The sequence below is a fragment of the Lewinella cohaerens DSM 23179 genome (genome assembly GCF_000379805.1).
GTDB lineage: Bacteria > Bacteroidota > Bacteroidia > Chitinophagales > Saprospiraceae > Lewinella > Lewinella cohaerens.
Genome location: NZ_KB903587.1, coordinates 173015 through 230685 on the forward strand (window position 1 = coordinate 173015; position 57671 = coordinate 230685).

General features: G+C 45.6%; 26 protein-coding genes (1 of these 26 cut by a window edge). 3 read left to right on the forward strand and 23 right to left on the reverse strand.

What is annotated here, in order from left to right:
* On the reverse strand, positions 1-1066 hold the 5' portion of the coding sequence (locus tag A3EU_RS0125225) for a hypothetical protein (protein WP_020538976.1). Its footprint begins 137 nt before the window's first position; the window shows 1066 of its 1203 coding nt (coding positions 1-1066); the start codon lies at positions 1064-1066; its stop codon lies beyond the left edge, outside the window.
* Positions 1067-1109: 43 nt separating this feature from the next.
* Positions 1110-5399: a T9SS C-terminal target domain-containing protein gene (locus tag A3EU_RS0125230; protein ID WP_020538977.1), complete on the reverse strand. Its 4290-nt coding sequence runs from the start codon at positions 5397-5399 to the stop codon at positions 1110-1112.
* Between the two features lie 330 nt (positions 5400-5729).
* On the opposite strand from A3EU_RS0125230, the gene A3EU_RS0125235 reads away from it, so the two are divergent.
* Positions 5730-6566 (forward strand): zinc metalloprotease, encoded by an 837-nt coding sequence (locus A3EU_RS0125235; RefSeq protein ID WP_020538978.1) that lies wholly within the window; start codon positions 5730-5732, stop codon positions 6564-6566.
* Positions 6567-7408: 842 nt separating this feature from the next.
* Here the strand turns inward: A3EU_RS0125235 and A3EU_RS31835 are convergent.
* The 5 genes from A3EU_RS31835 to A3EU_RS0125265 all read right to left on the reverse strand — a co-directional run bounded on the left by A3EU_RS31835 (position 7409) and on the right by A3EU_RS0125265 (position 17231).
* Complete coding sequence (locus A3EU_RS31835) at positions 7409-9097, reverse strand: glycoside hydrolase family 36 protein (RefSeq protein ID WP_052331338.1); 1689 nt, start codon at positions 9095-9097, stop codon at positions 7409-7411.
* Positions 9098-9206: 109 nt separating this feature from the next.
* Complete coding sequence (locus tag A3EU_RS0125250) at positions 9207-9968, reverse strand: acyl-[acyl-carrier-protein] thioesterase (RefSeq protein WP_020538981.1); 762 nt, start codon at positions 9966-9968, stop codon at positions 9207-9209.
* On the reverse strand, positions 9962-10675 hold the full coding sequence (locus A3EU_RS0125255) for a hypothetical protein (protein ID WP_020538982.1): 714 nt from the start codon (positions 10673-10675) through the stop codon (positions 9962-9964). The genes A3EU_RS0125250 and A3EU_RS0125255 overlap by 7 nt, the downstream gene beginning before the upstream one ends.
* A gap of 213 nt (positions 10676-10888) precedes the next feature.
* On the reverse strand, positions 10889-16303 hold the full coding sequence (locus tag A3EU_RS0125260) for a choice-of-anchor L domain-containing protein (RefSeq protein ID WP_020538983.1): 5415 nt from the start codon (positions 16301-16303) through the stop codon (positions 10889-10891).
* A gap of 151 nt (positions 16304-16454) precedes the next feature.
* Positions 16455-17231, reverse strand: a complete 777-nt coding sequence (locus A3EU_RS0125265) for an ADP-ribosylglycohydrolase family protein (protein WP_020538984.1) — start codon at positions 17229-17231, stop codon at positions 16455-16457.
* Between the two features lie 92 nt (positions 17232-17323).
* Here A3EU_RS0125265 and A3EU_RS0125270 point away from each other — a divergent pair, with 92 nt between their 5' ends.
* Positions 17324-17530, forward strand: a complete 207-nt coding sequence (locus tag A3EU_RS0125270) for a hypothetical protein (protein WP_020538985.1) — start codon at positions 17324-17326, stop codon at positions 17528-17530.
* Between the two features lie 96 nt (positions 17531-17626).
* On the opposite strand, the gene A3EU_RS0125275 is transcribed toward A3EU_RS0125270, so the two are convergent.
* The 15 genes from A3EU_RS0125275 to A3EU_RS0125350 all read right to left on the reverse strand — a co-directional run bounded on the left by A3EU_RS0125275 (position 17627) and on the right by A3EU_RS0125350 (position 48449).
* The gene (locus A3EU_RS0125275; RefSeq protein WP_020538986.1) at positions 17627-24784 is read right to left on the reverse strand and encodes a T9SS type B sorting domain-containing protein; all 7158 of its coding nucleotides are present in this window, start codon (positions 24782-24784) and stop codon (positions 17627-17629) included.
* A 392-nt stretch (positions 24785-25176) separates the two neighbouring features.
* Positions 25177-31314, reverse strand: coding sequence for a T9SS type B sorting domain-containing protein (locus A3EU_RS0125280; protein WP_020538987.1), 6138 nt, complete (start codon positions 31312-31314; stop codon positions 25177-25179).
* A 646-nt stretch (positions 31315-31960) separates the two neighbouring features.
* Positions 31961-33214, reverse strand: a complete 1254-nt coding sequence (locus A3EU_RS0125285; RefSeq protein ID WP_020538988.1) for a proline dehydrogenase family protein — start codon at positions 33212-33214, stop codon at positions 31961-31963.
* On the reverse strand, positions 33198-33980 hold the full coding sequence (locus A3EU_RS0125290) for a shikimate dehydrogenase family protein (RefSeq protein ID WP_245569403.1): 783 nt from the start codon (positions 33978-33980) through the stop codon (positions 33198-33200). The genes A3EU_RS0125285 and A3EU_RS0125290 overlap by 17 nt, the downstream gene beginning before the upstream one ends.
* Positions 33977-34954: a DUF368 domain-containing protein gene (locus A3EU_RS0125295; RefSeq protein WP_020538990.1), complete on the reverse strand. Its 978-nt coding sequence runs from the start codon at positions 34952-34954 to the stop codon at positions 33977-33979. Before A3EU_RS0125295 ends, A3EU_RS0125290 begins: the two co-directional genes overlap by 4 nt.
* A gap of 114 nt (positions 34955-35068) precedes the next feature.
* Complete coding sequence (locus A3EU_RS0125300) at positions 35069-36214, reverse strand: hypothetical protein (RefSeq protein WP_020538991.1); 1146 nt, start codon at positions 36212-36214, stop codon at positions 35069-35071.
* Positions 36215-36403: 189 nt separating this feature from the next.
* Complete coding sequence (locus A3EU_RS0125305) at positions 36404-39295, reverse strand: TonB-dependent receptor (RefSeq protein WP_020538992.1); 2892 nt, start codon at positions 39293-39295, stop codon at positions 36404-36406.
* Between the two features lie 349 nt (positions 39296-39644).
* Entirely contained in the window at positions 39645-42689 is a 3045-nt protein-coding gene (locus tag A3EU_RS33290) for a T9SS type A sorting domain-containing protein (RefSeq protein ID WP_020538993.1), read from the reverse strand.
* Positions 42690-42859: 170 nt separating this feature from the next.
* A complete protein-coding gene (locus A3EU_RS0125315) occupies positions 42860-43465 on the reverse strand; it encodes a cation diffusion facilitator family transporter (RefSeq protein WP_020538994.1) in 606 nt (201 codons plus the stop codon).
* Between the two features lie 99 nt (positions 43466-43564).
* Positions 43565-44503 (reverse strand): sterol desaturase family protein, encoded by a 939-nt coding sequence (locus tag A3EU_RS0125320; protein WP_044086796.1) that lies wholly within the window; start codon positions 44501-44503, stop codon positions 43565-43567.
* Between the two features lie 218 nt (positions 44504-44721).
* On the reverse strand, positions 44722-45606 hold the full coding sequence (locus A3EU_RS0125325) for a carbon-nitrogen hydrolase (protein ID WP_020538996.1): 885 nt from the start codon (positions 45604-45606) through the stop codon (positions 44722-44724).
* Between the two features lie 343 nt (positions 45607-45949).
* Positions 45950-46951: a tryptophan--tRNA ligase gene (gene trpS, locus A3EU_RS0125335; protein WP_026211584.1), complete on the reverse strand. Its 1002-nt coding sequence runs from the start codon at positions 46949-46951 to the stop codon at positions 45950-45952.
* A 156-nt stretch (positions 46952-47107) separates the two neighbouring features.
* Entirely contained in the window at positions 47108-47491 is a 384-nt protein-coding gene (locus tag A3EU_RS0125340) for a Rid family detoxifying hydrolase (protein ID WP_020538998.1), read from the reverse strand.
* Positions 47492-47640: 149 nt separating this feature from the next.
* Positions 47641-47835, reverse strand: a complete 195-nt coding sequence (gene rpmF, locus A3EU_RS0125345) for a 50S ribosomal protein L32 (protein WP_020538999.1) — start codon at positions 47833-47835, stop codon at positions 47641-47643.
* Between the two features lie 80 nt (positions 47836-47915).
* Complete coding sequence (locus tag A3EU_RS0125350) at positions 47916-48449, reverse strand: YceD family protein (RefSeq protein ID WP_020539000.1); 534 nt, start codon at positions 48447-48449, stop codon at positions 47916-47918.
* Between the two features lie 365 nt (positions 48450-48814).
* Here A3EU_RS0125350 and A3EU_RS0125355 point away from each other — a divergent pair, with 365 nt between their 5' ends.
* Entirely contained in the window at positions 48815-56944 is an 8130-nt protein-coding gene (locus A3EU_RS0125355) for a T9SS type B sorting domain-containing protein (RefSeq protein WP_020539001.1), read from the forward strand.
* Positions 56945-57041: 97 nt separating this feature from the next.
* Here A3EU_RS0125355 and A3EU_RS0125360 read toward each other — a convergent pair whose 3' ends face one another.
* Complete coding sequence (locus A3EU_RS0125360) at positions 57042-57431, reverse strand: hypothetical protein (RefSeq protein ID WP_020539002.1); 390 nt, start codon at positions 57429-57431, stop codon at positions 57042-57044.
* Positions 57432-57671 lie beyond the last annotated feature (240 nt).

Genomic DNA, 57671 nt, shown 5'->3' on the forward strand with positions numbered 1-57671 from the left:
GAGACTTCCATATTTCATTCATCTCTGCTGAGCCCGTGATCTCTTCTGGTATCTCTGGCATAACAAATTGGATACCACTTGGAGTTTTAGCAATAATTACCCAAGCACAAGTAGCTCCATCTGGTTTATCATAACCATACATGAGTTGAAATAATGCAATATCATTAGCAGGAATATTACAAGCAGTAGGTTGAACTTTGTGATCAATATTTGGGTTTTCAACATTATTATCCTGAATCAAATGCGATTCCAAATCATCAAATTCCGTATAAATTTTCACATTTCTGGCTTCCGTGATTAAACCAATTTTATAGATATCTAACGCCTCAGGTACGGGTACCGACATGGTCAATATTCCTTTCAAGGTTTCTCCGTACAGCAAATAAGGTTGATCATAGGTTTTGGAAAAAAGAAGAATATCAGATTTCCAATAAATACTATCTGATAATTCTATATCCAAGAAATTACTTGAACTCGCAATTTCATCATTTTGTGCTACCAACCTAAAATCAATACGATCCCGTGCTAATGAAGGATGGGTATAATATTGATATCCATTATCACTATCAAAATTATAAGGTATAAATAACGGATGCAAAAAATTATAACTTAGGGAAATTGTCTTCGTAACGTGGCTAGTTGTTGACCGACTCGGCTGCCAATCTCCGAGTTCGACATTAGTGGATACTACTGAAGAAAAATCTACAGTATAACCCGCAGAAGCAAGATTAAGGGAATTGGACGTCTTTATCTGTTGTCGATCAAAGATCAAATTTTCGCTAAGTGGAAAATAAGAATAATTACTTTTCTCAAAAACAATCGTAATCGCCAAACTATCGGTGGAAGTACTATTCAAAAGTACCTTCACTCCTTTCTTAAGTGACTGCCTGTCGAATTTTGCATATTGAATTACGGTTCCATCTAGCGCATGAATCACATAACCGATGGGCTGCTGAATGTTCATGTATCCTTCAGAAAACTCAATTTCCATTTGCTCTTGTGAAAACAGCAGCAGTGGAAAGAGTAATAGTAAGTATCCCACAGTGAGCGCTTTATTCTTTCGCATAGCCATTTTTACTACAAAATAAGTTCATAACCTTTATCCCTTATTACCGCACCAAAGTCACCTGCCCCTTCAGCTCCTCTTGTCTCCCAGCTTTGAGGACATCCACTACGATGTGGTAGATATACACCTCCGACGGAGCGGGCTTGCCATTGTTGGTGCCGTCCCAGCGGGCGAGCGGGCCATTGCCACGGTACACTTCCTGCCCCCATCGGTTGTAAACCCGGAAGGATTTGATGTTAATCATATCCGTCTGTTCGAGGTCTATTTCTGTGAAGATGCGGAACTCATCATTGATGCCGTCACCATTGGGCGAGAAGATATTAGGCACCACCAAGCTGTCTGAGACCGATTGTACAAAGAAGCGATAAGTATCCTCATAGCATCCATTGACGTCTTGGATAATCAATTCCAGGTCCACGTCATCATTACCAATAACGGTGGGTGGTGGCGAGGGCAGCCAAGTGACGATAAAAAAGGAGTCAGGTGCTGGAAGTTCTATCTGCAAAGAATCGCCCGGACAAGCGGTCTCGTCGATGTCTTGCCAGAGGTAAGGCTCAACAATATTAATCGTCGCCATGCTGTTACTTACGCAACCAACACTGTCGGTTACCGTCACGCCATAAGTTGCACTTTGAGTGGGGAGAACTAGAGGATTAGCTGAAGTAGCTGGCGAGAGAAATCCAGTCACTGGTGCCCACAACACCTCGGCATTGAACGGCAGATCCATTAAAGTCAAACGAGCCGTATCTCCCGGACAAATGGTATCTCCTATCGCTTGCGCAAAACTTGGTTGGGTAAACGTAAAGGTCTGGCTCAATTCATTGACACAGCCTAAACCAGTATCTTCTACGGTCAGGCTAATGGTGTAGGTGCCTGGTTCTACCGTAAATTCAGGTTCAAAATTATTCACCGTGCTACCATCTGGCAACACCCAACTGTAACTGTCGGCTCCCACCGACTCATTGCTCAGCATATAAGTACCCGCGCAGAAAAGACTATCTCCAGCATCACCCAGCGAAAAGCCCGCTTGCACATTGCGAATCAGCAGCGTTTCAGTCACCGATAACTCACAGGCATCACTAGCGCCTAGCAGCGTAAGCGTCACTGGCCGGTTGCCCAATACGGGTACATTCTCGTAAGTATAAACCAACGGATTGACATCGCTGATCACTGTACCATCACCTAGGTCCCAGCTAAAGGAAGTCACATCCATGATGTCCACCAACTCGAAGGTGACGGCTTCGCCTTCGCAGATGGCTTGTGGGCCAAACATAAAGGTGCCCAATGGGCCAACAATCTCGTAGTTCTGCTGCAAAGTATCGGCACAACCATAAGTGGTCGTCGACACCAGCGTCACCGTAAAATCTCCTCTATCAAAAGTCGTTACCGGATTGGGGGCAGCAGAGAAGGAGCCGTTGCCAAAATTCCATTGATAACTCATCCCCCCCGCAGCAGTAGAGGTATTAGTGAATGCAATCTGGGCCGGTGCACAAACCACTTCTTCGTCATCCACTGAGCTATTAAACCCTGCCTGCGGATAGGCTTGTACATTCACGGTAGCTTGCTGTTGTCCGCTACAGCCTGTAGCTATTTCTTCATAACTCAAAGTCAAAGGATAGCTCCCTGCGGAGAGGTAGGTATTGCTCGTATTCATTCCCGCCACCGGAGGGTCGCCTACGCCTAAATCCCATTCGTAAGTAAGCGAAGAACCGCCACCCGTAAACTGGGTAGCACTGAAATTGATCGTTTCGCCTTCGCAAATATTCAAAGGATTGACATCGGTTAGAATTTGCGAAATCGGCGTGTAAGTACTGATCGCCAACGTATCTGTAGCCATACAACCTTGGGCATCTTCGAGCGTAAGCACCACCATGATCGAATCAGTAAGCACATTTATATACGTATGGGTAGCAGACAGTGGCGTATTGCTATTACTGTTGTCTCCAAAATCCCATGTCCATCCCACCAGTGTCGTGTCCGCTACGGAGAGGTCGGTGAAATTAACCGTCCCTGGCGAACAAATGAACGTATCATCCGCCGCAAAACCTGGATCAATACTATACACATTGATCAACCTGGAGATGGTATCCTTGCAACCATTAACATCTTTAGCAATAAGCGTTACCCGTTCTTGCCCCGGCACCGTGAACGTAAAAGGCAGAATCGTGTCATTGCCCATGATCGGGCGGCTGTTTTGTTCAAACATCCAGGTAAAGCCATAGGCACAAAACTCACCATTGACATCCACCGTTCCTGATGCATCAAGGTCTATCATTTCACCAAGACAGGCCCCAAAAGGAATATCAAGGTCGGCCTGAAGATCACGGATACAAATCAGCGTGCTGTCAGTACGAGACGGGCAATTTGTTGCTGGATTAAAGGCCGTAACCCGCACCCAGAAATCGCCCGTGACACTGTATTCATGTACCGGGTTTAAGGTATTAGAAGTCGCTCCATCGCCAAACTCCCATAGCACACTGGTCGCATCGTAAGTTGTACTGGTAAATTTCACTTCGTAGGGAGACTCACAATCTATTTCATAAGACAATTCAACATCTGGTCCTTCGATGATGATGTCTGGATTAACTGTTTGACTCAAACAGCCATTATAGTAATAGTACAGCGTATCGGGTTCTACAAATTCGTACCAATCTACCTCCGGAGGTGGATTGACAACCGTAAACTGTATCGTATCGTCTACGCAAACTACGGCATCGTCATAAGTAAAATCAATGTCCAGCGGTGCCCCTACTTCAATGAGTCGGACATAAGAAGTATCGAGGCAACCAGCCTCATTTTCGATATTCAAAACCACCTCATAAACGCCTGGATCAGTATAGGTATGGGTGTTCGGATCATCATCCGTAAACGTAGCACCGGTTCCATCTCCATAATCATACACATAGCTGATCACCGGTTCAAAACTCTGGGTAGAGTCCGCAAAGGTCACCGTCAAGGGAGCACACCCACTGCTTACGTCAGGCATAAAGAGCGCATTGGGCGTAAAGATCGTATCCGCCCGAATCAAGGTATCCCGACAACCGCTGGGATTAGTGGCGTAGAGGGTTGTATAGTATTGTACCAAGCCGTTGATCGCGTATTCCAGTGTGTCTACATAAGTATAGGTATGGGTCACTTGCGGGCCAGCATCGATAACCATATCGTAATACTTCCAGGTAAAGAAAGCCCCCGTTGTAGAGCTGGCCGTAAAGTCAATGGTCAGCTCGTTCTCACAAGTATAGGTCGGTGAAGCAATCAAGGATTCGTCCACATCATCGACATAGATTTGGAAAGTAGAATCTCGCACACAAAAAATGGGCGTATTGGTCTCTGTTTGTACGGTCACCGTCTGCCAGCCGGGTTCAGTAAAGACAATAACAGGGACCATTAAATCATCAATGGTTTCGATAACATTATCAGGGAAAGTCCAGCTTATCCCGTCTGCAACGACAAAATTTTGGTAGTAAACATATTCATTTAGGCATACCGTATCTGGTGCATTCAGAGGCACCTCCCCGTCATAGATCGTTACAAAGCGACTACGGCTGGCCGTACAACCGAGGCTATCGGTACCTGTCAGAACGACTTCAAAATTACCGCTATTTATGTATGTTTCTGCTGGAGGGACGGCACCGTTAAACGTGTTGCCATTCGCAAAGTCCCAGGAGAAATTCAGACCCGGCACCTGTGGGGTAATGTTGGCGAAAGCTACCGTCAGCGGAGGCTCGCATGCCAAGGCGGGGTTGGGGTTGGTAAAAAAGTTGAGGTTCTGCACCCCGCCGACAGTGATCGCTCCGGGGAAGACGACGGTCTGGTCACAACCTTCCTGATCAGTCACCAGGTTCAGCGACACATCGTAAAGCCCGGGGCTTCCATAGGCATAAGTTGGATTCACCCCTTGCGTGGCGCCACCATCACCAAAAACCCAATTGTAACTCGTGACCCCAATCCCGGGCTCAATCGTTGAGTTATCAGCAAAATTGAGAACCAATGGGGCACAGCCCCGATTGGTATCTACCGTAAAGCCCAGCTCTGGTGGCGAAAATACGGTAATCGTCACCGTCCCTACCAGGGCTCCGCCCTGCCCTTCCCGCAGGCTGACCTCATACATCCCCGGCGTCGTAAAAATAGCCGAAGGGTTCAAAGTTGTAGAATTCGCACCATTTTGGAATTCCCAAAAGGGATTACTTGCGCCAGCCGGAGCAGTAAAAGCGACACTCAACGGAGCACAGCCTGAATTAATATCAGCAGTTTGGGCCTGTAGCCCGAACCAAGAAGAGAAACAGAGCAAAAAGAGGCCGAACAGTCGGCTTGGGGTGTAGAAAGTGCGCATTGGGGATTATTTAACGTGAGACTTGAGTTTAAGTATCTCTTTTCTAGCAACTTGAACACTTCAAGCCTCACTGTACTAAGTAAAAGGTAAACGGTACTTGGTAAAGTTTCAATTTCAAATTGATCAAAAATCCCTATACCCTCTACTAAGTACCTGGTAATTTAAGATTTGCCTGTGGAAGACCTGCTTTTAAAGGACCACTAAAAGGTAAAGCTTACATTTGCGTTTAAATTTACACTATTTCTCCGAAATCCATTTGTCAATACCCACTTTTGACGTTAACTTGTCGGAGATTCATGATGCGCTGACAAGTGCTAAACTCGCTCTCCAATGCAAAATCTTATCCCTTCTACTAAGTTACCTTTTCTTGTTGCCCTTCTTTTGGGCTGCTTCTTTTTCGCCGAATCGCCGACCTTACAGGCGCAACGTGCTTTGCTCGACAAGCGGCAATCTACCACCTGCCTTGATCGCGAATTCGTCGTCATGGCACATTTGGTAAGAGATACCTTTCAGACCATTAATTCCACTCCCGAAGAAATCGAAGCGGCTTTAGAATTGGCTAATCTTTGGTTTGAACCCATCTGCACCAAATTTGTCCTGCGGCAGGTAGATACGATAGACAACTTCCAGTACTCGATCCCTGAGAATTCCAATGTACTGGACCAACTATGGGCCAATCACCATGAGAATAATCGCATCAATCTGTACATCGTGAGCGATGTGAGTTTCGTTAGCCCCGAGCCCACATTTGCCACCTTTGAAGGTATCTTACAAAACGACCGCGGCGGTATATTAATCAACTCCTTGCAATTGAATGATGCCCCCGTATGGCTGGTACATGGACTAGGCCATTATTGTGGCTTACTCGACACCAACGAAGATTTTACCAGCCAGCTTGTCAACGGCGACAACTGCGAAACTACCGGTGACGAGATTTGTGATACACCAGCGGACCCTTACAATCCCAATGATCCGGAAATCGGTTTAAGCAGCTACGTCAACATGGAGTGCCGCTTCATCTTCTCAGGCCTTGATGCCAACAGTGAATTCTACCTTACGCAAACGGGCAATGCCATGTCGCTTTACCCGGCCCAATGCTGGTGTGGCCTCACCTACGGACAATTTGAACGAATGGCAGAGGTGATTGGGCGGTCAGGTTTGTGGTAAAAAGGGAATGTTCATTACAGGATAGAACGCCGATGGAACGGATAGCACAAGATTTTCACGGATTTTGGGAATTATAGTCCTCCAAGGCAGGATTTGTGAATTCTGACTTGGAGGACTATAGATAAATTCCGCTCACCCGCTCATATTAGTTTTCCAAACTATCCCCGCTGGCTTAATACCTATGTGTCTCTGTGGTCAACCGCTCATTTCTATCCCTCCTCCTCTGGCATATTCAAATTAAGATAAAACCTTTGTTTTCTGGCGCTAGATGAAATCGCTTGGGGTTGAATGCTTAAGACGTGGCTTGGACTTCAGTCCGAGCGGAAAGATATTGCGATTGTGGCCGGACTGAAGTCCAGCCTACGCTTTTCCAACCAAACGATTTCATCTAGCTCCTATTTTCTTTATTGTGAAATAATATGCTGATAAATTTATTAAGGAAGCAATTATTAAGATCAACCAGTAATATTTATGTGCTCCTATATCTAACCCACTCATCAACTTCATCAAGTATTTGTGAGAGATTACCCCTATAATTATTGGAAAAACAAAGGGTCCTATTGTAAAGTTAAAAGGTCTGAAAATTAGAAAACCAAGCAAAGTCAATAAAGAGTTGTAGAGATAAATAAGGGTTGACAAGAATATTGACAAACCAAACATCAACCCGATGGTACGTTGATCTTCACCACTTAACATTCCGCCAAATGTATAGATTATCGCGTAAATGTAGTGAAGCAGATAATATTTCAAGAAGTCCATATTTTTTATTTTTTGGCTAATACCTATGTGTCTCTGTGGTCAATTTTTCCCGTTGGTCTCCCGACCAACAACACTATATACCATCACACATCCGAACTTGCCAACATCCACCCCGTCTCTTTTTCCAGGTATATCCTGAAATCCCCCTGCGCTGTTTGAACCAAAAATTCCGTTGCGGAAACCGGCTCTACGCCTATGACCATCGTCTCCCACCATTCCGCTTGCCAAGCTTCTTCCTGGTGCTGAAAATCGCCATACGAAGCAGCATTATCCGACGTAAAGAGCAATTCTCCCAGCAACGTATTCAAGCGATGCACTAGTGATTTTTCCTCAGATTTGAGTTGTAAATTCTCCTCCCGCAAGAGATAAACATCCGGGTCATTGCGCCACATTCGGCCCGCAAGTGGCCAGCGGCCCAACACCGAACGCATAGCCGCCAAGGTAGAAACCCGTTCGCGGTGCCGAAACCAACGCAGCATGCGATGTTCCCATTTCAAATGGATATCGGCCCCAATACGGCAATAATCAAACAAGCCAAAACCCGAAGCCAGGGGCGTCCCACACCCCAGCAAGCAAGCATCCCCCGCCCACTGCCGCAGGTTCACCAACAGTTCATGCATCAGCTGCGCGCGGGTCTTCGCTGGCGTAGGAAATATACAAGCAGCGTAAAGAAAATCCAGCTTGATCAAGCCATATCCCCAATCTTCCACCACCGTCCGGAACACTTCCCTAAAGTGGGCCTGCCAACCGGGGTGCTGTGTATCAAGCGCATAAAACCAGCCGCCCCACATGGGGTTATACCCCGCTTTCAGGGGCTTACCTTTCGCATCTTTGAGTATCCATTCCGGGTGATCCTTAAGTAATTGACTGCGTTTATCTGCTACCGCTGGCGCCAACCATAAGCCAGGCACAGCGCCAGTAGCGCGAATCTCCTCCGCCATGGCTTTCATTCCCCGTGGGAAGTTTCTTTTTATCGACAACCAATCTCCTACCGCCGTTTGGTAACCATCGTCTATTTGGAAGTAATCGAGTGGCTGCGCTCGGCTTTGAAAAGCCTTGAGGTTATCGCTAATCACCTGTTCCGAGATATTGGTGTAATGTTGGTACCAACTCGTCCAGCCACGGGCAGGTTGCGCACGCAAGGCAGGCATTTCCAGGGCGCTCGCCCAGGCATCGTAGACTTCCTTGACAGAGCCTTCTAGCACCAAGAAATCAAGGAGAACAACAGGTTCGGTGACTTCCCAACCACGGCAGTCGCTTTCAACCTTGAGGCAGTTTTTGGCTTGTTGCCACTGAAAATAGGTAAAAGCCGTTGTTTCGTTCAGGGAAGCCAGCAAAATTGGGGTTGCGTCTTTCACGCGCCATTCTGTCCAGCTCCAGCTGTGTAGGTGGCCTTTCTTACGCGAAATCCAGGGGATGTGGTAATCACCGTAATAGCCCATCAGTGGCTGAGCGATCCGCCTCAGTTGGGGTATGCAATCTTGAGGATGCCGCCAATGGCTTTCTGTCCATGATTGAAAGCCATTGCACAAAAGCCAGTCCGCTTCATCGCCTTGCCAGGGGAGTTCCAGGTAGCAAGATTTGATTTGAGTGTGTTTTTCTGCCGGACTAAACGCCAAGCGGAGGCGATAACCTAAGGGGTGCTCTTCCTGCGTCAAGGTGATCGCCCCTTTTGAAAATGTTTGCGTTCCTTGGCCTGCCAAAACCACATGGTCACCCGCTAGCTCAAGTCCGGCAGTCCATGCAGCGGGTGGTAGCTCCTTTTGCATCATATTTTTTTAAACCATATAAGGTGCTATGTTATAAACCAAGGAAACTTCCAATTTTTTCTTAAATGCCCTTATAATACCTTATATGGTTCAATGAATCCTATCACAGCATTTAGAAGTGCGGGCTGAAGCCCACACTACTTATCCACACCGTTTCTGCTTGCGCCAAAACAACATCGCCTCGCCGTAATTGGTGTAAACAATGATCTTCGTTCAAAATCGCAGTTTCAGCCGACACTTCATCATCAAGTGCTGCTTCGGCCTTATAGTGCAGCCGAATAAGGCGAGGTGTCTTCTCCTTCAGAATAGCGGTAGGGACACTGTCCAGCAACAACCTTAGAAAGTGGGTATTATTGAGGTGCCAGTTAAAATCGAGGTCGTGCCAACCGACAGTATAGCGGTGTTGGTGATCAGCAACCGTCCAGTCCGGCAGCTTGGTAGCCGGGCGAGGTAGCGGCTCCTCCCCTGCTGCCTGCGAAGGAATCCTTTCAGGTATCCAGCCGGGAATTCGAGTAGGTCGTCGATTTTCGATATTGAAAAGTGCCCAAGTAGTTGCTGCTTCCACGATTAACTTACCATCAGCGTCGGTGACCCGGTAATCACGATAGGTAAATACCCGTTCAAAACCAGAAGGCTGCGTATGAATACTCAACTGCTCCCCTAATTCAGGTAGACGATGTATACGAATTTCCAAGCGCAACAACACCCAGGCAATCTGGTGAGGTTCTAGATCCCACACGGAAAGCTTCAATGCCAACACATGCTGCATAGCCACCTCGTTGAGCACCCGCAATAAGGCCGGAGATGTCATTCGCTTGTAGGCGTCGATATCAAAAGCACCAACGGTGTAGGATTGACGATAATCTGCTAACATCCAACAACTCCCTTTTTGAGGTCAGCAATATAAGATAAGACGTCTAAATAACTTTGATCTGCGATGATTTCCACCTCTTCATTAGGAACTTCATTGCCTTCGGGGAGTTTCTCCCAACTGTGGGTTTCAAATGCTTTCGTAAGCTGGCGGATCAGTACACCGTCTTGAAAGTAATACCGATTTTCAGTGGAATAATCAATGGTATTGGAGGTTTCATCTTCGTTTAGTGGCCCACCGAAGGTCCAGTAACCTTCTTCTTCTAAAACAAAGAAAGGCATTCCGCCTTTAAGGTAAATTTGCTTGCCTTCCCAGCCGTGCCCACCACCCTGGTTATGTTGCATGACCACCAAATCGTCTCCTTCATAATAACGAACCAGTTCCCCCTCCGTAGGGTCGCCCTCACAATCAAAGGTTTTGACCTCTTTACGCAGTGTACCAGCATCCAACATTTTTTGAAGGCGAGCATATTCTGCACGGATAGCCGCAACAGCCTCCTTGGTTGAACCATTCTTGACGGTTTCCTCCAGCATAACTTCTTTGCTTGGTGCTGGAGTAGGGTGTGTTTTTTCTTCTTCTGAAGGTGAGTCGATGCTTGTTGTTTCCTGTTTTATTTCATCGGTTGTGGCTTCCTGTGTCGCTTCTCCTCCACAAGAGAAAAGTACAGAGAACAAGAGTATTGTCACCGGGTAAAGTAGGTTCGCTTTCATAGTCAAAATGCGTGATCAGTTTGTAAGTTAAATGCAGTAAAACATCAAGTAGCTACTCAAGGGGTTTGCCAGTCTTGACCTCGGCAGAGGTCACAGATTGGTAGAACATACGGGAACGAGAACGACCTCGACAGAGGTCGAAGCAGCTCAAATTGGATAACCTGAGACTTGCTAAAAACGTCTTCAATCTTGATTTCTGCCAAATAAAATGATCTACCGAATCAAAGTCGTCTGTCCACTGAACAATTCCGTACGGTCATCCGGGAAGCGGACTTCCACCTGCCAGAGGTAAACACCACCATTTACAGCATCATCACGGAAATTACCATCCCATCCACGGGTCGGATCATTGACGGGGAAGCCAGCGTCTTCAAACAACATTTCTCCCCAACGATCCCAAATACGGTAACTCACCACTTCGATACCCGGCAAACCGTGAACCAATAAACGGTCGTTTACACCATCGCCATTTGGCGTAAAGCCTGTAGGCACAGCGACAGGAAAATCTTTGCTGACACGAATCTGAATCCAGGCTTTGGAGGTACATCCATTTTCATCTACCACCGTTAAGAAAAGATCGCGCTGGACGTTGGTAAATACCTCTTGCGAACCACAATCAGGACAAGACAACCAGGTACTATCGTAAGGCGACCATTCTAAAGTAATAATTGGCAAGTCACTAGATATATCAGGGGTAACACGGATGGTATCACCAAAACGAACCTCCCGGTTTCCACCTAAGTCAATCATGATTTCAGCGGGTTCTGTAATTTCTGGGTTACCCAACAAAAGTGGACAACCTTCTGCATCTTCTGCCCAAAGGGTATAGTTTCCAGCACCAAGCGCCAGGAACGTAGGACTTGGCTGCCAATCGCCATTATCAAGTCGGAAGCGATAAGGTAGGGTACCTCCACTCATTTCTCCCTTAATGAAACCATCACGGCCACCATTACAGCTCACCATATCTGTGAGGAAGCTACCACTGAGGGCCGTTGGCTCCGCAATATTGAACGTCTCTACCAGGGTACACCCAAAGTCATCCGTAACGGTAAGGGTGTAATCACCCGCTAGTACGTTAGGTAAAGCAGAGGTGCTACTGCCATTGCTCCAGCTATAAGCATAAGGAGGTTGGCCGCCCTGTACCGTGGTTGAAACACGACCAGTTGAAGCACCATTACATACTACATCTTCTACCTCGCCTACTAAACTCAGTGTGGAAGCTTGAGCGATAGAAGTACTGTATATTTTACTACATCCTTGCGCATCAGTTACCGTAACCGTATAGCTTCCGGCTCCCAAACTCGTAATATCTTCTGCATTTGCTCCCGTGTTCCAATTGTATGAATACGGAGCAGTACCCCCACTAACACTCAAGTCTATTTCTCCGGTCGTTTCTCCGGCACAAATGACATTGGTTACATTTTCACTGATCGCCAAAGCAGTGGGTTCTGCAACAACTGCCTGAAGAATATCCGTACAGTTGTTCGCGTCTGTCACGGTCAGGGTATAGTTTCCAGCGTTTAACCCCGTCAATGGAGCGCTCCACGTGAATGGTCCGGTGCCCCCTTGCAGGTTGACAGCAATGCTACCATCCGATCCGTCGTTACAACTGGCATCGGTAACGGAAAAGTCAAGAATTTCTACGGTCTCCGCCAAAGCTACCGTAGCCGAAATATCTAAAAGACAGTTTTGTGCATCCGTAACCGTAACGCTATAAGTACCGGCTGTAAGCCCTGTAGCTGTAGCTGTTTGCTGACCATCTTCCCATAGGTAAGTATATGGACCTGTGCCACCGGTAGGCATTACAGAAGCCTCACCATTGGCTGGGCCGGTACAAGCCTGTTCCTGACTGGTTGTACTGAGACTCAGCACGGTAGGTTCATCAAGTGTTAGATTAGCCGTAACAGTACAACTATTCGCATCCGTCACAACCACACTGTAATTGGATGCAGTAAGCCCCGTAGCGGTATCGGATGTTTGCGTATCGCTCCAGGCATAAGTGTATGGACCAACACCTCCCGTAGGTGTAGCGACAATGCTACCATTCGTTTCCTGAAAACACGTAGGATCAGTACCACTAAGCATTACGGTAAGTTCCGTCGGTTCGTTGACCATAATGTCTGCAACGACTAAACAGTTATTGGCATCGCGCACTTCTACGCTTGCCATTCCCGCAGGCAGGTCGGTAGCCGTCGGGTCAGTATCACCATTGCTCCATAGATACGTGTAAGGGCCAGTACCTCCAGTGGGTGTAGCCGTAGCAGTTCCGTCCGTTCCTTGGAAACAGGAAGTAGCGACCGCGCTAATATCTACAGACACCGCAATTGGAGCATCTAGCATAAAGGCCAAGCTGTCGGTACACATATTGGCATCTGTCACCAATACATAGTGATCGCCGGAAGCCAGCGCATTTTCATTATCTCCCGTTATGCCCGTATCCCATGTAATGGTGTAAGGACCTGTTCCGCCTTGCACTTCTACCGTGGCGTTGCCATCCAAAGCGCCTGTACAGGTAGGTTGATTGGTTTGCAAATTGGTCAATTCTAAAACATCAGGTTCACCAATCTGAATTTCTTCGGTGTACGTACAGCCATTGCCATCCGTTACTACCAATTCGTAAGTACCGGCAAACTGGTCAATAACTGCGGCCGTCGTTCCTACAATGGAGTTATCTCCAATGTCGCGCCAACTGTAGGTATATCCCGGTGTTCCACCTGATGGCACAACCATCAAGCTTCCTGTATTAGAGGTATTACAAAGTGCCGGTGTACTGCTCACCACTGCTGACAGTACCGGAGGTTCTTCTACCGTGATGGTATTGTTAGAAATACAGCCCATCGCGTCGGTCACTTCTACATTGTAAGTACCGGCTGTTACCAGAAAAGCCGTATCTGTTAATTGGCCATTGTCCCATAGGTAGGTATAAGGGCCAACGCCTCCATCAGGAATTACGCGGGCTTGGCCAGTGTTTTCACCAAAACAATTGACGGAATCAGCGGCCACACTGGTAGAAAGCAGTGCTGGCTCCGTTAGTTCTATATTTAAGGTAAATGGACAATTTCCAGCATCTACCAGGTCTACCGCATACATGCCTGCATTAAGGCCTGTCACGATAGAGTCGGTAATACCACTGCCCCAATCAAAGGAATAAGGGCCATTACCATCGGTAATCGCTACTGTGAGTGCCCCATCTGTATCGCCATTACAATCCAACGGATTTTCGATAACCTCCGTAATATTTGGCGAAGGTGGCTCTGCTATCACAAAACTAATATTGCCTGGGCAACCATCACCATCCGTGACGACACCTACATAATTATTGGCCGTTAAGCCGGAAAAGGCACCATTGTTATTCGTTACGCCATCTAATTCATAGGAAAACGGCCCCGTACCCGAGACTACGTTTATTTGTACACTTCCATCACTACCCCCAAAACAGTTTACATCCACAGGAACGGCGGCTAAGCTAGCAGGCGTACAATTCAAACTCGTACACGTAATCGTTGACGGAAAGCTGGGGCAGGTCGCAATAGCGCGAACCGTCACCTCTACATCTTCCTCTAAGCCAAGCCCTGTCACCAAGTGCTCCAGGCTCCCGGAGGCAGGTATCCAAGGGCCACCATTGATGCTTACTTCATAACCAATTGCACCTGCTACTGCTGGCCAAACAACCTGCACCGAACTCGTCGTCAATTCTCCACACTGAAGCGGAGACATCGTCAAAGCTGGTAAAACATCAAAATTGATGGTATCCTGCTTGATACAACCGTAAGAATCAGAAACAGTAAGGATATAAGTCGTACTGGTATCCGCAGAAGCGATAGGGTCTGGACAGTCCGTACAGCTCAAACCAGCTGCCGGGCTCCAGGAATACTCTACCTGATAGACTGGATTGAAACAGATACTCCATGAGAAGAGCGTTCCTCCCAGGCCTTGCGTATCATCTGTAATCACCAATTGCCAGGTACCGTTGGTGCGGTAATTGCCATCCCATAAGTCAGAAAACACACCTTCTGGCAGCCATTCCCCTGTAAATGGAACCGCTGAAGCTGGTGCAAACGGGCCAGGAGAATTAATGACTGTGGTAGCATCTATGGTAAAGCAGGTTCCTTCGTAATAATCATAAGCAATCCCGTTGCCACCTTCGGCACCATTATCTGTTGTTAACTCCAGGAATTGTCCATCCGGACCAACAAGGTAAATATCGAGATCATCAATCCATTGATGTTCAAGACTATCTATACATATCATTTTTATGGCCTCCGGACCTAATTCTACCGGGAGAACACCAAAAACATCAATTTCCGAGATAAAAGGTACGTTCGTTTGATTGATCGCAAGTGGCGTGTCATTCACAAACCGAGGAGGGTCCGGCAAAGCAATAGGCACCGTCCCATCCAACTGCGTTTCATCGGTGGGACACACTATCAGGTCAGGGCCTAAATCAGGGTCCACCAATCGATTATCTTTGATAATAATGGTAAAGGTATCCCGATTACAGGGGTCACGTTGAACGCTAAGTTCAATGGTCTCATCGCCTTCTACCAGAAAATCTTCGTAAGCACTTATCGGTAAACGGAACGTACTGTCTCCTTCCGGAATAATGATCGTACTGGGCAAAGTCGGGTAATCTACGCCTGGTGTTGCCGTACCTCCAACAGCAAATTCCACATCGTAATCCGCTTCTACAGGCGAGGGTAAGTTGAAGACAATTTCACCGGCACCACAACCTTCTGCCAAACCGCCATCAATGGCCAGGCCTTCAATTTCTACATCCAGTGAGCCTGTACCAAAACTTTTGGCTTCCAAGAATACACCTGAATCAAAAATGGCGTCAAATGCATCAGCAATTACCAGCTTAATGGTATAAGTGCTACAAGGTTCAACGACAGCCTGAGCCACAAAAACATCCGTAAAGCCATCATATACCGGTAACGTATTGCCATTATTAGCATTATAAAATCCGGCGAAAGCCAAAGATCCGTCATCACCGCTACAGTTGGCGATAGTTCCTCCGGCAGCACCAGGCATTCCAGGGTTTACGTTATTGATGGTCACTGGCCGATCTGTACCAGGAATCAAAGCAATATTTTCAGCATTATTGGTGTAAGGACCGTTGATGCCAGGGCCACTGATAAAGAAACCAAAAACATCGTTGTAATTGGTACAAGCAAATTCCGGGTATTCCTCTGAAGCAAACGCATACGTAAACCTCAAGGTGTCATTTACAGGAATAAACTCAATGGTGTAGCTGGTAACGTTACTGATCCCGATATTAGCACCAACAATTCCTAAAAGGTCGGCATCCGTTGCGCTACTTCCATTATTAAAGGAAGCTTGAGCACTGGCAGGAGCGTTTACCCCAGTTTGACCAGGGTTAGACACTGCTGTTCCTGTAGTCATTACTATACCTCTTTCCATACCGATGGTGGTACTTCCCTGGGTAAATAAGCCTACGGCTCCTTGATCACCCGCATAGGTAATACTAACCACCTCTACCCCATCGCCAAGGAAGACGTTAGATATCAAGTTTTCCGGCGTAATGGGAGCTGCGTTGGTCACCTCAAGTTGGGCAAAAACCGAAACAGACAGCATGGAGAAAAGAACGAGTAGAAGGAAACGTGTCATTTCAAGAGAAGTTCAGTGGGTGTAGTTTTGAATAAGCCGTACAATAATACGCAATGGTAAGCTTAAGCAGAAATTTATGATGATAGAAGACGGCTTACCGTCAGTTTTTAGAGTTTATTGGGAAATTTGCGAACTGGTTTTCAACAAACTCTTAATCCTGCCAAGGAAATGCTTCGTAAAAAACAGCAATGGTTTGTTGGAAAGATTCGGGGATACGCTTCATCACTTCCGCTTCAATCTCGACAGGAACACCTCCATAAAAAGCTTCGGCAATAGCCCCTGCTATAGAGCCCATGGTATCAGCATCGCCGCCCAGGGAAATGGCGTTACGTACGGCACTTTCCCAATTGTTACTTTCTAAAAATGCAATAATTGATGGAGGTACTGATCCCTGACAGCTTACATCGAATTGATAGCCAGAACGGATATCATCTAGTCGCTGCTCCATATCGTAACCAAAAATACGCTGAACGTGGTCTTTTATCAGGGGTTTGCCAAAACCGGATCGGGCAAGGTAAATGACGGCGGCTACTGCCTGGGCACCTTTGATGCCCTCGGGATGATTATGGGTAATCTCGGCACTGGCTTTGGCAGCCTTCATCACATCTGACAGTTGTTCAAATGCAAAACCTATGGGGCTTACCCGCATAGCAGAACCATTGCCCCAACTGTTGTAAGGGCCTGTGATAATACCCGCCATCCATTTTTTAAAAGTACCACCGTAACCCGCCAAAGGATATTGACAGGCATAACTCCTAACATTATCTTCGAAAGATTTTTCGGTAAGTAAACTGTCAGCGATTGCAACAGTGAGAACAGTATCGTCGGTAAAGCAAGAGTCTTCCGTAAAGAGTGGAAAACGCATGTCTTTGACCGGATCTTTTTCGTAGATCGAGCCAATGATATCACCGGCAATAGCACCCAGCATAGCCCCAAGTATTGCGCAGAAAATAAAACGCGATTTTTCTTAAGTTTTCCAAATAGTTAAAACACTTAAAATGAAGCGTTTATTCAACTATTATGAAAAACAAAATCGGTTTTTATTTTCGTGCTGTTCCTAAGTTAGATGGAGTCCTCTTGGTACTCCTGGTTTTTCGTTTTATCCTACCGATGGACGCATTGCCCGTGCGCTTTTCGGATTTTGCTAAGATAGGGAGTTCGATTAAAATATTAGAAACATCCGTCAATAAAGGGGAGAAAAGCCTTTATTTCAACGGTGAATGGTAGCTACAACAACGACAGCAAGGTTAAAATTGCACTTACAAAAACAGCGGACTTTGCACAAATGACAAAATCCGCTGCTTCTATTTAGTTTATTAAGACTTAACGCATAATGACAACGTCGCCTTTGATGATTTCTACATCACCGTTTTTGAATTCGATTTCGGCAAACCAAACGTAAACGGCAGCGTTAACGGGTTGGCCGCGATAACTACCATCCCAGCCCCAACGAGGGTCGTTCGGTTGGCTACCATAAACTTCGAAGACCGACTCGCCCCAGCGGTTGAACACCAAGAAGGATCTAATTTCCTCCACACTATCGTCAGAGAAAATGTAGAAGATATCATTGTCACCATTACCATCAGGTGAGAAAGCATTAGGAACGTAGATGTTCCGGTCTTTCTTCACAAAAATGGTCAATAAATCTCTGGTTGTACATCCATTTTCATCCTCAAGATCGAGGAAAAACTGGGTAGATTCTTCGAGGGCAAGATCAAGTTGATATACACAACCCGGGCAAGGAAGATTAGCGAGCGTCTGCCAATCAATGCTCACCAAAGCAGCGGTATCAACACTGATTTCCGGGTATATATCCGCTAATTCACCTTCTGTAATATACTGATCAGGCCCTAGCTCCAACGTCAAATCATTACCATCCGGAACTGTAATTGTTGTAAGCAACAAACAACCTGTAGCGTCTTCTACGATTACTTCATAATCCCCGGCAATAAGGTCGTTAAAGCTAGTGGTGGTGCCATAAGGCGCGCCTCCGACACTGTACGTGTAAGGCGGAATACCACCTTGCACACCAGTCAGAATAATTCCGCCATCATCATCGCCAGCACATGTTGGGGTGTCGGTAATGAAATTCAAGGCTTCCGGCTGAGCAGGGTTTAATGATATTTCTACCACATCCTGTGCCGTACAATCATTTTCCGTATCGGTAACGATCAAGGTATAAGTACCCGGTGCCTCTGCCGTCAATTGTAGGCTAGTAGCATCGTTCACCGGATTACCGTTGAGCAACCATTGGTACGCATACGTGCCACCAATTGAGCTTCCTGCACCACTTAACGACGTGGTTGGGAAATTACAATCCAACTCAAAATCATCGCTCGTTTGTGCTGTTGGCAGCGTAGTATTTTGGCTAACAAAAACAGAATCTATATTTGCACAACCATTTTGTTCATCCGTTACCAATAGGTAGTACCATCCTGGTTGATTAGCGGAAGCGACGATGTTATTGTTATTGCCAACAATGGATCCATCAGGCGTTGTCCAGTCGTAAGTAATCTGCCCACCCATTTGCGAATCGCTACCATTGAGTGTTACCACAGGTTCTCCGCAAGTGATGAGTTGAGCGAGGCCAGCTTCAGCCACTGGATACAATTCGTTCTCGGTTACTTCTATCATATCAGTATTGTCACACCCAGTGAGCGTATCGATAATACTGAGGGTATAAAACTGGGCTTCATTGACATCCAGTAGCAAAGTATTTCCTCCTGGAATAGGATTAAGGTCTCCATCATACCATTGATAGACAAACTGAGGGCCTCCATCAGAATCACGGGCATCAATCTGGACGGTTGCTGTTGCACAATCCAGAATATCCAACACTTCCAATACGATTTGTGGCGTGTAAGCCAAGTCCGTTATTTCTACTTCCGCAGGTACACTTAAACAGCCATAAGTTTCATTCGTAACCTGCAAACTATAGGTACCCGGTTCGCCAACAGTGGGCGAGAACATATCCTCGTTGGCAGGCGTAATCCCAGGGCCAGTCCATTGATAAGTGAACTGATTGCCTGTTGTACTACCATTGCCGCCAATACTTACTTCCAGTACATCACAATCCAAATCTTGCGGGCTACCTGCATCTGCAAGTGGCAGCGGTACCGTAGCTACAGCTTGAGCACCGGAAGAGATACAGCCATTAGAGTCGGTGACAGTGACGCCTACCGTTCCTCCCGTGCTTACTTGCACTGATTGCTGATCACTACCCACACTCCAATCGTAAGCCGCAAACGCAGGCTGTACGTTCAGCTGGGTAAAGGAATCGACACAGAAATTAGTAGGCCCGACAATCGAGAATACCGGCAAGGCTTGCTCGATGACGGTCGTACTTGTTTCGTTAATACAACCGTTGTCATCCTCCACCGTTACGGAATACGCTCCGGGGGTATTGACCGTAATCATGGTGGTTGGTGCGCTTGTACTCCAGGTGTAATTAACATAACCAGGCGTTGCAGATAATTGTGTCGACAAACCAGCACAATAATCCAAATCACCGGTAATTGCAGGAGTAGGCAAAGCATTTTCAATGACATCAACCATCGCCGTTCCTTCACAACCTCCTGCATCCGTCACATTAAGGGTGTAGGTTCCAGGTTCATCGACAATAATGCTATTCGTTGTTTCTCCGTTTGACCACATGTAGGTGGCAAAACCAGTACCTGCACTAAGTGTGGTGGACGAGCCAATACAATAATCGCGGGCTCCCGAAATAACGGGTGAAAGCTCCGTCGCTTCATTTACAAACTCTACTGTATTTCCGATACAACCGTTAGCATCAGTAACCGTAAGACCAACATTACCAGGCGTGTTTACCGTAACCTCAGGTTGATCGCTACCATCTGACCAACTATAAGTCGAATAAGTAGCACCAGCATTAAGTTGTGTACTGTTTCCAATACAGAAAGTCAAAGACCCCCCAATTTCCGGCGTTGGTAAAGCATATTGCTGAATATTAATGGCCGCTTCCGAAGGGCAACCATTGTTGTCTATTACATCTAGTTCGTAAATACCACCTGTGTTTACTGTAATATCAGCTGTTTGAGCTGAATTCGACCACAGGTATTCTGCATAACCAGGTGTCGCTGATAAATCAGCAGTAAGGCCACTACAGAATCCAACTGGAGCAGTAATCATTGGGGCTGTTACGATGAAGTTGCTAAGGTCAATACTGTTATTGGTAACACAGCCGTTGCCATCGGTTACGACAAGAGAGATGTTCCCCGTTTGCGTAATCGTCACATCGGCCTCGTTAGCTCCATTCGACCAGTTGTAACTAACAAAACCAGCCTCAGCACTCAAATCTGTACTTTCGCCAGGGCAAAATTGAGGTTCCCCTGAAATATCTGGAATCGCTGTTACGTATTCTTCTACCGCTTGGGTAGCAACACCAACACAACCATTAGCATCGGTGACCGACAGGCTAAATGTTTCAGTCGTGCCTACTTCTATACTCGTACCACTGGTATTTGTGCTCCAGAGGTAAGAAACAAAACCTGGTTCGGCCGTCAAAACGGTCGTCAAGCCCGGGCAATACCCTGGCTCCCCTAGAATAGTCGTTACCGGTAAAGCATTCTGGACAACAGCCGCAGAAGTCATACCAATACAGCCATTATCATCCGTGACCGTCAAGCCATAGTTTCCAGGGTTATCTACCACCAGAAACTGGTCCGTATCACCTGCCACACTCCAAGCATAGCTGGCGTAACCGTTTCCACCATTAAGTGTAGTACTGTCGCCAATACAGTAATCTAAGTCACCACTAATCGCAGGTGTTGGCAAGGCCAATTCAACTACATCTACTGTAGCCGTTCCCATACAACCAAATTCATCCGCCACCGTAACCGTGTACATACCGGGCGTGCTGACGCTAATTTCGTTAACCTGCGCACTGTTCGACCATTCGTAAGTACTAAAATCATCAGGCACCGTAAGCGTAGTATTCAATCCTGCACAATAGAAAGGATCTCCATTGATTATAGGATCTAATTCTGAGTCTTCTATGATGGTTGCAGAAGCTGTATTCTGACAACCATTCGCATCTGTAACCGTAACCGTATAGGTACCAGCTTGATTTAGGAAGATGGTACTCGTGGTTTCCATATTTGACCAAAGGTAACTGACATAGCCCTCTGTCGCCGTCAGGTTTGTTCCACCCGCCGGACAGAAACTCAGGCGACCAGTAATCTCAACAGTAGGTAATGGAAACTCGGTGAGGCTTACGGTATCCGTCGCTGTACAACCATTTTCATCCGTGACCGTAACACTTACATCCATCATGCCTGATGTCGTAACTGTATTCGTGGTGCCTCCGGTTGACCATGCATAACTGCTAAAGTTATCTGGAACGCTGAGTGTTGTTGTTTCCCCAAAACAGAAGTCTAGGTCCCCAGTAATCGCAACAGTAGGGATAATCTCTTCCAGTGTAACACTGGTACTTCCCATACAGCCTTCTGCATCGGTAACCGTAACACCAAAGGTTGTACCATCCATCACATCAAGGGTAGGGTCAGTACTGGTATCACTCCATAAATAACTAGTATAAGGTTGATCCAGACTGAGCGTACTGATTTCGTCTTCACAAAGAACCAGGTCGCCAGAAATAACGGGCGTTGGGTTAGGAACTTCCACTACTTCGACACTGGATTCGCCAGTACAACCGATCGCATCGGTAACGGTAACGGTAACAATACCGGGGCCAACCCCAGTGACTTCATTTGTGCTTCCGCTGACGGTCCAGCTGTAGTTATTATAGCCGGAGTCTGCTGTTAATACTGTTGTACTACCAGGACAAACCGTTAAATCACCAGCAATTGCAGGTGTTGGTGACGGTACTTCGGTAACATCAATGTCTAAAAAACTTTCACAACCGTCCCCATCGGTGCCTATCACCCAGTAATTACCAGGGCTGGTGACGGTAATCGTTTGCGTAGTTTCATTGTTACTCCATAAATAGGAATCATAACCAGCAGAAGCCATTAGCTGGCCATCACCGTCAGAACAGATTTGGGTATCACCCACGATATCAATGGGTTCAGCTTCTCCTTCCGGAATGTCGATTGACGCGAAAGCTTCACAACCATTTTGATCAATGACTTCGACTTCATAAAGTCCGGGGCCAACAATGTCATAGATGTTAGTACTCGGTCCTCCTATCCATTGAACATTCATGAAGCTTCCCGAAATGGATACCTGCCCAAAAGCATTGTTACAAAGTGCGTCTGGCCCATCTATTTCTAACTCAACAGGAATATTGACGACAACATCCACACTCGTCTCTCCTTCACAACCATTATCATCGGTAACGGTAACAGAGTAGGTGTCTGTCTCATCTACGTTAAGTTCAAAGTTAGTAGTACCATCTGACCATTCGTAGCCACTGTAGTTACCTACTACGACTAAGTCTGTATTTTCGCCTTCACAAATGGCCAAATCTCCTGTAATACTAGGAGAAGGAGGCGTTAGCTCATCTACAAAGAAATCGAGAATCTGGGTACAACCATCTACACTGGTAACTGTAACCGTATAATCTCCTTCCATATCAATAAACTGCTCATTCCCACTTAAGCTATTCGACCATTCATAGGTATCATAGCCATCTGTAATGGTAAGCTCAGTGCTTTCGCCGGGGCAGAAAAATAAATCTCCTTCAACAAAGGCATCAACGCCTTCGCCTTCAATTACTTCGAAATCGGTTTCCCCTTCACAGCCGTTACCGTCTGTAACGGTAACAGTGTAAATTCCCGCCGCATCTACTGGTGTAGACTGGGTATTGAAGGAGGTTGACCAACTATATCCAGCAAAGTTTTCGGTAACCGACAGCGTGATAGTCTCTCCGGGGCATACCGCCTCCGGACCATCAATTTCGGGCTCTGGCAATGGATTTTCTTCTACTTCTACTTCCGCAGTGCCTTCACAGCCTAAATCATCTATAACCGTTACAGAATAAGGGCCCGGTGCATCTACATAGATATCCTGGAAGGTTTCCGTTGTAGACCATTCATAGCTCACAAAACCATTAGACGCTATCAGCGTCGTTCCTTCTCCTTCACAGTAATCTAAATCACCAGAAATTGTAACAACTACAGGAGCAGCTACATTAAGGGTAAAGTTTGTCGTGCCTTCACAGCCATTATCATCGGTAACAGTTACCTCATAGCCTCCAAAATCAGTGACGACAATACTTTGCGTGAACTCGACGGTAGACCATTCATAAGCCGCAAAGTCTTCTAGTACTTCCAAAACGGCATCATCTCCGTCACAGATTTCGTCAGGGCCGAAAATGGTAGGTTCTGGATTAGGGAAAGCCTCTACCGTAAAATCGGTAACACTCTCACAACCTGCAGGATCACTTACGGTAACAGAGTAAGTTCCCGGGCCAACATTGATATTGTCAGCGGTAGAACTTGTACTCCAAAGGATATCATCAAAGGGGCCACCAATCAATTCCAAAGTCGTCGTTTCTGTATCACAGACGAAATCGTCTCCGGTAATTTCTACATCTGGGCCTTCTCCTACTAACACTTCTACTTCAACAAAGTCTTCGCACCCAAATTCATCTGTTACGGTGAGGGTGTAAACAATATCGCCTACAAAATCAGGCGGGATATTGACATTGGTCGTTAGTGAAAAAGGATTAGAAAGATAGCTATCACCGCCATTTGTAGCTGACCAAGAGTAACTAGCTCCGGTTGCACCAGGTGCAGTTGCGATCATGGTAAAGCTGTTGCTTCCAGCACAAAACTCATACATATCTTCATTGATTGTCATCATAAAGTCGGGACAATCATAGAAACAGGAGCCATCATCGACAATGGCATTAGGGTCAAAATTAATGGCATCAGGATCAGTACAGCCACAAAGTACCGGGTTCGGGAAAATATAGGTGATATCAAGCGCTACGCCTGAGTCTGCTCCTGCATGATCTGAAATACAAATATTGGTAGTAATATCCTCATCGGGAGGAAACAACGTCCAAAGATCGGCGAAAGAGGTTACTCCGGGAGTACCTAAACCACAACCATCATCGGCTGTCAGTCCGTAATCTCCTCCTCCTAAGACCATACCATTCTCAGGGTCAGGACCTCCACCATCGGAAAACGTATAGGTCGAGGGGTTACCTGGAGTCCCTAAGTCAGCAGAGTTACCACAAGGGCACCCTCCTGTACAGCTTCCCAGTACACCGGGGCGCTGAAAAATATTCAAATAAGTCCCATCTACCTCAATCCATAATGCTAAATCTCCTTGCCAAGTGTGCTGAATATCCAGCGACAAACCTGTAGGAAACCCAGTTAAAGCGGGGTTGAAGGTAAGGGTAACACAATAAGCATTGTCTAAGTCCCCATCCACAGGTACCGAAACATCCGGTAAAGCTACCGTGGGGTTTTCACATTGCGAATGAAGTAAACTACTATACAGCATTCCTATTACTAGGAAAACAGAGGTTACAATTGGTAAAATTTTGCTCATAGACGGATAGATTAAAAATACAGTAACACCAATTACTATCAGTATTAATATACTAATAAGGATTGATAACAGAAAGATAGTCTACGAGAGCGCGAGTGATTTTTAAAAATACAATGACAGCAAGAGGTCTGTTCCTCTTGTCCGTTGTTTTGGTCTAATCTACTCCAGCACAGCATTTAATACAATTAAAATCAGGCTAAAGAAGCAAGACATCAGACGTGCTAATTATTTGGAAATAACCAACACCGTCTTCATTTATAGGTTCGCTGTTATACAAAAGTAGGTTTTTCTTTTATTAATAAAAGAAAAACCAAATAAAAATAAAGTCCGGATATTGACGATACTTGCCCTAACAACCAATAATACAAGCCTTTAAGTTTTACCCATGCGGATCATTTTATTAGTGTGATCTCTCCCTTTTCAATAATTTTCTCTCCACTTTTCAACTTAATCTCTGCAAACCAGACAAAAACGGCGGGATTTAGTGGCCGTCCAGACTGTTTTCCATCCCATCCCAGCATAGGCTCATCTGGTTGAATATTTTTGGTTTCCCAAACCATACTCCCCCATCGTTCAAAAATCTGAAGAGAATTTATCTCTTCAATGGTATTCCCATCTGTCTGTAGGAAGAAATAGTCGTTGTAGCCATCATCGTTAGGGGAAAAAATATTTGGCACAAAGATGCCTTCTCTCTTTTTTACAAAAATAGTCACCTCGTCTTTAGCAATACAGCCATTTTCATCGGTGACCGTTAAGAAAAACTGCGTAGCCTCGAACAAGGTTATACGCGTTTGGTTGAGGCATTCAGGACAGGATAGTTCTGCCGCTGTTTGCCAAGACAATGATTGCAACGCCAAAGAATCGATGCTCAGTTCAGGGATAATATCAGCTTGATCGCCGGCTTCAATCGTTTGATTATCACCTAATTCTACCCACAAATCATTACCATCCTCTAATTCGGCTAGTGCTGTCAATTGACACCCGTTAGCATCTTCTAGGATCACTTGGTAGCTACCCGCCCCCAAATTCTGAAAATTGGTATTCAAGCTGAAGGGTTGACCAGCAAAACTATAAACGTAAGGACTTAGCCCACCACTCACTCCGCTAATAGAAACACTACCGTCCGTGTCACCTGCGCAGGTTGGAGGGTCAAATACTAGCTCAAAACTCTGAGGTGCCTCAGGGTCTTCAAGTATTTCTACGGAAGCACTGGCACTACAACTATTTTCTACATTTGTAACTACTAATTCGTAAGTACCAGGGGCTTCCACCGTCAAATTAAGGTTAGTCGCAGTAGGTAGAGGTGTATTAGCCTGCCACCACTGGTAAGTAAATTGGTTCCCTTGGCTACTTCCTTGTCCACTAATCGTTACATTGGCATCATTACAAAAGAGGGTAATTACATCACTCGTCACAACATCTGGAATCACGACATCTTCTACCACTTCCAGGGAATCCGTCGTAGCACATCCATTTGTGATATCTGTTACTGTAAAAAAGTACATGCCCGGGGTATTCGTCATAATCATTGACGAAGAAGGATCGCCAATAATATTACCTCCGGTAGTTGTCCATTCTTGAACGATTGTAGTAGCTTCGGAGGTGGTCGTTCCCGTAAGGCTCACCTCCATAATGGCACAATCAAGCTGTTCTCCTCCAGCAATAGTCACTGCTGGATAGTTGAAATCTTCTAACACTGGCATCGTTCCTTGTGCAACACAAGCTGTGAGCATGTTCGTCACTACAAGCGTATAGGTGCCAGGTGTGTTAACCTCTAAATTCAAGGAGGTTTCAGCACTCAATACCTCACCAGAAGGATCCAGCCACTCATAAGAAAATGCTGATCCTGTCGCAGAGCCACTCCCGTCTAACACTACTGTATTGGTGATACAATCCAGGGTATCAGCTATTGCAAGATTCAATGCTGGTGCTTCGTTCATCAGCAATACCTCAACGCTGTCTATGCCGCTCAAACAACCATTGGCCTCATCAGTTACCTGTAAGTAATATAGACCAGGTTCGCTTACCACTGGTGATAATTCTCCTTGATTACTCATCGTAATTCCAGGCCCCGACCAAGTGTAAGAGATCGTGTCACCTTGCGAAGTACTTTCACTGCCTAGCAAAACACTGTCTGTATCACAATCTAAAACTTGTCCTTCTCCGGCAAAAGCCCAGGGAAGTTCAATTTCAACGACCGAAGACTGGGCTTCGTTTTGGCAACCGGCATCATCCGTGATGGTAACACTTACATCGCCAGGGGTACTTACTATTGTTGAAAACCCTGTATCTCCGGTACTCCAGAGGTAAGAAGCAAAACCCGTTGGTACTGTTAATTCGGCTGAGTCTTCTTCGCAAAACCTTGTCGGCCCCACAATAACTACCGGTGGCACGGCTAACATTTCTACCGTAGCCGAGGCACTAGCCTGGCAGCCATTATTATCTGTAAATACCAAACTGTATTCTCCGCCAGCGTTGACCTCAAGGGAGGAGGATGTCTCACCATTATCCCATAAGAACATACCTGTTGATGACGCTTGCGCATCGAGTACCGTACTCAGATTTGCACAAAAAGAAGTATCTCCGGTTATCGAAACGGATGGAGCAGAAAAGGCTACTACATCCAAAGAAATCTCTCCTGTACACCCCGCTTCGTCGGTAACGGATACCGTATAGGTTCCTCCGGCATCTACGATTAATGAATCTCCAATACTTCCATCTGACCAACTATAGGTCGCATATTCTTCCGTAACGTAAAGTGTCGTAATTTCATCCGGGCAAAGCCCTTGATCACCCGTAATTCCAGGTGTTAATCCATCTGCTATAGTTAGCGTTACCCCAGTACTACCTACACAATTGTTAGTATCAACAACGGTAAGGCTCACTGGTCCAGGGCTTCCTACACTGATTGAATCAGTTGTTTCTGCGGTAGACCAAGTATAACTACTATAAGATTCGTTGACACTCAGCGTCGTGGGAAAGCCGTCGCAGAAGCTAAGCGCACCTTCGATGGTTGGTTCAGGAAGATCATAAACGACAACACCAACGGTACTGCTATAAGTACAACCAAAAGCGTCCATTGCACTAACGGATAAAGTATCAGCGGCAAGCACCGTTACTTCACTAGTGGTTTCACCGTTGGACCAAATATAGCTGACAAAATCCCCCGTTACACTCAGGGTTGCACTTTCGCCTTCACAAAACCCTGCAGGAGCAACTACCGCGAGTGTTCCTTCTGGAAAAAGGCTCAGGTCAGCAATACTACTTGTTACACAACCATTACTATCCGTTACCGTCACACCTGCTGATCCGGGGATATTAAAAGTAGTCGTAGGAGTGGTATCATTATTTGACCATAAATAGGTCTCGAATGCAGGGCTTACGGTCAGTTCTGTTGTTGTAGCAACACAAAATTGCAACTCACCGTTGATTTCTGGATCGATGGTGGCAAATTCGTCAACGATTTCGGCAGTCGTTCCTACACAACCGTTAGAATCAATGACCGTAAGCCTTACAAATCCTTCCGTTGCGACCATCGTCTGCGGGCCTGTATCGCCATTGTCCCAAAAATAAAGGGCGTAAGTATCATTACTCGTAAGAACAGTAGTATCACCGGGGCAAAAGCCTGTTTCCCCAAGAATTTCTGGATTTGGAGAAGGAAAAGTCGTTACTTCTACCATGTCTTCGCCCACACAACCGTTCCCATCAGTCACGGTTAATCCATAAAAACCACTGTTGTTGATGGTTAATAATTGTCCTCCATTGGGCAGCGTTGACCATTGGTAACTGGTATAGCCCGAACCACCATTAAGTACTGAGGTTACCCCTTCACAAAAGCTGAGGTTACCGGTAATCATTGGCTGGGGCAAGGTGTCTACTTCTACCTGGACATTAGCGGTAGCAGTACACCCCAAGTCATTGGTCACTGTCAACGAATAATTCCCGGCATCGCCTACGGTGATGGCGGCTGTTTCTTCTGTTGTAGACCAAAGGTAGCTACTGAAGGTGCTGTCTGGCATCAGCGTTGTGCTACTGCCTTCACAGAAACTATCATTGCCCTCAATACTGAATTGAGGGATAGAAAAACTTACAGCCTGACTCGCCGTTGCTGTACACCCAAAATTATCTGTAACCGTTACTCCGTAAACCAATGCATCCGTAACGGTAATGGATTCGGTTTCACTGGCATCAGACCATAGGTAACTGACAAAACCAGGGCTAGCTGTTAACTGTCCATTGCCACCCACACAAATTTCCGTTACGCCGGATATAGCAACCGAAGGTGCTGACAGCTCGGAAAGCGTGAAACTACCACTAACCCGACAGCCATTACTATCCGTGGCAAACAAAACATAGACAGCGGCAGAATCTACGGAAATGGCAGCTGTAGTAGCTCCGGTAGACCATAGATAATCGGTAAATCCAGGTGGCCCGGTGAGTGTAGTCGCCGTTCCGGCACAAATTTCCGCGGGACCATCAATAACGATGAGTTCTGGCACATAATTCGTCAAAATAACGGTATCTGCACCTACACAACCCGCCGAGTTCGTAACCGTTACCTCGTAAATTCCTGTTTGATCAATAAAAATTTGTGCCGTGGTATCTCCTGTTGACCACTGATAAGTAGCAAAACCAGAAGCAACCGATAACAAAGTACTATCTCCAATACAGAAAATAGTATCTCCCATGATTTCAGGCATGGGCAATGGTGCATCAAGTACGGAAAATGCTGTCATGCCGGTACAACCTGCCGAATCCACCACTGTCAATTGATAGATTCCCATTGAATCCGTCAAGATGGAGCTTGTAGTGTCTCCCGTCGACCAGAGGTAATTCACAAAACCAATTGTACTGCTCAAGGTAGTTGATTCTCCAGGGCATAGGCTATCTGAACCCGTAATCAACGGAACAGGCAGAGAAAGGGTATCGATTATAAAGGAGGCTTCAGATAAACACATATTACTATCTGTGGCCATCAACATAATCGTATCTGACTGACTGACTTCGATGGACAAAGTAGTGTCTCCGGTAGACCACAGATAACTTACAAAACCGGTTGAAGCTTCTAGCGTAGCTGTCTCATCAACACAAAAAGAGGCAGGGCCTGTAATCGTGAGTGGTGTGACATCATAGTGTGCTAAAGAAAAAGTATCGCGTGCAGTACAACCGTTACTGTCTACAACTTCGAGGGTATATTCCTGTGCCAACTGCACGTTTGTAAAAGGCAATGTATCACCATTGGACCATTGGTAGCTCACAAAACTGGTATCGACAAACAAAAGAACACTATCTAATGCACAAATCGTGTCAAGGCCATTAATCATGACAGAAGGTGTGGGGAAAGCGCCCACAACAATCATATCCGTTCCATCACAAATCCCGCCGTCACTAACGGTTACGCTATAGGTTCCAGCACCAACAAGGAGGGTGTCGGTTGTCGCGCCATTGCTCCATAAAATACTTTGAAAAGGGCCGCCTTGTAATACCAAGAGCGTACTGTCCGTTCCACAAACGAAGGGGTCGCCAGTGATTTCAACCAGCGGGGCTGCTGCAACCGTCACAAGTGTTGAGGCAAACTCTTGACAATTGTACTCATCGGTAATCGTACAAGTGTAGGTTATATTACCAGAAAAGCCTGCGGGAATAAAAACACGAGTCGTTGCACTATTTGCATCTTCTAAAAAGCTGTTGCCTATACCTGTGCCGATCCATTCGAAAGTGGGGTTACTCGCCAAGCCTGCTGTAACAGAAAGCGTGATGGTATCGCCAGCGCAGGCGTCAATTTGAACCGCAGCATTCATTACATCAAAGTCCTGGCATTCATAGAAACAATCACCACTGCTGACACTGGCATCCGGGTTGTAATTGATCGCATTAGGATCCATACAACCACACTCGTAAGGATTAGGAAAAATAAAATTGAGGTTAGAAACATAGCCTTGGTGAAGGGTAGCGTGATCGGTAAAGCATATTTCTGCTTCTACCAAACCTTCGGGACAATTGCTCCAAAGGTCTACGAACGAATTGACTCCTGGTGTTCCTACGCCACAGGCATCATCAGCTGTAAGGCCAAAGTTGCCACCAGCTGAAATACCGCCATCTGGTTCGGTACCGTTATCGTAAAAAGTAATGATTTCCGGTGCTGGTTGAGTACCAATCATAGCACTGCTTCCACAGTCCCCATCAGGTATATTAAATGCACAATCAGGATCACAATTCCCTACGGCTCCGGGACGCTGTAAAACATTGAGCCGCTGCCCACAGGCTTCGACAAAGATACCAAGATCACCTTCGTATTCATGCCACAAGTCCATTGTAATCCCCGTAGGCCAGCCAGTAATATCGCTGTCAAAGCGAAAGTAGAAACAATGCGCTTCGGGGTTACTGGCGCTCGATTCCGATACGGGTATTGGTGTATCAAGGAGAGCACCTTCCTGTCCGTCGCATGGTTGCCCCCAGCCAATAGCTGGAGCAAGGCCCAAACATAAACATGCGATCAAGACCCCTTTTTTTTGTAGATAGTTGAACATACCTTTCTTCCTTTTTGCTTCCTTAGTATTGCACAGAAAATAAACTGCGATTAGCTTCGCTGCTTCTTCGAGGTCTCTTTAGGTTTTTCAAATAGTTGAAACACTTGAAATGAATCGTTTATTCAACTATTATGAAAAACAGAATCGAATTTTATTTTCGTGCTGTTCCTTGGAAGCCATCTTCTTCTACCAGGTTAACCCAAGCAAAAGACTAAAGTCTGAGTGTATGTTCATGGGATAAAACAAAACATAATTCGCGAACTCCAAATCAAAAAACATATAAACAGGCAACTAACTTGTTGTCAGGTTTATACAAAGTCTTATTTTTTCAAATAAGTACGTTCCTACTACCCCCAAATAAATAAATCATGTTTGGGTCTGAACGTGTTCAGGTAGTAAAAACTTTCCAATAACTGAGGCAACGGGACTGCACTAACCAAAGCAGCTTTTAATTACTTTGGTGTGAATGTTAAGGCGAGTGTAGAAAACATAGTTTGCAAGTAGAACGGGTATACTGATCAGTATCTCCCCGGCTAATTGTGCTTATAAAGGAATACAAATATAGTTTTTAATTAATAGAAAAAGAAAATATCCAAAAAATTATCAAATATAAAATAGCCATAATATCTGGTGGCCGACAAGGAGGTCAACTAAGCTTCCTGCGTTTCATCTCTCGGCTAACCAATTCAAGCTCTCTGCTCATATCTCCTGTTACAGAACTGTTCTCTTCGGCCCTGCGGACAAGGTAAGGAACGACTTCACTGACTTGTCCGTAAACGACATATTTGGCTACATTGAACCCTGCTTTAGCCAGGTTAAAAGTCAAATGATCACTCATGCCATAGAGTTGGCAAAAATTTAGATGAGGATGATTTCTTTCGATACCTTTCTCTACGATCAACTCCGCCAATAAGCGGGCACTGTCTGCATTATGAGACGCATTACAAGAGGCGATTTCTTCATAATGATCAACACAAAACCGGATGGCTGTGTTAAAGGCATCATCCGTAGCGGCCTTGTTCGGTTGAATAGGAGAAGGATAACCCATTTCTATTGCTCTTGTTCGCTCTTTATCCATGTAGGCGCCACGAACCATTTTTGCACCAAGTTTATAACCACCTCGTTTTGCTAATTGGTAAGAGTCAAAAAGGAACTGTAGTCGATCATGGCGATACAATTGAAAAGTATTGTAGACAACTACACTTTCACGGTTATAACGACGCATCATCACTGTTACCAGGTGATCGATACTGTCTTGTATCCAACTCTCCTCTGCATCAAAAAATACACCAACACCATGGGTACAAGCCACATGGCAAATGGCATCCATTCGTTTGAGGACCACTTTGTATTCCTGACGGGTAGCCGGCGTGAAAGGTTCACCCTGTTGTAAATTCTCAAGCAGTCCAAAGCGAGCTAGACCACTTATTTTGGCACTTACAACCGGTACATTGTCATTGTGCTTAGCAAACTCAATCGACCGGATGGTTTCCTTCATGGTCTGGTTATAGTCATCCTCTGTCTCTTTCGCTTCGGCACCATAATCCAGGATAGTAAGGGTATTAAATTTTGCCAATTGATCAATGGAGGGCAAACTTTCCAGCAAGGTGGTTCCTCCACAGAATTGGGCAAAAATAGTATTCTTAACGATTGATTCTACAAAAGGCAATCGCATTCGGATAGCCGTAAGCCCTAGCTTTGATCCAAGGCTAACCAACCAGGCTTTATTCATTACGCCAAATAACCATGCTGCTTTTTTAAGCTCGGCATCGGTCTTGTGAGCAAAGGCAATTTCTGTATTAGAAAAATTGAGTTCCAGGAACTCCTCTCCTACCATGCCTTTAGCAATGGCCTTGGTTTTATCCAAATCTTTGGGCACAGGTTTACCTAATTCCTTCATCTTTTTTCGAGATATCTTCTTTGTTTCTCCAAATAGACCAAGCTGCTTCAGCCTGTCCGTGTAACATCGCTAAGCCGTTGAGGGTTGCCGCTCCTCGCTCTCGGCCACGTTTAAGAAATAGGGGTTCAGTTGGATTGTATACTAAATCATAGAGGCGATGACCTTTTCCTAAACAAGTATACGGAATATCAGGACAAGTTTCAATATTTGGGGACATTCCCAGTGGTGTGGTGTTAACAATCAGGTCGACACCTGCGAGTATTTCTTCATTTAAATCTTGATACGACCATTGTCCTGGCAATGGACTGCGAGATACATAACGAAAATTGACACCCTTCTGCTTTAAGACCCAAGCGATTGCTTTAGCAGCACCTCCTGTCCCCAGAATCAATGCGTTGGACGAAGGGCCTCCATTTGCCATCAGAAAATCATCAAGGCTCTCTCCAAAGCCCATGACATCTGTGTTGTACCCTATAAGTTTTCCGTCCTCAAACAATATCGTATTCACCGCTCCAATATCAGCAGCAGCAGGGCTCAATTCATCTAAATAAGCCATTACCGCTTCTTTGTACGGAATGGTAACATTTAGCCCTAAAAGACCAGGTTTGCTGTCAATTAAGGCTGGCAGATCCGTGATCTTTGGTAACGGATACGTTTCATAACAAAACTGATCAGCAACTCCATTCTGAGCAAATTTCTCCGTAAAATATCCTTCTGAAAAAGAATGGGACAAGGGGTAGCCTATAAGGCCAAAGTAAGTCATCATGATGCAGAGGGGTTACTTGCACCTGCTTTTTCCACTATAAAAATGGTTACAAACCCAATCAACATTAGCACGATTACCGGCAATAATTGGGCGTCATTTCCATAGAAAAAATTATCGGTCAACTGTCCAAAAGAAGAAGGGCTTACGCTGTTGGAAAACAAGACTTGTTCTTCTCCTTTGCTATTGATTCTGGTTTCGAGGACCTCTTGCCACGGCCATACCTTATTCAGACTACCAAGCATGAAACCAGTAAGGCCCGCCATGGTAAGGTCACGATGGTGCTCAAACAACCAGGACAACACTCGCGCAAAGGTCAGTACGCCTACTACACAACCCAATCCAAAAGCACCTAATGTTACTACCGCACCAAGGTCATGCTGTTCCAAAACCCCTTCTTTGAGCGTCCGGTGCAGAATAAACTGATACATCCCCAACAGTAGTAGCATAAAACTACCCGAAAGGCCTGGTAACATCAAAGCCGAGATAGCAATGACGCCACAAAGGAAAACATACAATAAAGAGTCGCTTCCTTGCGCAGGGGTAGCAATGGTCACCCAATAAGCCAATGCTGCTGTAAGCAACAGAATGAGAATGGTAGGCAATGACCACCCCTCTACTTTTCGCCCTATATAAATCGCCGAAGCAGCGATCAGGCCAAAAAAGAAGCCCCAAACCGGCAAAGGAAAATTATCCAATAAATAGGACATTCCGAAAACGCCAAGTAAAATCCCCAGTAGCATCCCTGCAAATAAGCGTAACAGAAAATTTCCGTCTATCTTTTTCCAAAAAGCTGTAAGACCTTCTGTGCGCCATAGCTGAATAGCTGGCAAAAAACTACCAATACTCTCTAACAGGCGTTCATAAATTCCCGTAATAAAGGCAATCGTCCCACCGGATACGCCCGGAATAGTCTCTGCTATTCCCATGGCTGCGCCCTTCAAAATGAGCGCTAAATGTGCTAGTGATTTCTGCATTCCGCAAAGGTAGCAGAAATTGGAATTAGATTCAGGTGGAAGGGTGTAAAAGTGTATAAGGTGTAAGAGTCAATAACTTTTACACCTTTACACCTACTTAACCCTTACACCACCTTAAATCCCCGTCAATGCTTGCATGATGTAAACCAGTACAATACTGATAATGAGGCCGAAGGAAACCTTCGCCAAATCCATGCCTACCATTCGGAAAGTGCCTTTGAGTGAAATTTCTTGTTGTTTTGCTTCGAGATAGAAGACAAAACCGCGGATAGCGATAGCAGCAGCAAACAGTAAAATAAGAGCATCGCTAACATCCTTTTGCAAATACACTACTACTCCGATCAACACAATCAACAGCACGTTGAGGCTCATGCCTATGTACTTTAAACCAGCAGAGAGTGAACCAGGTGCTTTTTCTTTGCTCAACAGGTAACGAATAGCAATTTCGCGGCCAGCCAAAAGACCTAAGAATACCCAGGTCGTAGACATAGGAACATTGCTGTACTGCTTGAAAAACAAGAGTACTAGCGCATACAAAAAATCTATCAAGGTAGCTGAGCGAATATCGACCGTATTGGTTTTGGCTTTTACAATTTCCTGAATGCTTCCTCCTCGGGAATAGAAAATGTAACCAAGCATGAGTAAAAGTACCGTTAACGATATACCGATCTCCGCCGCGCTTAAGGCGCGAGGGAGATAAACATAAATATTTGCAAAATCCTGAATCAACCATTGGCCCCATAAGAAACCTGTGGATGACCATTGGAGTATCGTCCAAACACGTTTTTCTTTAGCAGAAATAGGATTTTCGATAAAACGCTTATCCAATAAACGGGTGATGACCTGCCATACCAGAATTGCAAGTGCAAAAGCCAGTACATAGCCTAGCAAAGACTTCATCGTCATATCCATCAAGCCTTTGGGCTTGAAAAAAGTAAGAATCAGAAAGGAAGTGCTCACTGGAATTCCTGTCCGTGTCAAAACCATCAATACCAGTGGTGGCAAGAGGTATGGCCAAGACATATCTGCGATGAAAGGATATTTCTCAAGACGACCATAGCTTACATCACCACCATATTGTTGCCAACCATAGAGCAAGGTAAAGGCGAGAATACTACCTGCAAACAACCACAGTACATACCAAGGCCGCTCTTCATTAGAAGAAAGGAACGTTCCCAGGGTTTGTATCGAGTCATTACCTACAACAGAATAACCAGCCAGAATAAAGCCGAACCACATGATAATAAACGTAGGATCCATTTGAGGTACTTGGTACTTAGTACAGGGTACTAGGTAAGTGGATGATGCAGCAAATATATTAATTTGCGGGGGTAAGCCTGTCCTCTGGTGTTAAGCCAGTGTTAAGTTTACAAATAAACGCCCTGCGGCTAGCCGCAGGGCGTTAGTGATTACGATTAAGTAACCTAGTGCTTCTTTAGTACGGTGATCTTACATGCTGTAAGAAACGCCGAAGCTGAATTCAATTCCGCGCTTGTAGTTTTGGAAAACATACTCCTGACCTTTAAAGTCGGAATAGCGGCGGAAATCAGGATTCAAAAGGTTTCGAGCCCGGAAGGTCGTTTTGAAACCGCTTATTTTTTTACTCAATGAGAAGTCTAATTGACCACGACCTTTCTCAAAGATATCAGGTGTACCTACTGCACCAACAGAGGCAAGGCGATCGTCGAAATAGTTGTATGCCAAAATACCGTCCCATCCTTTCTCTGCATTGGTGTAGCTCAGGTTTAGGTTGGCAACGATAGGTGACTGGCCAGCAAACTGGCGCTCACACTCAAAATCAGGATCAACATCACGGCTAAGCTCACACTCAAGCTCATCAATCGTAACAGAACTGTTGATATAAGCCAAGTTTGCACTAATATTGAATTCTTCTAAAGTCGGTGTAATGAAGTCAAGGTTCTTACGAACTTCAATCTCTGCACCGTACAATTCTCCTGATTCCGTATTCTCCCAAGTAAACTGAGGGTTACCTGCAAAACGGTAAGTCGATACGATAGGGTCTGTGAACTTCTTGTAGAAAGCACTTACTGCCAGTACTTCACCTGCATTAGGGAATACTTCGTAACGCAAATCCAGGTTGGTGATGTTTGTAATCGTCAGGTCAGGGTTACCAAACAAGGTAGGCTCACCAATCGCTCCGAATGAACCGAAGGGCGCAACTTCCCGCATATTAGGGCGAGCAATAGTTTGGGTGGCACTTGCACGTAGATTTGAGTTATCAGATACGGCATACACCAAGTTCAAAGCTGGCAATAAGGAGAAAGTATCAATAATTGCTTGGTTCCGTTCGATACGATCAAAATCAGGTGAGTCTTTTGCTAGTTCCGAACCAACAACATCACTTTCAACTTCGATATTCGTTTGCTCAGCACGAGCGCCTGCAATTACTTTTAGTTTACCAAACTCCAAAGTCGTCATCAGGTAACCAGCAGCAATATCGTATTTGCCGATATAACTGTTGCTCAATAGCGAGTTGTCTATGAGGTATACGCCAACAACATTACTACCTGGCTCACCACCAATGACGCCGATATTATCAGAGCCAAAGTAAGTACCTGCATTACCTTCTGATTCACCAAACGTTAGTCCGTCACGCTGGCCATAGATATACTGTACTTCGTTGAAGTCACGTTCCTTGGTATTGTAGAGACCACCGAATTTGATGCTATTGCCTTTTGCCTTTTTCTGTAGAAAAGGAACAGTGATATCCAATTTCCCTTGGTAGGTATCATCGGTAAGATCACGCCAAAAGCGAGTAGGCAGGGTAAACTGTGATTCGTTAATATCAAATCGATCTTGATCAAAGCCATAAGCGAAGAAACGCAAGTCTGGCTCGTTTTGCTCAGAGTCAACGTAATTCGCTGCCCATTCGATGCGGGTTTTATTTAATCCCACAAGGGTATGTTCACCGCTAACAACGTAGCTGACAAGCTCTCTTTGTAACAAACTTTGCGTTTGTGAAGAGAAGAAATTCCCTTCACCACCAATACCGTAATCATCATAATCACCAACCAACTCGCGTCCAGTAAGAAACGATTGGTGGCTGTATATGCTGTAAACATTTATCGCATTGGAACTGTTGGGGCGGAAAGAAAGCCCTAGCATACCATTTACTGTTGGCGACTCTTCACTCTTGGCTTCGGTAAGGCCAAAGTTAGCGATCAACTGGTCTTCACCAGGAGAAGCAAAGTAGCTAGCGTTCGTTCCGTTCTTAAATTGCGTAAAATCTTTTGAGTAGCTCCCTGTCGCAAAAACACCCAATTTGGCATTTCCACCAAATTCGAATTGATTTCCTACGCTAAAGCTAAGGCTGTGATCAATACCTGCATCCATAACTACAGGCTGCATATCGTGCTCTAGTGAACGGATACCTTTATCCAGAAATCCGGCAATCTCATCATCTCTGCGGGCCTCACGGGCTGCACTACGTTCGAAAGCTCCAAGCTCACGAGCGGCAGGATCAATAATAGCAGATGGGATATCTGCACTTCCATCCAGAAAACCTAGGCCATCAATACCAGGATTAGAGTAGCCCAAGAAATCTTCCGTCAAATTGTTCTGTGAATTGTAGGCTGCTGAAGCAGAAACAGACCAAGTGAAACGCTCAGGTAAAGCTTTCAGCTTAATGTTTACACTACCTCCGGTAAAATCACCAGGAAGATCTGGTGTAAAAGTTTTGGAGGTTACAATATTATCAAGGATACTGGTTGGAATAAGATCCAACTGTGCGCTATTGCGGTAAGGGTCAATTGAAGGCAAACGCAAGCCGTTAAGGGTCGTCGCAGAGTAGCGATCACCCAGACCACGTACATATACATACTTGCCATCAACAATTGTGGTACCTGTTACTTTCGTCAAGGCAGCAGCAGCATCTCCTGCACCAAGGCGAGAGATTTCCGCAGCAGAAATGATATCCTGTACCTTGTCCGCTTTCTTACGCAGCATAAGTACTGCGTTCTCGCTACGCTCCAAGGCTTTTTCTACCACTACAATTTCTTCCAGGTCAATCCCCCCTTCTTCCGCAGAGAGGATGATATCTACGACTGTGGTTTCGTTGGCCACTACCACTGCTTCTACCTTGGTATCAGGATAACCGATGTAGCTGGCAACAAGCGTGTAGGTGCCCGGAACAATCTGGAAAGAGAATTTCCCATCGATGTAATCAGATTGTCCACCAATAGAGGTTCCTTCGGCGAGGACGTTGGCTCCGTAAAGGATTTCTCCTTCGGAATCATAAATGGTGCCCGTAATTGCACCCTTTTGAGCTTGCAGGCTTAACGCTAAGAACAAGCTAATAATTAAGATAAATGCGTTTCGCATTGGAATAGTAAATTTTGCACTAGTTACTAAATCAAAGACAGCTTCGTGCCTTTTTTACACTAAGCTTCCGCAAAGGTCGATGATTAGCTTAAACTAGGTGTTAAATATTTTTCAGTAGTGTTAACTTTACGTAAACGACAATACTTATTACTAGAATTCAAAAAAATAGCCAAACAATATTCCGAACTACCTCATTATGAGTCCTTAAGAATTCTATAGCTATTGCTAAAAAATGAAATTCTTTGGGTTAAAACAACAATCTCCCCCACCCAAAAAGGATGGAGGAGATCATATATAAGCTTAGATATGTGAATTATACCACACTTCTACTAAGCTATCAAGATACAGATTAATGGCTCACAACCAACTTCTGCAAGAGCTGTGTTCCTTCTGCTTCCAATACAATTACATATACCCCTTGAGGAAGTACACGAGTATTGATGGTTACCGCCTGAGGGCCATCATTTAGACGCTCATTAGACATAACAGTCATAACAGAACGACCAAGTGCGTCCACTACAGAGATGTTTACGCTAGCAGCGGCAGGTAGCTCGAAAGTAACCATGGTCTGCTGATTTGCAGGATTAGGAACAGGAGCATCCAAAAGGAAGCCGTTACCAAACTGAGTATTCACGCCAGTAGTAAGATCTACAACACCGTACTCATTCATCGCTGTCCAGCCTAGGTACCAAGGAGTACCAAAAGGACCATTACCCGGAGCAAAAGCACCGTAGTAAGCAACATCCTCAAAGAAGTCATCAGAAGTTCCTACTGCACCAGAAGCAGCTGGCTGGCCATACTGAGGGCGTGGGTCAATAGCACCACTACGGTCCATGTTTTGTAAAACAGGATCTTCAATGACGTTACCATTTGTGGTAAAAGTAGCAGCAACAGTAGCAGAGCTACCATCAACGATTACTTCGTCGGTATCTACGGCTACGAACAGGTCAGCATCAGTAGTTCCTGCACCAAATCCGAAAAAGAAGTTATTGTTGAATGCCAAGTCGCCAGCTTGTAGACGATCAAAGGCATCAACACCATCACGGTCCTCAATTGCTATGGCAATTCCAGGAAAATCAGTGAAGATGGAGTTGTTGTAGAATCCACCAGCGTTGTCACGCATCAGGATAGCGAAATCATCTGCATCGCCACCAGGCAGGTTCGTTACATCTGCACCTAAACCGATATAAGTAGCATTATAGATAGTTGGCTGGCTGAAAGGAGCCTGGTTGTCAGGGCTAGCACCATCATGCTCACCAGCACGGCCGGTAGAATTATCAGGGTTCTGAACAGAGAACCAGAATTGACCACGACCGCGGTAACCGAAGTCATAATCAAAGGCATCGTCACCACAACCAGAAACGGCTGCGTGCTTAACATCTACAGTTCCACCAAAGAACTCAATACCATCATCAAGGTTAGCGATAACTTCGATGTAGTCAATTTCTGTACCTGATCCTACACCACCAAGGGTAAGACCGTTGATCTCATCACCAGGAGCAAGAGCTGCACCACCGTGACGGATAGAAACATAACGTAGAACACCACTATTGTCGGCATCATCAGGAGTGTCACCACCACCAAAAGCAGTACGTGGTTCAACAGTAATACCTTCGATGTTATCAGCACCACCTGGGCGAGCAATAGTAGCGTTACCAAGGATGATTAAACCACCCCATTCGCCACGATCTTCGATAAGGAAATCCTCTGAATCGTTTAGATCATCATCAGCAGCAGTAAAAATAATTGGGTCAGCAGAAGTACCGTTGGCAAAGATTTGTGCGCCTTGAGTAATGATCAAGCCAGAAGTGTTGTCACCAGTAGTGATTAGGTTAGCCTCTTGGCCACGAATCACCGTACCAGCTTCGATGTTTAGCACACCACCTTCTTCCAAGAATACAAGACCATCAAGGATATAACACTGGTCAGAAGTCCAGTTGTAAGTATTATCACCCTGGAGGTCTGCATCAGTGATAATGTTACAGTCAAACTGGTCGATAGGTGTTACTAGGTCTCCTAAGTAACCATAAGCATCAAGTGCTGTCCAACCGTTCAACCACAATTCATTGTTACCAAAAGCGCCACGGTAACTAACCTGCTGGAAGAAACTATCTCCACCAGTAGGGTTACCACCCAAATCTGGGCTACCAGCATTCAAGCGTGGATCAAGGCCACCATTTGGTGTACGACTGATGCCCGCAAGCGTAGGATCGACAAATGTATTGTTAGCAGCAGAAAGATTAGCGGCTACATCTGAAGAAGAAGCAACTTGGGCTTCGTTCTGATCAACAGCCGTAAATAATGCAGCAGCATCGCTACCAGCACCAAAGTCAAACCAAGTGTTATTGGCAAAAGCCAAATCGCCAGCTTGAAGACGTTCGAAAGAACTCTCTGTATCACGATCTTCAACCGCCAAACCAACAGATGGGAAGCCAGTGAAGATAGAATTGTTGTAGAAGCCACCTGCGTTATCGCGCATCAAAATGCCGAAATCATCCGCATCACCACCAGAACCGGTAGCACCATTTCCAATACCAATGTAAGTAGCATTGTAAATAGTAGGCTGACTGAATGGAGCTTGGTTATCAGGGCTAGCACCATCATGCTCACCAGCACGGCCGGTAGAGTATTCAGCACTCTGAAGAGAGAACCAGAATTGTCCCTTACCACGGTAACCAAAATCATAATCGTAAGAATCATCACCACAGAAAGAAACAGCAGCGTGCTTTACGTCTACGGTACCTCCAAACCACTCGATACCATCATCAAGGTTGGCGAATACTTCTACGAAGTCAATTTCAGTACCTGATCCTACACCACCAAGGGTGAGGCCGTTAATTTCGTCACCAGGAGCCAAGGCAGCACCACCGTGGCGAATAGATACGTAACGTAGAACACCACTATTATCAGTATCATCCGGAGTGTCACCACCACCAAATGTGGTACGTGGTTCAACTGTAATACCTTCGATGTTGTCCATACCACCAGGGCGAGCAACAGTACCGTAACCAAGGATGATCAGACCACCCCACTCACCACGATCTTGTGCAGTGAAATCACCTGCATCGGCAATATCATCATCTTCAGCAGTAAAGATAATAGGCTGATCAGCCGTTCCTTCTGCATAAATTTGAGCACCACGGGCAATGATCAATGCAGAAGCGTTATCTCCCACATTAGGTTTAGCACGAACTACTGTCCCTGCTTCGATGTTCAGGCGACCGCCTTCTTCAAGAAAAACAAGACCATCTAATACATAAGTATTGTCATTGGTCCAGTTGTAAGTTTGCCCAGCTTCTAAATCAGTATCTGTGATATCTACCACAGTCTGTGCTGAAANCGAAAGAACTGACATGATTGCCAGTGCGAATAAAATGTAGAGCTTACCGTTCATTAGTGCAGCTATTAGTTTGATTAATTCGCCGCAAAACTACCCGCGCTACCTTAACTACGGTTTAAACTGCCTTTAATTTATTGTAAATAAAACACTAAGTAGAAATTCAAGTAGACAGCAAAAAACACACAAACAACTAAAATGCAATAACTTAGGGCGTAAACTAAAGATTAAGTACGTTCAGAAGACTCCATAATATTCCAATAGCCATCCAAAAGAAAAAATATTGCTACAATACCTAATAAGCAAGCGGTGAAAAAAGCTACTGCTATATCTAACCAATACCAACCAGTGATATGTGTAATTAATAAAACAACTGCCAAGCTACCGGAGAGAACAGGAAACAAAGACCCCGTAAGCCTACGGCTCAATGCAGAGAAGTGCTCTTCTTTGAATTGGATCAACAACCGGGATAGTAAAATCAAACCTCCAAAACCTAGCACAATAACGGGTAGTGCCTCACTGGTTAACACCGGGCTTCCTTCCTGCCATCGTATATAGGATTCATTCATCAGCAAGCCACACAATAAGAGTACAAAAAAGCTATTGAGCAATTGTGCTAATAATTGCCATTTACGAATAGGTTTCAAACAAAAAAACAGCAGGATAATCGTAAGAATAAGCTGAAGGATACCCTGGCCAAATACCAAAACAGACCCTGTCAATTGGCTAAACTGCCATTGCACCAGCGTAAGTAATATGGAGGCAATAGCAAAAACGAAAATCAACAGAACAGAGGGGCGAACGGAGGGTGGAGTAGTTAACGTAGATTTCACAAGTGGCTGTTTTAACTGAAAATGGTGGCCAGTGATAAGATTCTCTGACCACCATTACAGCAAAAATGGTGAATTGCTATGAACTAAAAGTTAAGAATGCTACTTTTCGTCTTTTGACCGCCGAATTTGGGTATTTAACAAACTGGTGGGCTTGGCTTCTTTGCTACCATAATAATGATCCTTATCCATAGTCATGTTCGGGCCACCAAAAAGGATGCGCCACCATGCTCTGGGGGTACGATAAGTAGCCATATCCTTGAAGATCGCTACCCATTCATGGAAAACCAGCCATACAGGGTTGTAACTATTTACCTGCGTGAGGATCCCATAGCTCACTTTTTCTTCTTCTCCCTGAAAAGTGCCAAATATTCTATCCCAGATAATCAAGGTAGAGCCATAGTTCTTATCAAGGTACTTGTCATTGGTGCCATGGTGTACTCGGTGGTGACTAGGCGTAACAAAGATATACTCAATCGGGCGAGGCATTTTCTTGATCAACTCCGTGTGTATCCAAAACTGGTACAAAACCTCTATTTGGTTAGCGATGAAGAACACTACCGGGTGAAAACCCATCAGCGCAACAGGAATAAAAAAGATAATCTTCAAATGCTGTGTCCAGGATAACCGGAAGCCAACAGTGAAGTTGTATTGCTCAGAATTATGGTGCGTCACGTGAGTAGCCCACCACATACGCTGTTCGTGTGCTATCCTATGCGCCCAGTAGCGACAAAAGTCTATTGCAAGCATGCAAAGGATATAAGACCACCAGGTTGGAGGAATAAACCAAGGCACAACGTTGTAGAAATAAAGAATAATTCCGAAAGTCAGTGTTTTAACCAAGGCACTGACACCAATATTACCAACTCCAATGATAAAAGCCGAGAAGCCGTCTTTACCATCATAATCCTGTTTGAGTTCACGGGTTCGGATATACCACTCCAAAAAAACTAAAAAAAACATGACAGGTGCTGCCCAGATAATCAGCGGCGGCAAATCCATTGATAGTATTTGCTCTACTGTGAAAATTGGTTTTTCCATAATAAGTTTACAATTGCGAATTTCTTTAAAAAACAGCCATAAAGTATCCATCTTAAATTGGCTAGCAATAAAAGGTAAATGGCTTTAACGGAACATGAATTTCATGATGAAGTTGCAAGATAAGACCTAGTTGGCGAAAATTCGCTGCAAAACGAGACCTTTCTTTCACTTATTTACAGGACACAGCGCATATAAACACCTCGTTTAAAAGTAGTAAATCAATCAATATAGCGTCTAAGCAAGCCCTGATAAGCGTCAATTCGCCGGTCGCGAAAATAAGGCCAAATACGGCGTATGTCCTCCGTTCGTTGGCGGTCAACTGTGATAACCTTATTAATTTCTTCGCTCGCCGGAGCAGTGAATAAAAGTTCGCCTTGTGGGCCAGCTACAAAGCTTTGTCCCCAAAACTGTATACCGTTGGTTTGCCCCGATGGATCAGGTTCAAAACCCGTGCGATTGACCGCGACTACGGGCAGCCCATTGGCAATTGCATGTCCACGCTGAATAGTTTGCCATGCCTCGAATTGACGCTGCTGTTCTGCTGGTTCATCCGTACTTTCGTAACCGATAGCGGTAGAGTAAATAAGAAGTTCTGCCCCTGCCAGTGCCATTAGGCGAGCGGCTTCAGGATACCATTGATCCCAACAGACCAGTACCCCCAAGCGGCCGACAGACGTATCGATCGGTTCAAAGCCCAGGTCACCAGGCGTAAAGTAGAACTTCTCGTAATAAGCAGGATCATCGGGGATGTGCATTTTGCGATAAATGCCAGCAATACTACCATCCTTTTCCAGTACCACTGCAGTATTATGATAAAGGCCGGGTGCTCTTTTCTCAAAGAGTGACAAAACAAGCACTATCCCTAATTCCTTGGCAAGTGCTCCAAAAGTGTTCGTGCTTGGGCCAGGAATTGTCTCTCCTTGATCAAAGACGACCGTCTCTTCTGTTTGGCAAAAATACAGACCACAATGCAGTTCTTGGAGTACAACTAATTCGGCCCCTTCGGCCACACATTGACGTACCCCTGCTTCACTTTTTACAACATTAGCCGCACGATCATCCGTGTTCGCCTGTTGAACAATACCTACCTTAAGTGTTGACATGATTTTATGTATCGCTTTTGCCTGGCAAAGGTACAAAAACAATTACGGCTTCTTCCGGGCGGAAGAAGCCGTAAATAAACATTGAGAGAGAAATTCGAACGCTAAATTTACTGGAGTTTAGTTGGTGACTTAGTCACCTAAAAGTGGTTCGAGATTTCTATTAATACATCATCTGCTACAAATGTAGGGAGATACTCAGCGCTTATCTACCCCATAAATGGGGGGTGTAGTGTTAAAGTTCTTAACGTAAGGCATAATTTAAGGGTGTAAAAGTGTAAGGGGGTAAAGGGTTATTCCTGGTGGTACGACAAGTTGAACTACTTGTTCTGAAAAACTTCTACCCTTAGAACCTCACATTAGCCAACCCCACCAAGTCTTTCACCTCTTTAACCGTTTGTTGTGCGCGCTTGCGAATTTCGGTGCTACTGGCCTTGATTTGGTTTTTTACTGCTTTTTTATCGGCCTGTAGCTCGGCTTTTCGTTCACGTATTGGGGTGCTGATAGCGACCAGGGCCTCCCCTACTGCTTCCTTTAGATCGACGTATTTCAGAGCGCCAGCAGCATAATCAGTTTGCAAGCTGTTATAGGCTTCAATATTATCAGCAGCCTTTAGCAGGCTAAAAAGGTTTTCTACACCTGGGCTCATCGTTCCTGCGGGAGTGTCTCCGGTATCGGTTACCGCAGAGCGGATTTGCTTTCGAATCCGTGCAGGGTCGGCAAACAGATCAATATTATGTTTATCCCCTTTGCTCGCGCTCATTTTCATCGTAGGGTCAGCAGTAGACATGACCTTTGGGATCTCTGTGTACAGTGGCTCAGGGAGTTCAAAGTACTCCTTACCGATAATGTTATTGAAACGCTGAGCAATGTTACGAGTAAGCTCCAGGTGTTGTTCCTGGTCTTTACCAACAGGTACTTTCGTAGCCCGATAGATGAGGATATCTGCAGCTTGCAAAACAGGATAGGTATACAAACCTACACTGATAAACCCTTCTGACTTATCGGCACTTTGGGAGCTTTTGTCCTTAAACTGCGTCATGCGGGTCAATTGCCCATAGCTTGAAAAGCAATTCAAAATCCAGTTCAGCTCGGTATGCTCTGGGACCATGGATTGAATAAAAAGGTTCTCAGGTTTAATCCCGACAGCCAACAGGTTGAAGATGAGCTCCCAGCTATTTTGGCGTAATTTCTGGGGCTGAAAAGGCATGGTCATTGCGTGATAGTCTACCACACAATAAAGGCAATCATGTTCCTCTTGCAATCGCATCCAGTTTTGGATAGCTCCAAAGTAACGACCAAAATGAAGATTCCCCGTGGGCTGGATACCCGATAAAATCGTGCTCATAATTAACTTGGTACAAAAATTAAGACCCTAACAGTATCAAGGAGTGTTAGAGCTTGTTTGGAAATAAGGAAGCGTTAACTTTGTTTCTTCCTTTGATTTGGAGTAATTGTTTTTCACCAAATAAAACTTCTAAACAAACTCTTATCTCAAATGATGTTACTTCATCGCAGCCATCAGCGAGATTTCAATATTTACGAACTTAGGCAAGTTAGCGACCTCTACCAATTCGCGAGCCGGAGCTGTATCCTCATTGAAGTAAGTGGCATAAACAGCATTGATACGGCTGTAGTTGTTCATATCACTTACAAAAACAGAACATTTGAGTACATCCTCGTACGTCAGACCTGCCTCTTTCAAAATAGCTTGCAGGTTTTTCATCACTTGATGGGTTTCTTCTTCGATAGTTCGGGTAAGCAACTCTCCGCTAGCAGGGTCAATCGCAATTTGACCAGAAACATAAAGCGTACCATTGTGGGCAGTAGCTTGGTTATAAGGGCCTACCGGAGAGGGAGCATTGGTGGTATTGATAATGGTTTTCATAAAATCTTATATTTTGTTAAGCTGGTATTAGCTAGACGACTAAAGCTCCTAACCTGAACAATGACAGGTAGGAGCTCTGAATATTTTAAGCGAAACAGCGATGCTTTGCTTTGCAAAACAATACACTGCCCCGATAGGCAGCACCGCCTCTAGTCGAGTTCTGGGGCCTTAATTAAAACCTTACCGCGGTAATAAGTATTACCCTCAGCATCAGAATAAGACCGGTGACGTAGGTGGCTCTCACCAGTAACTTTACATGTAGCTACGTGAGGTACGTCAGCTTTGTAGTGAGTACGACGCTTGCGCTTGCGCTGCTTGGAAATTCTACTTTTAGGATGTGCCATTTCTCTTGTTTTTATCGGCTTTGCCCAAACTCGTCGGGCAACTTCTTATATGGTTCAGTAATAAAGACGGATGAGAGCTTTTACTCTTTATTCCAGTCCTTGAAAGCATCCCTAAATGGGTTGCTTGGGTTTTCTTCCGCTTCATCATCTCCTGTACCTTCCAAACGATCTAACGTATCAAAGTCACAGGGAGGATTTTCATCCTCTTCACAGGCGTATACTTGGATGATAGGTAAGCCCAACAGCACATACTCGTAAGCATATTGTGCCAAACTCCATTTAGATGTTTCTAATGGAATATAGACCACGTCTTCATCATCTACGGTATCTTCGGCTTCTCCATATTTCACCAATAATCGGTTTTCACCAGTTATTGGCAAGTTTATCGGAACCAGGCAACGATCACAAGTAGACTTGACCCATCCTGTAAAAGAAAAGTCGAGTACCAGCAAGCGAGGCCGTTTATCCATGGTCACTTTCAGCTCAACTTTACCTTCTTCAACAGGACAATCCGGGAAAGCCCGAAAAAAATCATGATCAACCAGAAAGTCAAACTCGTGTAAGCCATCACCTAAACCTTTGAGCGGGAGAATGTACGGTTGGAGCGAATCCATAGCCTTGTCTACTTTTAGACCTTAAGACACCCGCGCATCTCAAAGCTGTATTTTTAAAGCGGCTGCAAAGATAAGGCTTTAGATTATATTTTTGCGCCTTTCTAACAAAAAAATATAATCAGAATAAAGTTCGTCGTCATTTGTGTTAATTAAAGTTCTATTAATGCAGAATTCCCCTGAACAAATCATTTAGTTCTTTAATTTTGCGACTTTGTGTTACTACTCTATTCCGGTTTACTACTCAAACTCATAAAACCCCGAGCTTACTTGGGATTTATAAAGCGACCGCCTCTACACCGTTGCCGTGCCAATAAGGGAATCCCTCGGGAAGCCCTCTTGTTACAAACCGCTAAAATGCTGATTGCATGATATTTCTGCGTACTATTTTTCTCGTTCTGTTGACAACCTTTTCTCTAAATGTTATCAACAGCCAGACTGTCCTTTTTTCGGAAGACTTTGAGCCCATGGCTGGGCCCGAATACAATGGGGCTACGACAGGAACGAGTGCAGAGGGCTATACTTGGAATACCAGTTGCCCTGACTGTATACCTACAGGTGATTTCTTTGAAACTCGCCTAGGGCAAATGCGTGGTAATGATACCAATGGACCAGCATTCTTCACAGCCAATGGTATTGATGCTACAGGTTGCCTACTAGTAACTTTTCAGTTTGACTATAACTCAATAGGTTATAGCGGTTCAGGAAATTTAGAATGTGCTGACGAATGTGCCTTTAGCGGACCTCCTGGATGTAGTGGCGACCCTGCAGATGCGATCTCAAATTCGGATTGCAACAACTGCTGGGACTTTCTTGCTTGGGAAATTAATACAGGAAGTGTAAGTGATGACAATGTGGTCTTAGGCCTCGATTGTAACGCGGCAGCCTCAGGCTCGGCAGAATCTGACCCTCTTTGTGTCAATCAACCCGGAGCCGACCCTAGCAATGTTAACATCGTCATTACCATGTCGATGTGGGCAACTAACGAATGGATGGAAATTGACAATATTACCATTCTTTGCTACACTGAGCAGGAAGCCAACGATAATGGCATTCCTATCCCTGCTGTTTGTGCCAACTGCATGGTCAGCATTGATGATGTAATGACCGTAGACCTTACCTGTAGCGATAGCGATGATGGCGAGATCATCATAGATGCAACAGGAAGCAGCCTCAGTGGCGACCTGGAGTACTCCATAGATAATGGTAGCAATTTTCAGCCGTCTGGAACTTTTACTGGTTTGATGGCGGGTACTTATGATATCGTTGTACAAGATGATGCCGACAGCGGGTGTTTTGCAACGACCAGTGTAACAATCAATGCACCACCACCGCTAACGATCAATCCGCCCTCTCCACTTATCGTTTGCTACAGCCTCTTCCCTCCTGACGGAGAAATTCTAAACCTGGATGATATTCTCGATGAGATCACCAACTTTGATCCTTCGGTTACCGTCAACTGGTTTTTCGACATGGCAGGAAGTAGCCCCCTCGACCCAACTGACCCTGGCGACCTCTTTACGATCATCAGCAATTTTCAAACAACGGTCTATGCTTCCATTTCCGATGGCAGCTGTGAGAGTAATATCGTTCCTGTTTCTATCGACCTTAACGAATATCCTGACCCTGATGATGGGATGCTCATGGAATGCCCAGCCAGTAACGGGATGGCTACTTTTACACCCAGCGATGCCGATGGGCAAATTACCGGCGGTGACCCCGATTGGACGGTCACTTATCACAATAACCCAACCGATGCAGCTAACGGTGATTCTCCTATTATTGGTGATGTGACCACCGCCAGCGACCTTACTCTCTACGCTAGTGTTCAGAGTAGTGCAGGCTGTATTGCAGTTGCTGAACTCGAATTAATTGTAGACAGCGGCGCTACCCCCGAGGACGCCAGCCTTGAAGCTTGTGATGATGGTTCCGGGCAGGGAACTTTTGACCTGACGGAGGCAGAAAGTACCATCTTGAATGGTCAGCCGGGAACAGTTATTTTTTATGAAGATTTGGGTCTCAATACTGAAATTTTTACGCCGACCAATTACACTTCCAATGCAGGAAGCGTTTACGCTGTCATTGATGATGGAAGTGGCTGTATTTCCGCACCTTCTGAGGTAACTCTTAACTTGATTACGATTGACCCCAATGATTTATTCCTGTCTTTCTCACCTTCCAGTGCTTGTGGCGATGCCATCATTGCTGTGACGATCAACACCCCTGCCGACCCACCTGGCAGCTACACCTTTGATGTAAGCTATGGCCCCGTAAGCTCGGGCGTCAATAACAATATTACCCTTGTAGGTATGGATGGTGCCACTAACTTCAATCTTGGCATTAGCGAAAGCCACATTTTTGTCCTGAATAGTGTTACCGGCCCAGGGCCTGCTTTCTGCGAAGTCATCTTCTCCCCCGGCGAAGAATATATCATCGATATCGAAGACGCCCCCGATGCTTTTCCAGCCAGTATCACAGCCTGTGGGAATGCTTTTGGAGAAGGAACCTTCGATCTAACTTCATTAGAAGACATCATCAATGATTTTTCTGGCAATCCTGTAGAATTCTACGAAGACCTAGCGCTTAATAATTTGATAAACAATCCGGGGAGTTATGTTTCCGGACCAGCAATCATCTATGCCGTTGTTGATGGCGGCGGAGGCTGTTTTTCCGACCCCGTAGAAGTGACCTTGCTCATTGATGAAATGCCCAACCCTGTAGACATCAGCCTCGATATTACCAATAGTTGTAACCCTGAAAATGTTACCCTTACCTTTTCCTTACCTAATGGTGGCGCTTATGATTTTGACCTCCTCATTACCGATGGTGGAGGCACTACTGTTTCCTCTAACACTGGTATCACTAACCTTGACCAGTTGACTTTTTCCGTAACGGAAACAACCACCTTTAGTATTGATGAAATCACCTCCAGCTTTGGATGTACGTTCACGCTGGTGCCCGGTCCTTCCGAGACAATTACCATTGGGACCGCAGCTATCGCCAATACAGCAAGTCTGGAAGCTTGTGACGACGGAAGTGGACAAGCAACCTTCGACCTAACACTAGCCGACGATACCGTTAATGGAAACTCAGGTGAAACCGTGCTTTGGTTTACCGACCAAGCCGGCAATAATCCCATCACGCCATCTAACAGCTACACCAGTGGTGATGACATTATTTATGCCGCTATCGACGATGGTAACTGTATTTCCGAAACCGCAGAAGTCACCCTGACTGTACTCGACCAGCCGGAGGCTACCATAAACATGGACAGCCCCATAAGCTGTAACAGTGCAGCAGATGGAGAACTCTCGGTTACCGTTACCGGGCCGATGCCCTACACCTTTGACTGGAACGATAATACTTATGACGGCCAACAGGTGCTGACGAACCTTTCGCCCGGTTTTTATGCCCTCACTTTTACCGATGGAAACGGTTGTGAGGCTTTTGCCGATATCGACCTCGTGGCTCCTGCCGTACTTGACCTCGTATGCATGGTCGTCAATGACGAGACTTCTGCCGGTGCGAACGATGGAGAGGCCAGCTTTGACATCAGCGGTGGCAGCCCATTGTATGATGCTGTACTTACCGGCCCAACCAATGCCAACTTAATGGACTTGAGCCCTGACAGCTACGTGTTTAGCAATCTGGCTCCCGGTGACTATACCATCACCATCACTGATGACAATGGTTGTATGACGGATTGTATGTTCACCATCCAAGCTACCACTTGTGTCCTCAACTTTTCACTAGACCCTATCGATGTAAGCTGTAACGGTGCCGATGATGGAAGCATCAGTGTTATCATCAATGATGGGGTTCCTAATTACCAATACGACTGGTCGGACGATCAATACGACGGACTAGATCAGTTAAATGGCCTTGCTCCTGGCATGTACACCCTTACCATCACAGATATGGGTGGCTGCACTTTTGAACAAACCGCTACGATTGCCGAACCTACTGTTCTCACCCTTGATTGTCGCGCTAATGCGATGGGGCAAGGCAGTGGCCCCGGAAGTTATACCTTTACTTATGATGGAGGTACTCCTTTTTACTTATTGGATTTAGCAGGACCTGTGAATATTAACTTTACTGAAAACAACGCAGGTTTTTGGGATACGGCCGTCTTGCCGCCCGGTGCCTATACCTTTACCCTTACGGATGATAATGGCTGTAGCCAAAGTTGTTCTTTTACCATTGATCCGACATGTGACCTCAGCCTTAACCTTACGGGTAATGATCCCCTTTGTGCAGGAGCAGCAAACGGCACCCTCAACCTTGAGATCACCGGTACGCAAACGATCACCGCGATCGACTGGAACGATGACAACTTGGATGGGTTGACCACTGCCAACAACCTACTGGCAGGTACTTATGATGTCACCGTCGTTGATCAATTGGGCTGTGTAGAAATGGCAACCATTACCCTTACAGACCCTGCGGCTTACGCCGTCAACTGTGCAGCGACGAACCTGCCTTCTGGACCTGCGGCTACGGATGGCGCATTGACCATTACCGTCAATGACGGCCCTGGCGGCCCCTATACCGTTGCTTATGATGACGGCGCCGGAAACGCTGGTACGATTATGGAAAATGCCATGCCGCCCAACAGTTTCACACAAAACAACCTTCCTCCAGGCGTTTACCAAATTACGGTAACAAACCTTGATGGGTGTACGACAACCTGTAGCGTTGATTTACAAGTACCTCCCTGTTCGATAAGCCTCAGCCAAAACGGTACTCCTCCGACTTGTAGTGACAGTGCCGATGGTTCCGTGACGGTGACGCCCGATGATGGAACACCTAGCTATACTTTCAACTGGAGTGACGACACCTTTGATGGGATGGACACCGCTACGGGGCTTACTCCCGGTACTTCTCTTAGTGTAACCGTTACTGACGGCGCCGGTTGTATTGGAACCTTGAGTTTCATCGTGCCCGGCCCACCGGCAATTGTGCTCGATTGCTCGGCAACGACCAACCCGAGTAACGCAGGAGCCACAGACGGTAGTATCAACCTCGCTGTCAGTGGCGGCATGGCGCCATACACCATCACCTGGACTGGCCCGACGAACGGTTCTGGCAACCTCGCAACAGCCGGCAACTTCCTCATTGACAACCTTGGAACAGGTACTTATACGATCACGGTAGAAGACGACGCCGGATGTACCACAAGCTGTATGGCGACCCTCAGTGCTGCAACTTGCGATCTCGCGTTGGATTTACAAGGCACCAACCCAGACTGTGCCAGTTCAGCAACTGGAAGCCTGGATTTATTTATAGATAGCAGCTTCCCTATCGTGAGTATCGACTGGAATGTCGATGCTTTTGATGGTACAGAAGATCATACCAACGTTGCTGCGGGATTATACGAAGTAACGGTTACCGATGCAGCAGGGTGTATAGAGACAACGAGCCTCACATTGGTTGACCCACCAGCGGTTTTCCTGAATTGCTCACAGCTTACGCAGCCTACAACGCCCCTTAGTACCGATGGAGGTGTGGATGTGATCCTCTCGGGAGGAAGCTTTCCTTACACCGTCAGCTGGGATGGCCCCGTAATGGGAATGGCCACCGTCAATACGCCGGGGACTTTTTCGATAACAGACCTGAGTGTTGGTTCTTATACCATCACGGTAGAAGATAGCAACGGCTGCCAGGAAACTTGCAGCTTTACCTTAACAGACAGCAACACCTGTAATTTCAGCATCGTCCTCTCAGGTACCGACCCTAGCTGTAATGGTCTTATGGATGGCGCGATTGGTATTCAATTGAATAACGGTACTCCGGATTACACCTTTGCATGGAGTGATAGTTCGCTCGACAGCCAAGGCCCTACCGGTGACCAAACCGGATTGGGAGCAGGCATGTACAGCGTCACCGTGACCGATGCTGCAGGCTGTGAAGCCATTGCAATGACCACTTTAGCGGATGGCCAAGCCAACCCAACGGTAACCAGTGGAGTGGGCACAATTATTTGTGCGGATAGTTGTTATGCTTTACCGCTGAGCTTTGTAGGAACTGCGCCATTTGATCTCTCTTATCAGATCAATTTTGGTGGCAACACAAGCAGCCTGCAACAGACGTTTAACCAAACCGAAGATAGCCTGATTATTTGCCCAGCCAATGAAAGTATTCCGGCTGGCGATTTTGAAGTAGTGCTTACCTTACTCGAAGGTGCTACCTGCCAAAGCACGCTGACTGACACGACTACCTTTAGTTATCTACCTCCGGCTGTTGGTGACCTAAGCACGGCTATCTGCTTGGAAGACTCCATTACTGTTGGTACAGAAGTTTTTGATGTAAATAACGCGAGCGGCCAAGTGGTTTTAGCCAATGCTGCAAGCAGCGGCTGTGACAGTACGGTGATTGTAAACCTAAGCTTCTTCCCAGCGAGTACGCTCTTGATCGAAGACAACATCTGTCTGGGAGATACAGTGACTTACGGAGGAGAAGAATTCTTTGTAGGCAACAGCAGTGGCGTCGTAGTATTGGATAACGCCAGCAGCAATGGCTGTGATTCAACCATTACCGTTAACCTTACAGAACTGGCTACAGGGATCAACAACATCAATGACGACCTGTGTGCGGGCGATACCCTAATTATTGCTGGAGAGATATTCGATGAAAATCGACTCGTAGATATTTTGGAATTACCTGACCAGGCGGCTAATGGCTGTGATTCATTGATTGTTGTTACGCTTAACCTGATTCCATTGGTGCCTAATCCGCTCAATGCTATTCTCTGCCTGGGCGATTCACTGATGGTAGGTGATAGCATTTTACGCGACCCAGGCCTTTACGACATAATCATCCCTAACGGATCAAGTAGCGGTTGTGATTCGCTTGTTCAGGTTGATCTCGATTTCCACCCGGTGGCGGAGAGCTTGCTAGAAGGTACTTTTTGTGCTGGCGAAGAGGTAATGATCGGGGATAGCCTATTCAATGCAACCAACGCCAGCGGCATGGTTGTGTTACCTGCGGCCAGCACCAACGGATGTGACTCAACGGTCGTTGTTGATTTAACCTTCCTTCCAGGCAGCCTCAACGACCTGGACACTTTACTCTGTTTCGGCGAAAGCCTGACCATTGGTGGCCAAACCTTTGATGCACTAAACAATAATGGCATCGTTATCCTTGAAAATGAGGCCGCCAATGGTTGTGACTCAACTATTCTTGTCACAGCTACTTTCCGGCCGGAATTATCCGCCAGCCTGGGAGCAGACACCGTAATTTGTAGCAACCAGGCACTCCCTGCTTCTTTCACCTTGGTGGGCAATGATCAATTTGATGTTTCCCTTTCCGTGTCTACCGGCTTCAACTTGATGCTGGATGATTTGAACGAAGGCACTTACGACATTAATGTAGGCATGGGCAATGGCAATGATATCGTCATTAATCTCGATGCCGTGACCAGCGCTAGTGGCTGCCCGGTAACGATTGAAGACGACCAGCGCCTGATCCGTTCTAGCAACCTGGACATTGATGTGGCTATTACAAACAGCAGTGGAGGAACTGGCATCAGTTGTGCCGGTCAGCAAGACGGTATTCTGACGGTGGATATATTGTCGGGTATTGGCCCATTCTCCTATGCGTGGAATACGACGGCGACTTCCTCTAGTATTAACAATCTTCCTGCGGGGATGTATTCCGTGACCGTGACCGACTTGCCGGGCTGTAGCCAAGTAGCCGATATCGAAATTACGGCACCAACGCCTATTGAAACTTCCCTTTTCGGTGCTTCAGCAGGTTGTTTTGGTAGTAATACCGGAAGCATTACCATAGATACTGTCTTTGGTGGCAGTCCTCCTTACGAATATAGCCTGGACAATGAGTTCTTTAGTGGCTTGGGAGCCTTCCCTACCCTACTGCCTGACTTGATGGCCGGTAGCTACACCGTATATATTCAGGATGCCAATGATTGTCAGATCATGGTAAATACTGGCGTTCCAGAAGGGCAGTTGCTGCAATTAGAACTAGGTGGGGATGAGACCATCCAGCTAGGTGACAGCATATTGATAGATCCTATTATTGACTTCACTCCTACCTCGTGGCAATGGACACCGACGGAAGGGCTTAATCAGCCGGATACCTTTATTACCTATGCCGCACCGACGGAAACTACCATTTACCAACTAGAACTGTGGGATGCGAATGGCTGTACGGTTAGTGATATCAAACGCATCTTCGTGGAGCAAGATGTCAATGTCTACATTCCTTCTGCATTTTCACCCAATGATGATGGCTCGAATGATATTCTAATGATTTTTGCGGATCAAACAGTCGCTGAAATCGAAATGTTCCAGATATTCGATCGCTGGGGCAACCAAGTCTATATTCAGGGCCCTTTCCAACCCAACGACCCACTCTACGGCTGGGACGGCAAGCTGAATGGTGAGGAGATGAACCCTGCGGTCTTTGTTTATTTCGCCGAGATCCGGCTGATTACTGGTGAGGTGATTGTGCTGAAGGGGGATGTGGTGCTACTGAGGTAGCTAGATGTGGTACAGATGCTAGTGCTAATCAAGTCTTTTCAGGAGGGGGTGGTGTTTTGAACCGTATGAGAGATTATAAGAACATATAAGTGTTTTTTTAGTTCTTGAAAACGCTCACTACACCACTTCCAACTTGATGCTGAAGTTGATATGTGTAATATATTTCTTGAGAAACATCATTAATCACGATTTTATCTATTCTCAAAAAGGTATTTATATTCCTCATAAATGTTTCCATAAAATCATAAATTCTTAGGTCAAAAGGCAAATCTAAGGTTCGAATAAAGTCACACCTTCCGTCCTCACAATGCCCCTCTTCTAATAATACGAATACATTATCATCTAGCATTAACTTCCTAACATCCTCATGGCTAAAAAGCGCTAAAAGTAAGTCTGGATCTAATTGGTTTGTGTGCTCGTATTGTGCAGAAAGTTGAGCTGGCAGTACAACCAGAAATAACACAATAAGCCTATACATTGCCTCCATTTGGTATTTTATTTAATAGCTGGCCTTCCGCAAGCAAAAGGTCAGTTAATCAAAAATTAAGCCCTATAATATATATCACTTTTAAAAAGATTACTGAAGTAAGAATTAGAGAGAAAATTAAGCCCAGGATATAAAGAAATTGCCTAGGATATTTCTCAATAGGAAAATTGAGATAATATTTTAAAAGTATTTCAACACCCCACCCTAGTGAATAGAAAAGATTTGCGCAGACACCATAAA

What these genes read in the sequence shown, in the direction of transcription:
- A3EU_RS0125230 (WP_020538977.1), bottom strand. Translation starts at nt 5,399, where the DNA reads ATGCGCACTTTCTACACCCCAAGCCGACTGTTCGGCCTCTTTTTGCTC.
- A3EU_RS0125235 (WP_020538978.1), top strand. Translation starts at nt 5,730, where the DNA reads ATGCAAAATCTTATCCCTTCTACTAAGTTACCTTTTCTTGTTGCCCTT.
- A3EU_RS31835 (WP_052331338.1), bottom strand. Translation starts at nt 9,097, where the DNA reads ATGATGCAAAAGGAGCTACCACCCGCTGCATGGACTGCCGGACTTGAG.
- A3EU_RS0125250 (WP_020538981.1), bottom strand. Translation starts at nt 9,968, where the DNA reads ATGTTAGCAGATTATCGTCAATCCTACACCGTTGGTGCTTTTGATATC.
- A3EU_RS0125255 (WP_020538982.1), bottom strand. Translation starts at nt 10,675, where the DNA reads ATGAAAGCGAACCTACTTTACCCGGTGACAATACTCTTGTTCTCTGTA.
- A3EU_RS0125260 (WP_020538983.1), bottom strand. Translation starts at nt 16,303, where the DNA reads ATGACACGTTTCCTTCTACTCGTTCTTTTCTCCATGCTGTCTGTTTCG.
- A3EU_RS0125265 (WP_020538984.1), bottom strand. Translation starts at nt 17,231, where the DNA reads ATGCTGGGTGCTATTGCCGGTGATATCATTGGCTCGATCTACGAAAAA.
- A3EU_RS0125270 (WP_020538985.1), top strand. Translation starts at nt 17,324, where the DNA reads ATGAAAAACAAAATCGGTTTTTATTTTCGTGCTGTTCCTAAGTTAGAT.
- A3EU_RS0125275 (WP_020538986.1), bottom strand. Translation starts at nt 24,784, where the DNA reads ATGAGCAAAATTTTACCAATTGTAACCTCTGTTTTCCTAGTAATAGGA.
- A3EU_RS0125280 (WP_020538987.1), bottom strand. Translation starts at nt 31,314, where the DNA reads ATGTTCAACTATCTACAAAAAAAAGGGGTCTTGATCGCATGTTTATGT.
- A3EU_RS0125285 (WP_020538988.1), bottom strand. Translation starts at nt 33,214, where the DNA reads ATGAAGGAATTAGGTAAACCTGTGCCCAAAGATTTGGATAAAACCAAG.
- A3EU_RS0125290 (WP_245569403.1), bottom strand. Translation starts at nt 33,980, where the DNA reads ATGATGACTTACTTTGGCCTTATAGGCTACCCCTTGTCCCATTCTTTT.
- A3EU_RS0125295 (WP_020538990.1), bottom strand. Translation starts at nt 34,954, where the DNA reads ATGCAGAAATCACTAGCACATTTAGCGCTCATTTTGAAGGGCGCAGCC.
- A3EU_RS0125300 (WP_020538991.1), bottom strand. Translation starts at nt 36,214, where the DNA reads ATGGATCCTACGTTTATTATCATGTGGTTCGGCTTTATTCTGGCTGGT.
- A3EU_RS0125305 (WP_020538992.1), bottom strand. Translation starts at nt 39,295, where the DNA reads ATGCGAAACGCATTTATCTTAATTATTAGCTTGTTCTTAGCGTTAAGC.
- A3EU_RS0125320 (WP_044086796.1), bottom strand. Translation starts at nt 44,503, where the DNA reads ATGGAAAAACCAATTTTCACAGTAGAGCAAATACTATCAATGGATTTG.
- A3EU_RS0125325 (WP_020538996.1), bottom strand. Translation starts at nt 45,606, where the DNA reads ATGTCAACACTTAAGGTAGGTATTGTTCAACAGGCGAACACGGATGAT.
- trpS (WP_026211584.1), bottom strand. Translation starts at nt 46,951, where the DNA reads ATGAGCACGATTTTATCGGGTATCCAGCCCACGGGGAATCTTCATTTT.
- A3EU_RS0125340 (WP_020538998.1), bottom strand. Translation starts at nt 47,491, where the DNA reads ATGAAAACCATTATCAATACCACCAATGCTCCCTCTCCGGTAGGCCCT.
- rpmF (WP_020538999.1), bottom strand. Translation starts at nt 47,835, where the DNA reads ATGGCACATCCTAAAAGTAGAATTTCCAAGCAGCGCAAGCGCAAGCGT.
- A3EU_RS0125350 (WP_020539000.1), bottom strand. Translation starts at nt 48,449, where the DNA reads ATGGATTCGCTCCAACCGTACATTCTCCCGCTCAAAGGTTTAGGTGAT.
- A3EU_RS0125355 (WP_020539001.1), top strand. Translation starts at nt 48,815, where the DNA reads ATGATATTTCTGCGTACTATTTTTCTCGTTCTGTTGACAACCTTTTCT.
- A3EU_RS0125360 (WP_020539002.1), bottom strand. Translation starts at nt 57,431, where the DNA reads ATGGAGGCAATGTATAGGCTTATTGTGTTATTTCTGGTTGTACTGCCA.